This window comes from Catenuloplanes indicus, from assembly GCF_030813715.1.
Lineage (GTDB): Bacteria > Actinomycetota > Actinomycetes > Mycobacteriales > Micromonosporaceae > Catenuloplanes > Catenuloplanes indicus.
On the sequence record NZ_JAUSUZ010000001.1, the window covers coordinates 8,014,815 to 8,069,711 of the forward strand.

Sequence of the window (54,897 nt, forward strand, 5' to 3'; positions counted from 1 at the left end):
GATCACCCGCGTGCTGCACGACGACTGGCCGCTGACGCTCGAGGACGACGTCAACCGCCAGCTGGAGCAGGAGCGGGGCGGCACCGCCGACGCGGTGTCGAAGGTGTTCAGCACGCTCGCCGACACGCACACGGTCATCGCGATCACCGCGGTCGTCGCGCTCGTGCTGTTCCTGACCTCGCGGAACTGGCGCGAGCCGGCGTTCATGATCGGCGCGGTGGCGGCACAGTCGATCATCTTCGTGCTGACCACGCTGGTGATCGACCGGGAGCGCCCGGCCGTGGAACACATGGACGTGTCGCCGCCGACGTCCAGCTTCCCGAGCGGGCACACGTCGGCCGCGATCGCGCTCTACGTCGGCCTGGGGCTGGTGATGGCGTCCCGGTGCGTGACCCGGCGTGGGCGGTGGACCTGGCTGGCACTGCTGGTGGCGGTGCCGCTGGGCGTGGGGCTCACCCGTCTCTACCGCGGCATGCACCACCCGAGTGACCTGTTCGGCTCGATCGTCAACGCGGCCACGGTGCTGTTCATCATGGCGCGCGCGTTCCTGGACAAGACGGTCCACTGGGGGCGAGAGGCGGCCGGCGCGGTCCGGGACCGGATCGCGGCCAGAACCTGACCGCGCGCGGATCGGCGGCGGGGTGCACGAGGCGTGCGCCCCGCCTATTTTCGTTGCTCGATGGATCTGCGGGCCGCGCGCGTACTAGCGTGACACCTGAACGGCGGTTATATTGCACTGTCAGTGCACAAACTGCGGAGGGTGGGGCACCGATGGCGGAGCAGCAGCGGGTGGCGATCGTGACCGGGGCGGCGCGTGGAATCGGGGCGGCCACCGCGCTCCGGCTCGCCGCGGACGGGCTCGCGGTCGCGGTCCTGGACCTGGCCGAGACGGATGCGAAGGGCACCGCGGACGCGATCGTGGCGGCCGGCGGGCGGGCGCTCGCGATCGGCGCGGACGTGTCGGACGCCGCGCAGGTCACCGCGGCCGTCGACCGGGTCGCGGCCGAGCTCGGCCCGCCGGTCGTGCTGGTCAACAATGCCGGCGTGATCCGGGACAACCTGCTGTTCAAGATGACCGACGCGGACTGGGACACGGTGCTCGGCGTGCACCTGCGCGGCGCGTTCCTGATGACCCGGGCCGCGCAGGCGCACATGACGGCCGCGAAGTGGGGCCGGATCGTCAACCTGTCCAGCACGTCCGCGCTCGGCAACCGGGGCCAGGTCAACTACGCGGCCGCGAAGGCCGGCATGCAGGGCTTCACGAAGACGCTCGCGCTGGAGCTGGGACCGTTCGGCGTGACAGCGAACGCGGTCGCGCCCGGCTTCATCGTCACCGACATGACCGCGGCCACCGCGGCCCGGGTCAAGGTGCCGTTCGACGTCTACCAGGAGAAGGCAGCCGAGCAGATCCCGGTACGCCGGGTGGGCCGCCCGGAGGACGTCGCGCACACCATCTCGTTCCTCGCCTCCGAGGGCGCCGGCTTCGTCTCCGGCCAGGTCATCTACGTGGCCGGCGGCCCGCGTGACTGACGTCCGGGAGCTGGTCCGGGCGTTCCGCGCGTCGGCACCGACGGACGACCCGGTGGCGTTCCTGCGCGCCCGGTTCGACGCCGGGCTCGCCTGGGTGCACTACCCGGCCGGGCTCGGCGGGCTCGGCCTGCCGCGCGAGCAGCAGGCGATCGTGGACGAGGAACTGGCCGGCACACCGTCCAACGACCCACGCCGGATCGGCATCGGGCTCGGCATGGCCGCGCCCACGCTGCTCCGGCACGGCACCGCCGCGCAGAAGCGGCGGTTCCTCCGTCCGCTGTGGACCGGCGAGGAGCTGTGGTGCCAGCTGTTCAGCGAGCCGGGCGCCGGTTCCGACCTGGCCGGGCTGGCCACCCGCGCGGTCCGCGACGGCGACGGCTGGCGGATCACCGGGCAGAAGGTCTGGACGTCGATGGCGCACCGCGCCCGGTGGGCGATCCTGCTCGCCCGCACCGATCCGGACCTGCCCAAACACCGCGGCCTGACGTACTTCGTCTGCGACATGACCGCGCCCGGCGTGGACGTGCGGCCGCTGCGGCAGCTCACCGGCGAGGCCGAGTTCAACGAGGTGTTCCTGACCGACGTGTTCCTCCCTGACGACCTGCGGCTCGGCGCGGTCGGCGAGGGCTGGGCGGTCGCCCGGACCACGCTGATGAACGAGCGCGTCTCGATCGGCGGCGGCGCGCTGCCCCGCGGCGGCGGCCTGATCGGCGTGCTCACCGCGCTCTGGACCGGCCGGCCGGACGTGCGGACCGCCGCGGCGCACGACGAGATGATGCGGCTCTGGGTGGCGGCCGAGGCCGCGCGGCTGACCGGCGTGCGCGCCCGGCAGCAGCTCGCGGCCGGTGATCCCGGACCGGAGGGGTCCGCGGTCAAGCTCGCGTTCGCCGAGCTGGCGCAGCGGATCACCGGGCTGGAGCTGGAGCTGCGGGGCGCCGACGGGCTCCGGCACGACGACTGGACCATGCGGCGCGGCGAGGCGGTCGACTTCGAGGGACGGTCCCCGACGTACCGGTGGCTGCGTGCGAAGGGCACGTCGATCGAGGGCGGCACGTCCGAGATCCTCCGGAACATCATCGCGGAGCGGGTGCTCGGCCTGCCGGCCGAGCCGCGCACCGACACCACCGTCCCGTGGCGGGAGCTGCCCCGATGAACCTGCTGTACAGCCAGGACGAGGAGTCCTTGCGCGACTCGCTCCGTGCCCTGCTCCGCTCGCGCGCCGGGTCGCCGGACGACGGCTTCGACGCGCAGGTGTGGCGGCTGCTCGCGGCGGAACTGGGCGTGACCGGGCTGATCGTGCCGGAGAAGCTCGGCGGCGCGGGCGCGAGCCTGCGCGAGGCCGCGCTGGTGATGGAGGAGCTGGGCCGGTTCCTGACCCCGGTGCCGTACCTCGGCTGCGCGGTGATGGCGGTGACCGCGCTGCGGGTCGCGGGCGACACCACGGTGCTGTCGCGGATCGCGGACGGGTCGGCGTGCGCGGCGCTGGCGGTGCCGTTCGCCGGGCCCGGCGGCGACGTGCGGGTCACCGGTGGTACGCTGACCGGGCGGGTCGCGTCGGTGGCGGACGCACTGGCCGCGGACGTGCTGCTGGTGCCGGCCGGTGACGAGCTCTACGAGGTGGCCGCGGACGGGCCGGGCGTCACCCGTACCCCCGTGGTGTCGCTGGACGTCACTCGGCCACTGGTGGACCTGACGCTGTCCGCGGCACCCGGCCGGTCGATCGGCCCGGCACAGCCGGCGCTGGGCGCGGCGCGCACGGCCGGCGCCGCGCTGCTGGCGTCGGAGCAGCTCGGCGTGGCCGAGTGGTGCCTGGACAGCACCGTGGAGTACGCGCGGACGCGGATCCAGTTCGGCCGGCCGATCGGCTCGTTCCAGGCGATCAAGCACCGGCTGGCGGACGTCTGGGTGTCGGTGACGCAGGCCCGCGCGGTGGCCCGGTTCGCGGCCGGTGCGGTGTCCGGCGTGGAGCTGGACGGCGCCGAGCCGCGGCTGGCGGCCGCGCTGGCGCAGGCGCACTGCGGCCCGGTGGCGGTGCGGGCGGCGGAGGAGTGCGTGCAGCTGCACGGTGGCATCGGCTTCACCTGGGAACATCCGGCGCACCTCTACCTGAAGCGCGCCAAGACCACGTCGGTCGCGCTCGGCACCGCCGCCGCGCACCGCGGGGAACTGGCCGGGCTGCTCGGCCTCACGCCCGCCGGGACGCCGTGACCACCAGCGTGGTGACGTGCACGGTGACCACGCCGTCGATCGCCGCGCCGATCCGGTCGAGCAGCGGGCGCAGCCGGTCCGGGGGCAGGCGGGTGTAGAAGCCCTGGGTCGGCACCAGGTCCAGCCACTCGTCGCGGGTGTAGCGGCGTGCCGACTCGAACCGCCACTCCTCCGGTTCGGTGAAGGCCGCCGCGGCGCGGAGCCCGTCCGCGGCCGTCGCGCCCATCGCCGCGTAGGCCTCCGCCGCGGAGGCCGGCAGGCGCGGCAGCTCGGGCAGTACCTCCGCGTTGACCCGCGCGAACGTCTCGGCGACCGCGGGTTCCGGCTGCATGCCGTTCCAGAACAGCGCGATCCGCCCGCCGGGCCGCAGCACCTCGGCCGCGCGCCGCGCACCGGCGACCGGGTCGACCCAGTGCCAGGCCTGGCCCGCGACGACCAGATCGACGGTACGGCCGTGCGGCTCCCAAGCCTCGAACGTCGACTCGTCCACCTCGATGCCGTCGCGGCGGGCCAGTGCGGCCATCCGCGGGTCCGGCTCGACGCCGTGCACCCGGCAGCCGGCCCGGAGGAACGGACGCGAGGAGATGCCGGTGCCGCAGCCGACGTCCAGCACGTCCGGCCGCTCTCCGGGCGTGGCCTCCAGGACGGCCCGGACCATCGCGCCGGGGTAGCCGGGACGGGCTCGGTCGTACCGTGTGGCGTCGTTGCCGAAGGATTCCGCGACCTGCCGATGTTCGTGAGTGGGCATGTGCCCACAATAGTGGGCACATGCCCACTTGGTTGGCCGGTAATCTGACACCGTGCCGACCGGTGTGGCGATTCGCGACGTGCGCGAGCACCTGTTCGCCGCCGCCGAGCGGATCCTGGTCCGGGACGGCGCCGCGGCGCTGACCAGCCGTGCCGTCACCACCGAGGCCGGTGTCGCCAAGGGCGTGCTGCACCGGCACTTCCCGGATTTCGACGGCTTCCTCGCCGATCTGATCGACGACCGCATCGCCGCGCTGGCACCGCGCGCCGCCGCGCTGCGGGAGTCGGTCGGCACCGGCACCGTGGTGGGCAACCTGGCCGGCGCGATGACCGCGCTCTTCAACTCCGTCGCGGTCGCGCTGATCGGTCTGATGATCTTCCGGGACGACCTCCGCGCCCGGCTCCGCGCCGCGCACCCGGGCGGCGTTCCGCTGCTCGCGGACGCGGTCGCGATGATCGCGTCCTATCTGGCGCTGGAACGCGACGCCGGCCGCCTGGCCCCGGACGCGGACCCGCAGATGCTCGCGTACACGCTGATCGGCTCCGGCCACCTGCTGTCCGCCGGCCGCCGCACGTCCCCGCCGGACGAGCACGAGGTCTCCCGCATGATCACCGCGGTCGTCGCCCCGTCGCTGCGCTGAATCCAACCTGGGACCGGCGGTCCGTGGTAGCGGTCCGCGTCTCCGGCCAGTGTGGAGGCACCTCAGCCGGGCCGGGGACGTCCCGCCCGGTGTGCGACCCGGGAGAAGCGTATGGATTCGCGAGACGTGTCGGGTGTGTCCCGGCGAGGGGTTCTGGGCGGTGGCGCCGCGCTCGCGGCGGTGCCGCTGCTGGGCCCGGGTGCGGCCTCCGCGGCGGCCGCGCCGGAGCTCGAGGCGGCCGGCGAGACGGTCGTGACCGTGCGGATGACGGTCAACGGCGAGCCGCGCACGGTCGAGCTGGACCCGCGGGTGACGCTCCTCGACGCGCTGCGTGAGCGGCTGGAGCTGACCGGTACGAAGAAGGGCTGCGACCGCGGCCAGTGCGGCGCGTGCACCGTGCACGTGGACGGCCGCCGGGTGCTGTCCTGCCTGACGCTGACCGCGGCGACCGAGGGCTGCGCGGTCACCACGATCGAGGGCCTGGCGCAGGGCGAGAAGCTGCACCCGATGCAGCAGGCGTTCGTGGAGCGGGACGGCCTGCAGTGCGGCTTCTGCACGTCCGGCCAGATCATGTCCGCGGTCGCGATGGTGCGCGAGGGCCGCGCCGCGACCGACGACGAGATCCGCGAGCGGATGTCCGGCAACATCTGCCGGTGCAGCGCGTACCCGTCGATCGTCGAGGCGATCAAGGACGCGCAGAAGGTGATGCGCTGATGCGGGGATTCACGTTCTCCCGGCCGGCGTCGGTCCGCGACGCGCTGGCACAGGCGGGGCCCGGCACCGCCTTCCTGGCCGGCGGCACCACGCTGGTCGACCTGATGAAGCTCGACGTGATGGGCCCCGGCCGGGTACTGGACATCAACCGGCTGCCGCTGCGCGGCATCACACTGGACGCGGACGGCCTGCACATCGGCGCGCTGGACCGGATGAGCGACGTCGCCGCGCACCGGATCGTGCGCACGGACTACCCGGTGATCGCCGAGGCGCTGGAGCTGAGCGCGTCCGGGCAGCTGCGCAACATGGCCAGCATCGGCGGGAACCTGTTGCAGCGCACCCGGTGCGGCTACTTCCGGGACGTCGCGTCACCGTGCAACAAGCGGGAGCCGGGCAGCGGCTGTGCGGCGCTCACCGGCGTGAACCGCGGGCACGCGATCCTCGGCACCAGCGACTCGTGCATCGCCACCCACCCGAGCGACCTGGCGGTGGCACTGGTCGCGCTGGGCGCGGGCGTGCACCTGGCGTCGGCGCGCGGGACGCGGACCGTGCCGCTGGACGCGTTCTACCAGCTGCCCGGCAGCACACCGCAGATCGAGAACGCGCTGCGGCCGGGCGAGCTGATCACCGGCGTGACCGTGCCCCGGTCCCGCTGGGCGGCGCAGTCGGTCTACCTCAAGATCAGAGACCGGCAGTCGTACGAGTTCGCGCTCGCCTCCGCGGCCGTCGCGCTGGAGGTGCGCCGCGGCACGATCGTCGCGGCCCGGATCGCGGTCGGCGGCGTGGCGACCCGCCCGTGGCGGCTGACCGCGGTGGAGACCGCGCTGGCCGGCAGGCGTGCCACGGACGAGGTCTTCGAGGCCGCGGCCGCCCGGGCCGCGGACGGCGCGCAACCACGGGAACACAACTCATTCAAACCCGCACTGCTCCGGCGTACGGTCGTCCGGGCGCTGACCGTGCTGCGCGAGCGTGGCCATGCTTGAGCTGGCACCGGCACTGGCCGGATCCACCGAACCGTTCGCCGCCGCGACGGTGGTGAGCGTGCGCGGCAGTGCGCCCCGGCAGCCCGGCGCGTCGCTGGTGGTGACCGCGGACGGCGCGATGCTCGGCAACGTCTCCGGCGGCTGCGTCGACGCCGAGGTCTACCAGGCCTGCCAGGAGATGCTGACCGGGGACGCCGCACCGCGGGTGCTGCGGTTCGGGTACGGCGACGACACGGGCCTCGCGGCCGGCCTCACCTGCGGCGGCACGATCGAGCTGATCCTGCGCCGCTACGACCTCGGCGCGGAGCCGGAGCTGGCGGCCGCGCTGGCCGCCGCCGCGCGGGACGAGCCGGTCGTACTGTCCACAGTGGTGCGGGGCCCGGATCTCGGGCGGGTGACCGTGCGGGCGGAGGACGGGCCCGGCGTGCTGGTGGAGCGGCACGCGCCGGCGCCGCGGCTGCTGGTCTTCGGCGCGATCGACCACGCGGCCGCGCTGGCTCAGGTCGGTGCGTTCCTCGGCTACCGGGTCACGGTCTGCGACGCGCGGGCCACGTTCGCCACGGCGGAGCGGTTCCCGCACGCGGCCGAGGTGGTCGTCGACTGGCCGCACCGCTACCTCGCGGCGCAGCGGGTCGACGCGCGCACGGCGATCTGCGTGCTCACCCACGACCCGCGCTTCGACGTGCCGCTGCTCACCGCGGCGCTGCGGCTGCCGGTCGCGTACGTCGGGGCGATGGGCTCCCGGCGCACCCACGAGGACCGGCTGACCCGGCTGCGCGCGGCCGGCCTGACCGACGCCGAGCTGGGCCGGCTGCACTCGCCGATCGGACTCGACCTCGGCGCCCGGACCCCGCCGGAGATCGCGCTGTCGATCGCGGCGGAGATCGTCGCGCAGCGGCGCGGCGGGGCCGGCGTGCCGCTGCGCACGGGCGTGCCGCTCCACCACCTCGACCGCGGAGTCGGCATCCTCCTCCAGGATCAGGGGACACGATGACGGTCGCCCCGGCCGGCCGCGACAGCCACCGGGCCGAGGGCCGCACGTAGGTCACCGGCGCCACGACGAACCGCTGGTGGACGGCGCGGGATATTGATGATTCCGTGTCATGTCAGAGGTATTGACGTCGCGTTGCACGAATATACACTCCCAGTGTAATTACCTCGGCCGGCCCGTCGCACGGGCGACGACCGCTCGGCGAGGTGCTGGGCGAGGTGACCAATGGGCGCACCACCGCACAACGCACCACCGCACAACGCACCACCGTCACACCAGGGGCTCGAGCTCGCCGGGGTCGGCGTGCGCTTCGGCGGGCTCACCGCGCTGGACGACGTCTCACTGACCGTGCCGCCCCGCCGGATCGTCGGCGTGATCGGGCCGAACGGCGCGGGCAAGACCACGGTGTTCAACGTGATCTGCGGCTTCGTGGTGCCGCACACCGGCACGCTGACGCTCGGCGGCCGGCCGCTGCGCCCGGCACCGCACCGGCTCAGCCGGGCCGGGATCGCGCGCACGCTGCAGGGCGTCGGGCTGTTCGCCGGTCTCACGCTCGCGGAGAACGTGATGACCGGCGCGCGGGCCCGGTCCGGGTTCGTCTCGTCGCTGCTCGCCACGCCGCGGGCCGCGCGGGACGAGCGGCGGCTGCGTACGGAGGCGGTCGCGCTGCTGGACAGCCTGGACATCGCACGGTACGCGGACGCGCTCCCCGCCACGCTGCCGTACGCGATCCAGAAGAAGGCCGGGCTGGCCCGCGCGCTCGCCGCCCGCCCGCACCTGCTGCTGCTCGACGAACCGGCCGGTGGCCTCGGCGCGGAGGAGATCGACGAGCTGGCCGCGCTGATCCGTGACCTGCCGGCGAGCGCGGGCACGGCCGTGCTGCTCGTCGAGCACCACATGGACCTGGTGATGTCGGTCTGCGACGAGATCGTCGTGCTGGACTTCGGCCGGGTGGTCGCGACCGGCACGCCGGACCAGGTGCGCGGCGATCCCGCGGTCGCCGCGGCCTACCTCGGCACCGAGGCGATCGCTCCCGGCGACGCCGGCCCGGTGCCGGACTCCGGCGACGCCCGGCCCCCGGCCGGCGGGCCGACCGGCGGCGCCACGACCGCCGGGCGGCCGCCCGATCCGCCGCCGGGCGGGCCGGGCGACGGCGTGGTGGCGCTCCGATGACCGCGGCCACCGAGTCCTCGCCGGGACCCCGGCACGCCGCCCCCGAGGAGCCGCTGCTCCGGATCCAGGGCCTCACCGCCGGGTACGGTGCCGCACCCGTGCTGCACGACGTGACGCTCACCGTGCCGCCCGGCGCGATCGTGGCCGTGCTCGGCGCGAACGGAGCGGGGAAGACCACGTTGCTGCGTACCGTGTCGGGGTTGTTGCGGCCGTCCGCCGGGACGGTCCGGCTGTCCGGTGCGGACCTGGCCCGCGTCCCGGTCGAGCACCGGGTCCGGCGCGGCATGGCGCACGTGCCGGAGGGCCGCGGCGTGGTCGCGGAGCTGACCGTGGACGAGAACCTGCGGCTCGGTGGCCTGTGGCGGACCGACCGCCGGGACGCCCGCCGCGCGCTCGACGAGGTCTACGCGCTGTTCGAACCGCTCGCCCGGCGGCGCGGGCACGCCGGGCACCAGCTGTCCGGCGGCGAGCGCCAGATGCTGGCGGTCGGCCGCGCGCTGGTCGCCCGCCCGCGGCTGCTGCTGCTCGACGAGCCGTCGCTCGGCCTGGCGCCCAGGGTCACCGCGCAGCTGATGGGCCTGCTGGCGAGCCTGCGCGACGACACCGGGCTGGCCGTGCTGCTGGTCGAGCAGAACGTGCGCAGCGCGCTCTCGGTCGCCGACCGGGGCGTGGTCATGTCCCTCGGCCGGGTGGTGCGCGACGCGGACGCGGCGGAACTGCGCGACGACGACGCCCTCCGGCACGCCTACCTGGGGTTCTGAAATGGAACGACTCGCCTTCCTCACCGTGGACGGGCTGTCCCGTGGCGCGGTCTACGCCGCGATGGCGCTCGCGCTGGTGCTCATCTGGCGCGGCGCCCGGATCGTGAACTTCGCCCAGGGCGCGATGGCGGTGGCGGCCGCGTACGTCGCGCACAGCGTCACGGCCGCGACCGGCTCGTTCTGGCTCGGCTTCCTCGCCGCGCCGGCCGCCGGGCTGGCCCTCGGCTGGTTGGTGGAACGCCTGGTGATGCGGCACGTCGGGCACGACCGGCCGCTGAACGCGGTGATCGTCGCGCTCGGCCTGGTCCTGCTGATCACCGCGGTGCTCGGCATCGTCTACGGCAACGAGTTCCGGCCGGCGCCGCCCGCGTTCGACCGGACGGCCGGGTTCGCGCTGCTCTCGCCGTACGACATCTTCGTCTTCGGGTCCGTCGCCGCCACGGTCGGCGCGCTGGCGCTGCTGTTCACCCGCAGCAAGGCCGGCCTGCGGCTGCGCGCGTCCGCGTTCGCGCCGGAGGTGTCCCGGCTGCTCGGCGTGAACGTCGGCGGCATGCTGCTGCTCGGCTGGGTGCTCGCGGCCGGTGTCGGCGCGCTGGCCGGGATGCTGATCATCCCGACCGAGTTCGGCCTGCACCCGAACGCGATGGACCGCTCGTTCGTGGTCGCGTTCACCGCGGCCGTGGTCGGCGGCCTGGACAGCCCGGCCGGTGCGGTGATCGGCGGACTCGCGGTCGGCCTGGTGCTGTCGTTCGTCGGCGGCTACCTCGGCGACCAGGTCACGCCGCTGGCGATCATCGTGCTGCTGCTGGCCGTGCTGCTGATCCGCCCGGACGGCCTGTTCGCCAAGCCGGCGGCGAGGCGGATATGAAGCGTTATCTGTGGACGCTGCTGGGCGCGGCCCTGCTGCTCGCGCTGACCTACGTCATCCCGCCGTTCCAGAACTACCAGCTCGCCACGGTCGCGGCCTACCTGTGCGCGACCGCCGGGCTGACCGTCCTCACCGGACAGAACGGGCAGCTATCGCTCGGCCACGGCGCGCTGATGGCCACCGGGGCGTACACGGTCGCGCTGATGCAGAACGCGATCGGCAACCTGCCGCTGTCCCTGCTCGCCGGCGTCGTGGTCACCACGGCCGCGGGCGCGGTCATCGGGCTCGCCGCGGCCCGGCTCCGCGGACCGTACCTGGCCGGGGTCACGCTCGCGGTAGCGGTCGTCGTGCCCGGCATCACCACCATGTTCGACGACGTGCTCGGCGGCGATCAGGGACTCACGTTCTACCTGGCCCCGCCGCCGTTCGGCTACGACTTCCCGTTCGAGCGGTGGCAGGCCTGGATCGCGCTGGCCGCCGCGCTGCTCACCGTGCTGCTGCTCGGCAACCTCGCCGCCGGCCGGTACGGCCGCGAGTTCCGTGCGGTCCGCGACGACGAGATCGCCGCCCGGCTCTGCGGCATCCACCTGGCCCGCACGCAGATCCTCGCGTTCGTGGTCAGCGCGGCCGCGGCCGGGCTCGGCGGGGGAGTGCTCGCGGTCCTCGCCCAGAGCGTGTCACCCGGCGCGTTCTCCCTCACGCTGTCGCTGTTCCTGGTGATGGCCATCGTGGTCGGCGGGCTCGGCAGCCTGGCCGGCGCGGTCTGGGGCGCGATCCTGCTGGTGGCGCTGCCGGACCTGACCACGCGCGTCACCGAGGTGTTCGCGCTGCCGACCGGGTTGGCCCAACGGCTCGAGGGCAACCTGCCGCTCGCGATCTTCGGCATCACGCTGATCGTGGTGATGATCCTGGCCCCGGGCGGCCTGCAAGGACTGTTCCTACGGATCGTGAAACGAGGTCGATGATGCGCAACACAGTGCTGACGCTCGCCGCCGCGCTCCTGGTGGTCGCGGGCTGCTCGTCCGAGGCCGGCTCCGGCGGCGGCGCGGCCGTCCCCGGGGTCACCGACACCGAGATCGTCGTCGGTACGCACATGCCGCTCACCGGCCCGGCCAGCGCCGGGTACTCGCAGATCGCGCCCGCGACCAAGGCCTACTTCGACTTCGTCAACGCGGCGGGCGGCATCAACGGACGCAAGATCACACTCAAGGTCAAGGACGACGGCTACAACCCCGCCAACACCCAGCAGGTGGTCCGGGAACTGGTCCTCCAGGACAAGGTCTTCGCGATCCTGAACGGGCTCGGCACGCCCACCCACACCGGCGTGCTCGACTTCCTCAACAGCCAGCGCGTGCCGGACCTGTTCGTCGCGTCCGGCAGCCGCAGCTGGGACCAGCCGGGCAAGTATCCGGGCACGTTCGGCTTCAACCCGGACTACACGGTCGAAGGAAAGATCCTCGGGGCGTACGTGCAGCAGAACCTCGCCGGCAAGAAGACCTGTTTCCTCGGCCAGGACGACGACTTCGGCCGGGACAGCCTGGCCGGTGTCACCGCCGTGCTCGGCGACGCGGGCGTCGCGGTCAAGCAGACCTACACCACCAGCGTCACCAACGTCGGCCCGCAGGTCGACGCGTTCAAGTCCAACGCGTGCGAGGTCGTCATCCTGGCCACCGTGCCCGGCTTCACCGCGCTCACCGTCGGCACCGCCGCGCGCCAGGCGTTCACGCCACAGTGGATAGTCTCGAACGTCGGCGGCGACTACGACACGCTGGCCAAGTCACTCGGTGACGCCGCACCACTGCTCGAGGGCCTGCTCGGTGCGAACTACCTGCCGGCCGCGTCCGCCGCCTCGGACCCGTGGATCCAGCTGTTCCAGAAGATCAACACGCAGTACAACGCGGGTGCGCCGTTCGACGGCAACACCGTCTACGGCATGTCCGTCGGCTACCTCTTCGTCCAGGTGCTGCAGGCGGCCGGCCGGGACCTGACCCGCGAGTCCCTGATCGACGCGGTCGAGAAGGGCGGCTACACCGGCCCGGGCCTCGGCCCGCTGCGCTTCTCCGCCGACGACCACTCCGGCTACGGCGGCCTCCGCATGACCAAGGTGACCGGCACGGTCCAGGCCTACTTCGGCCCGACCTACGAGACGGACTCGGAGGGCGGACCGGTCAACGAGTACCCGGCGGCCCCGGCGGCCCCACCGGCGAACGGCATCCCACCGGCGGCCTAGTCCTGTATCGAAGTGGGGGTCGGAGCGAGGCGTGGTCCGGGTGTCGTCCGGGTGTGCGGCGCGGAAGCCCTCGTACCGGTGTGGTGCATGGGCTTTTGTGACGTGCGGCGAGGCGGCGCCGGGGCCTCGCCGCAGCCCGGCCATTCACTTCGATACGGGACTGAGGTGTATGCCCAGAGGGCCGGGCGCCGGCCCGGCCTTGTGCCGGTATCGCGAAAGACCGGGCGGGTGATGCCCGATCTTTCCGGATATCCCGCCGGCCGTTGCCTGAGCGGTGCGGCACGCTGCCGGCCGTCAGTGTCCCGGCGGCCTCCATGGTCCCGGGGCGACGCGTCAGGGATAGATGCGCGACAGCGTCTGTGCCACGCAGACCGGCTTGGTGCCGCCCTCGCGTTCGACCGTGACCTCCGCCGCGACCTGGAGCGCACCGTCCGCGACCGGGGTGACGGTGAGCAGCTGGATGCCGGCGCGGACCCGGGAACCGGACGGGAGCGGCGCCGGGAAGCGCACCCGGTCGAGGCCGTAGTTGATGCCCATCCGCACCCCCTCCACGCGGTAGACCTGCCAGGACAGCGCCGGGATCAGCGACAGCGTGAGGTAGCCGTGGGCGATCGTGGTGCCGAACGGGCCGGTGGCGGCGCGGGCCGGGTCGACGTGGATCCACTGGTCGTCGCCGGTGGCGGTGGCGAAGGCGGAGATCCGGGGCTGGTCGACGGTGGTCCAGTCGCTGTAGCCGAGGTGTTCGCCGGCGGCCGCGGCGAGCTTGTCGGGGGAATCGAAGACTCTCATCGTGAGTACCTCCTGAAGCCGTGACATCGGCGACGTTACCCGGGCAGAATCCATCCAAGGAACGGTTAAGTTTATGCATCGGCAATGTAGAAATCTATCGTTGACCGCCGGGACGCGACCGTCCTAGTATTTGCATCGGCGGTGCACAAATCTGGAGGTGCAGTGACCGACGACAGCACAGGCCTGGCCGGCCGGACCGCGGTCGTGACCGGCGCGTCCCGGGGCATCGGCCTCGGCATCGCCCGCCGCCTGATCGACCGGGGCGCCAACGTGGTGATCACCGCCCGCAGGGAGGACGCGCTCGCCGAGGCCGTGGCACAGCTCGGCGACCGGGCCCGGGGTGTGGCCGGCAAGGCCGACGACGACGACCACCGCGCGCGGGCGATCGCCACCGCGGCCGAGGCGTTCGGGAAGGTCGACATCCTGGTCAACAACGCGGGCATCAACCCGGTCGCGGGCGCGCTCGCCGACCTGGACCTCGGTGCGGCCCGCAAGATCCTGGACGTGAACCTGATCGGCGCGCTCGGCTGGACGCAGCGCGCGATCAAGGACGGCGGCATGACGACCGGCTCCGTGGTCAACATCTGCTCGGTCGCCGGGATCACGCCGTCGCCGGGCATCGCGTTCTACGGCGTCAGCAAGGCCGCGCTGAGCCACCTGACCGCGTGCCTCGCGGTCGAGCTCGGGCCCGGCATCCGGGTCAACGCGGTCGCGCCCGCGGTGGTCAAGACCCGGTTCGCCACGCCGCTCTACCAGGGGCGCGAGGAGGAGGTCGCGGCGGCGTACCCGTTGCGCCGGCTGGGCGTGCCGGAGGACGTGGCCGGCGCGGTCGCGTTCCTGGTCTCCGACGAGGCGGCCTGGATCACCGGGCAGACGCTGGTGCTGGACGGCGGCCTCACGCTCACCGGGCGGGTCGCATGAGGGCGTGGCAGGTGCGCGAGCTGGGCGGCATGACGCTCGACCCGCAGGCCGCGGAGCCGGTCCCAAATCAAGATCAAGTGCTGCTGCGGGTACGGGCCTGCGCACTCAACTTCCCGGACGCACTGCTGGTTCAGGGCCGGTACCAGGAGCGCCCGCCGCTGCCGTTCACGCCCGGCATCGAGCTGTGCGGCGAGGTCGTCGACCCGGGCCCGACCGGCCTGCGCGCGGGCGACCGGGTGATCGGCGGCGCCGCCCTCCCGCACGGCGCACTCGCCGAGTACGCGCTGGCCGACGCGCGCTTCCTCTACCCGGCACCGCCCGGCCTGGACGACACGAAGGCCGCCGCGTTCTTCGTGGCGTACCAGACCGGCTGGGTCGGCCTGCACACCCGCGCGCACCTGCGACCGGGCGAGACGCTGCTGGTGCACGCGGCGGCCGGTGGCGTCGGCTCGGCCGCGATCCAGCTCGGCAAGGCCGCGGGCGCCCAGGTGGTCGGCGTGACCGGCGGCCCGGAGAAGGCCGCGATCGCCCGCGAGCTGGGTGCGGACGTGGTGGTGGACCGGCACACCGACGACCTGGTCGGCGCGCTGAAGGAGGCGTGCGGGCCGGGCGGCGCCGACGTGGTCTACGACCCGGTCGGCGGTGCCGCGTTCGCCGCGTCCACGAAGGTCGTGGCGTTCGAGGGCCGGATCGTGGTGGTCGGCTTCGCGTCCGGCGACATCCCCCGGGCCGCGGCGAACCACGCGCTGGTCAAGAACTACAGCGTGGTCGGCCTGCACTGGGGCCTCTACCGCAGCCGCCGTCCCGAGGTGGTGCACGAGGCCGCGGCCGCGCTGGCCGAGCTGGCCGCGAAGGGCGCGATCGACCCGTACGTCTCCCGCACGCTGCCGCTGGACCGGGCCGGCGAAGGACTGGCCGCGCTCGCCCGCGGTGAGACCACCGGACGGGTGGTGATCGTGCCGTGACCGGCCTGGACCTGCAGAACGCGGTCGTGGTGATCACCGGCGCCGGGTCCGGGATCGGTGCGGCGATGGCCCGCCGGTTCGCGGCGGACGGCGCCACCGTGGTGGTCAACGACCTCGACCCGGTGGCGGCGCACCACGTGGCACACGAGATCGGTGGCCGGGCGTTCGCCGGTGACGCGTCCGACGCGGACTTCGCGGAGCGGCTGGTCTCGTTCGCCTGGGGCTCGCTCGGCCGGCTGGACCTGTTCTGCGCGAACGTGGGCGTGCCCACGGCCGGCACCGAGGCCGCACCGGCGGCGGACTGGGACCGCGCCTGGCGGGTGAACGTGCTGGCCCACGTGCACGCGGCCAAGGCGGCGCTGCCCCGGTGGCTCGACCGGGGGCACGGGCGGTTCCTGGTGACCGCGTCCGCGGCCGGGCTGCTCACCATGCTGGGCTCCGCGCCGTACTCGGTGACGAAGCACGCGGCGGTCGGGTTCGCGGAGTGGCTGCGCGCCACGTACGCGCACCGCGGCATCGTCGTCCAGGCGCTCTGCCCGCAGGGGGTGCGCACGCCGATGCTCGCCGGCACCGGCCCGCTCGGCACGATGCTGCTCGACCGGGACGCGATCGGCGCGGACGAGGTCGCGGACCGGGTCCGGGAGGCGCTGTCCGACGACCGGTTCCTGATCCTGCCGCACCCGGAGGTCGCGGAGTTCTACGCCCGCCGCGCCGCCGAGCCGGAGCGCTGGCTCGGCGCGATGAACCGCCTGCAGCAGAAGGTGGAACACCCGGTCCCGAAGCAGCGGGAGGCACCGTGGCCGGCGTGACGGACGGCCCGCCCGGCCTCGACCTGGCCGCGCTCCGCAAGCACCTCGACGACGCGCTGCCCGGCCTGGTCACCGGCCCGCTGGACGGCGCGGTGATCGCCGGTGGCCGGTCCAACCTGACCTACACGGTCACCGACGGCGTCACCACCTGGGTGGTCCGGCGGCCGCCGCTCGGGCACGTGCTGGCCACCGCGCACGACATGGGCCGCGAGCACCGGGTGATGGCCGCGCTGCGGGGCACGGCCGTACCCGTACCGGCGATGGTGCACTTCTGTCCCGACGAGACCGTGATCGGTGCGCCGTTCTACGTGATGGAGCACGTGCGCGGCGCCGTGCTGCGCGAGCCGGAGTCGCTGGCCGCGCTCGGGCCGGAGCGGGTGCGGGCGCTCGCGTTCCGGCTGATCGACACGCTCGCGGAGCTGCACGCGGTCGACCCGGCCGCGGTGGGACTGCACGACTTCGGCCGGCCGGACGGGTTCAACGCGCGGCAGGTGTCCCGGTGGCGGCGGCAACTCGACGGCTCGCGCAGCCGCGACCTGCCCGGCATCGACGCGCTGGCCGGCCGGCTCGCCGCGACCGCACCGGAGCTGTCCGCCGCGAGCATCGTGCACGGCGACTTCCGGCTGGACAACACGCTGATCGACACCGGGCACGGAGACCGGGTCGCGGCCGTGCTCGACTGGGAGATGTCCACGCTCGGCGACCCGCTGGCCGACCTCGGGCTGCACGTCGTCTACCTGGGCACGCCGATGCCGGCCGCGCGCGGCTCGCACGACCCGGTCACCACGGTCCCCGGCCACCCCACCACCGGCGAGCTGATCACCCGTTATGCCGCACGATCCGGGCGGGACACCGGGAACCTCGGCTGGTACACGGCCATGTCCGCGTTCAAGCTCGCGGTGATCCTCGAGGGCGTCCACTACCGCTACACGCAGGGCAAGACCGTCGGCGCGGGCTTCGACACGATCGGCGCGCGCGTGCAGCCGCTGGTCGACCGGGGTCTCGCGGCGCTACCCGGAGAGGGGTGATCATGGATTTCGCGTTCGACGAGACCACGATGGACTACCACGCGCGGCTCAGCGACTTCCTGGACACGCACGTCCACCCGGCCGAGGCCGCCTACGACGCGCACCCGGCCGGAGACTGGAGTCCACCACCGATCCTGGCGGAGCTGCAGGCCGAGGCCCGGGCGCGCGGCCTGTGGAACCTGTTCCTGCCCGGCGAGCACGGCGCCGGCCTGACCAACCTGCAGTACGCGCCGCTGGCCGAGCTGACCGGCCGCAGCCCCGCGCTCGCCCCGGCCGCGCTCAACTGCGCCGCGCCGGACACCGGCAACATGGAACTGCTGGCCGAGTTCGGCACGCCCGCGCAGCGCAAGGAGTGGCTGGAGCCGCTGCTGGACGGCCGGATCCGGTCCGCGTTCGCGATGACCGAGCCGGACGTGGCCTCGTCCGACGCCACGAACATCACCACCAGCATCGTGCGGGACGGCGACGAGTACGTGATCAACGGCCGGAAGTGGTTCATCACCGGCGCGATGAACCCGGCCTGCGCGATCCTGATCGTGATGGGCAAGACCGATCCGTCCGCCGAGCGGCACCGGCAGCAGAGCCAGATCCTGGTCCCGCGGGACACCCCGGGCGTGCGGATCGTACGGGGCATGCGGACGTTCGGCTACGACGACGGCACGCACGGCGGGCACGCCGAGATCATCTTCGACGGCGTACGCGTACCCGCGGAGAACCTGATCGGCGCCGAAGGCGACGGTTTCGCCATCTCCCAGGCGCGGCTCGGCCCCGGCCGGATCCACCACTGCATGCGGCTGATCGGGATGGCCGAGCGCGCGGTCGAGCTGATGTGCCGGCGCGTGCTGTCCCGCGAGGCGTTCGGCCGGCCGCTCGCCGACCAGGGCGTGGTCCAGGACTGGATCGCCGAGTCCCGCGTCCGGATCGAGCAGCTGCGCCTGCTGGTGTTCAAGACCGCCTGGCTGATGGACACCGTGGGCAACCGCGGCGCGCACACCGAGATCCAGGCCATCAAGATCGCCGCGCCGTCCACCGTGGAATGGATCCTGGACAAGGCGGTGCAGGCGCACGGTGCGGGCGGCGTCAGCCAGGACACGCCGCTCGCCCAGCTCTGGGTCGCGGCCCGCACGCTGCGGCTCGCGGACGGTCCGGACGAGGTGCATCGCCGCGGCCTGGCCCGGCGCGAGCTGGCGAGGTGGACGGCATGAACCTGGCCCGGCTGTTCGAGACCGCGCACGAGAAGCACGGTGAGTACCCGGCGCTGCGCGTGGAGGGCACGTGGCACTCGTCCGGCCGGCTGTTCGACCGGGCGGTGCGGTTCAGCGCCGGCCTGCGCGCGCTCGGCGTGCGGCCGGGCGACCGGGTGGTGGTGTTCATGGCCAACTGCCCCGAGGTGGTGATCAGCTACCACGCGATCTGGCGCGCGGGCGCGGTGGTCACGCCGATCGTGTTCCTGGTGACGCCGGCCGAGCTGCGCCACATGATCGACGACTCCGGCGCGGTCGCGGTGATCACCACGGCCGAGCTGCTGCCGAAGGTGCAGGCCGCGATCACCGGCCTGGACGTGCCGGTCGTGGTCGACTTCGCGCCGCACGAGGAGCAGCCCGGCCCGCTGGTCGACCGGGGCGCGGACGAGCTGGCCGCGCTGCTCTACACCGGCGGGACCACCGGGCGCAGCAAGGGCGTGGCGCTCACCCACGCGAACATCGACGCGGCGTCGGCGGCGTCCCGCGCGGTCAGCTTCGTGCCCGGGATCTCCCGGTCGGTGACCGCGCTGCCGCTGTCCCACTCGTACGGCATGCTGGTCACGGTCGGCACCCAGCAGATCCCGGAGCCGGAGTCGAGCGTGCTGCTGCGTTTCTTCGACGCGAAGGCGTGGCTGCGGGCGGCATCGGAGTTCCGGGTGCAGCAGGCCGCGGTCGTACCGTCGATGATCTCGATGTTGCTGGCCGAGCCGCTCGAGGACTTCGACCTGTCGGCACTGCGCAACGTGTTCTCCGGTGCGGCGCCGCTGCCCCGCGCGGTCGCCGAGGAGTTCGTGCGGCGGGTGCCGTCCGCGCAGATCCTGGAGGGGTACGGCTGCACCGAGACGGCCGGGATCCTCACCTCCACACCGCCGGGCCGGGCCCGCCCGGGCACCGTGGGCCTGCCGGTGCCGGGCGTGTCGCTGCGGCTCGTCGGCTTCGACGACGCCCCGGTCCCGCCCGGCGAACCCGGCGAGATCGTGGCGTCCGGCCCGAACGTGATGGCCGCCTACTGGGACGGCACCCGCGACTTCACGCCGGACGGCTGGCTCCGCACCGGAGACGTCGGGACGATCGACGACGACGGGTACCTGTCCATCATCGACCGCAAGAAGGACGTGATCATCCGGGGCGGCTACAACGTCTACCCGCGCGACGTGGAGGAGGCGCTGATCCGGCACCCCGCGGTCACCGGGTGCGCCGTGATCGGCCGGCCGGACAACCGGCTCGGCGAGGAGGTGGTCGCCATGGTCACCGTCTCGTCCCCGGTCACCGCCGACGACCTGCGCGAATACGCCAAGACCGTGCTGGCCGCGACCAAGTACCCGAGGGAGATCCGCATCGTCGACGCGATCCCGCTGACCTCGGTCGGTAAGGTGGACCGCAAGCGTCTCCGCACCGGTCTCACGGTGGACGGCGCCGGACCCGGCTGAGGGAGATCGACGACTGGGCCTAGAGCCGGTATCGAAGTGGGGGTCGGAGCGAGGCGCGGTCCAGGTGTCGTCCGGGTGTGCGGCGCGTGGGCCTCGCCGCAGCCCGGCATTCCACTTCGATACAGGCTCTAGGGTCGATCGGGTGGTGGCGGCCCGCGCATGACGAGCGCCCGGCCCGCCCCGCCGACCGGGTCGACGCGCCCGCCGATGTGCGCGGCGACCCTGCAACCCCGGCGTGTCCGCGCCGGGAGACCTCCGGTGCACCGCGCCGGCGACAGAATCGGTGGGGACATGGCTGACGCGCACACGGCCTTAGCCGCTGGTGGGAATTCCACTCCTGGCAGAGTCGACGGCCGGACCGCCCGCGCCGAACGCACCCGCCGCGCCATCGTCGAGGCCCACTACGCGCTGATCTCCGAGGGCGACCTGAAACCGACCGGCGAGCGCATCGCGGAACGCGCCGGCGTCTCCCTCCGCGCGCTCTGGACCAACTTCAAGGACCTGGAGACGCTGTTCGCCGCGACCGACGCGCTCCTGGTCTCCCGCCAGGAGTCCGCCTGGACCGAGATCAGCCCCACGCTGCCGTTCACCACCCGAGTCGACGAGTTCTGCCGCCAGCGCGCCCGCCTGCTGGAGATCGTCGCACCGCTCGCCCGCGCCGCGACGATCAAACAGCCGTTCTCCGCCCAGCTCCAGGACAACCGCAAGCGCCACATCGCCCGGGTCCGCACGGAGCTGGAGGCACTGTTCGCACACGAACTCGCCGCCGCCGGCCCCGGCCGCACCCAGCTCCTCGACGCGCTGAGCATCTCCACCACCTGGGCCGGCTGGTCCCTGCTCCGCGACGAACTCGGCCTCTCCACCGACGAGGCGCGCGCCACGATGTCCCGTACCGTCACCGCGCTCCTGGTCACGGCGATGGCGGCACCCGTCCACAGCAGAGGCTGACCCCGGCCACGGTATCGGCGGGGCGTCGCATCCCGGGGCCCGGGTAGCACGACTTCTGCACGATTTCATGACATCGATGCCCGGACATGCATCATGCCGAAACCGGCCCCGCCCCGCCCCCTGCCGGCACCGTCCATGTGACACGGTCGACTCGCTCGAACACCGGGCTTGACGGGGGTCAACGGGTTTTCTCCCGGTCGCGGGCCACGCCGGCCCGCGACCCCTCGTCGTGCCCTTCGCGGCTACGGGGATTACGGGAGGAAGCACGTGAGACAGAGACGATTCGCGCTGTCGGTGGCCGGCGTCATGCTGATGACGTCCGTCGTGGTGGCGCCGCAGGGCGCCGCGACGGCCGCGGCACGACCCGACACCGGCGCCGAGCGGACCCGTCCGGCGCAGCAGGCGTCGCCTGGTGCCGGCGGACCGGTGGCGCTCAGCACCTCGGCCACCGAGGTCGCGATGGTGGCCGGGCCGATATCCGTGCCCAAGGGCACCGGGCCCGGGCGGAACGCCACGCTCACCTCGTTCGCGCTGACCGACCGGGTGACGCTCGACGTCAACGTCGGCTCGGGCAATCTGCTGGTGCGCACCACCGACCTGACGCTGCCCGGCGTCGCGGAGAACGAGCTGCTCGGCTCCGTCCACAACAGCCTGTTCCTCGGCTCGGACCTGCACACCGGCTCGCTCGGGCCGGGCTGGCACACCCGGACCGGCGTGGACGTGCGGCTGATCGAGGCAGACGACGACTCGGTCACCTACGTCGCCTCGGACGGCGTCGTGGGCAGGTTCACCAGCACCGGGCCGGGCTACACCGCACCGGGCGAGTTCAAGGCGACGCTGGCCGCGGACGGCACCGGCTGGCGGCTGACCGAGCACGAGACCGGCCGCGAGCTGTACTTCACCGCGGCCGGGCTGCTGGACCGGGTGCTGGACCGCAACGACAACGTCACCGACTACACCTACGACGGCTCCGGCCGGCTCACCGCGGTCCGATCCGCCCGGGGTGCGGCAGCCGCGCGGGAGGCGCAGGTCAGCTACGCGAACGGCCGGATCGCGAAGATCGCGCAGGTGGTCGACGGTGTGCAGGCCCGGCGCGTGGAGTACAACTACAACGCGGCCGGTGACCTGGCCGAGATCTGCTCCGGCACCGAGCGGGACGTGCGCTTCGAGTACGACGCCCAGCACCGGATCACGAAGATCATCAGCGGCATCTGGTGGAACGAGCCCGGCGCGATCACCACGCTCACGTATGACTCCGCACACAGGGTCACCTCGGTCAGCCGACTCTACGGCACGACGGCGACCGAGGCGGCGGTCACCCGGTTCGCCTACCCGTCGGCGACCCAGACGCTGGTCGCGGACGCGAACTCCGACCTGAGCCAGGCGGTCACCGCGGTACCGCACACCACGTACACGCTCAACGGGGAGAAGCGTGTCACCCGGGTCGTCGACGCGGCGGGGAAGGTCCGCGAGCGCAGCTACAACGTCCACCAGGACGTGGAGCGGGCCACCGACGCGCTCGGCAACGAGTCGGTCAACACGTTCGGCGCCAACGGCGGGCAGTCGCTCACCGAGTCGGCGACCGCGACCGGCGCATCCGTGCAGTTCTCCTACGCCAACGCGGCCACGCCCACCAACCCGACCGGCGCCTACCAGCCGTCGTCGTCCCAGGACGCGCAGGGCAATACGAGTACCCACGTCTACAACGGTGCCGGTAACCGCCTGTCCACCGCGGACGCGCTCGCCGCCGAGGCGAAGGTCGAGTACAACGCGGACGGCACGGTAGCGAAGACGATCGACCCGGGCAACGGCACCAACGGCACGGTCTACACCTACGACGCCGACAAGCAACTGATCCGCACCATGCCGCCGACCGGGAACTCGCTCGGCGTGCGGGACTACACCTACGACCGGTTCGGGCGGCTGCGCACCGCGACCGACGGGGCCGGGCGGACCACCACCTACGAGTACGACCTGGACGACCGGGTCACGAAGATATCGTACTCGGACGGCAGCACCGCGGTCTCCTACACCTACGACGGCGCGGGGAACGTCTACGCCCGGCAGGACGCCGACGGCTACCAGAACTTCTGGTACGACCGGCTCAACCGGCTCGTCGAGCGCGGTGCCACGCTCTGGTACGCCTACGACGCGGTCGGCAATCTGATCCAGCTCTCCGACCGGCGCGGCGACACCTTCTACACGTACGACGTGCGCAACCTACTGACCGCGATGCAGACCGGCAACGGCCGCTACACGTTCGGCTACGACGACGAGGGCCGGCGCACGCACACCCGGCTGAGCGTCGCGCAGGCCGGGCCGCAGTACGTCGCCGAGACCCGCAACGCCTACGACCGGTCCGGCCGGCTGGCCCGGACCACCACCACCCGCTGGCAGCGCGTGAACGGCATCGACACCGCGTCGGTCGTCCACGACGTCTCCTACTGCTACGCCAAGCGGTCCGGCACGGCCGCCTGCTCCACCGCGGCCGGAGACGACACCGGGCTCCGGCAATGGCAGACCGACCACCACCGCGGCGGCGCGGTCACCGTCTACTCCTTCGACGGCTCCAACCGGCTGACCAAGGCGACCGGCATCAACGGCCGGACCTATGACTACGGCTACGACACCAACGGCAACCGGCAGACCGAGAAGATCGACGGTGTGACCGTCCAGTCGCTGAGCTTCAACTCGGCCAACCAGGTCACCACCGGCGGCTTCAGCTACGACGGGGCCGGTAACCAGACCGGCGGCGGCGCCGCGCAGTCGGCCACTTATAACGCCGGCGGCCAGACCCGCGGGGTGGCCGGCAGCACCCTGCACTACGCCGGGCCCGACCAGGTCGAGCTCTCCTACACGCAGGGCCAGTCGCCGAAGGACCTCTGGTGGGGTCTGAAGGACCGCAACGGCCAGTCGGTGCTGCAGTTCTACCAGTCCCACGACGGGCAGTGGCGGCACATCGAGCGAGACGGGGACGGCAACGCGCTCGGCCACCGAACCGCCGGGCGTCACTACTTCTACGTCCTCGACGGCCTCGGCTCGGTGGTCGGGTTGATCGACGACACCGGAGGGCTGGCCGGCAGCCGCACCTACGACCCGTACGGCAAGGTCATCGCGACGGCCGGCGGCGAGACCGGTCACACCGTCCTGGGGTACGCCGCAGGACTGGTGCACGGCGACCTGACCAAGTTCGGCAAGCGCTGGTACGACGCCGGCACCGGCCGGTTCACCCAGCAGGACAGCCTCAACCTGATCGGTGACCCCGCTCAAGGCAACCGGTATGCCTACGCTGGCTGCAATCCGGTCAACTACGTCGACCCGACCGGGCAGGCGGTGTGCAGCCTGATCATCCAGACGCTGGTGTACGGACTGGGTGCCGCGGCGTTCGCCGCGATCGCCGCAGCGGGTGGCGGCGTGATTCTCGGCGTGGCGATCTCCGCGTCGACCGCCGGCGGGATCGCCGCCGGGTTGACCGGCGCCGGGGTCACGGCAGGATTCCTGTCGAGCATCTTCTGCGACTGAGCCGACTGGGAGCGTACGCATGAGAACCCTGTTGATCATCGGTGCCGGCCTCGGCGCCATCGCCCTGGTCCTGCTGCTCGCCGCGCTGCGAGCGAAGGACCCGGCCGGGCGCCGCCGGCTGAACGTCATCGCGCTGGTCGTGCTGCTGGTCAGCCTCGTGGTCAACGTCGTGGCGGCACTAACCTGACGACACCGTGGGGCGGGCCCGGCCCGGACCCGCCCCGCCGCGATCACACCGTGCCGGGCGGCGCACATCGGCGCGGCCGCATGTTCGGAGCGAACATCGGTCAGCCGCGGCCGGCCGTCCCGCCGGTTTCGCGTCGCGGATCACCGGAGCCGATCACTCCGGTGGGTGAAGCGGTTCAGTTGTGGCGCGCGGGGTCTTCGTACCCGTGAGGATCTGGGCTGTCGGTTTTGATCTTCGGTTTGGGGGCGGAATGTCGCGGACGATGCGGATGCTGCTGGTGGCGGCGCTGGTGGGACCCGGGCTCGCGCTGGGCGGGGGGACCGCGGTGGCGGGGCCGAAGAAGCCGCCGGTCTACAAGAACTGCGCCGCGATGAACGCGGTCCACCCGCACGGCGTCGCCAAGTACGGCGCGGCCGACAAGGTGCGCGGCAAGACCAAACCGGTCACCACGTTCACGGTCATCACCGCGATCTACCTGGCCAACACCCACCTCGACCGCGACCGCGACGGCGTCGCCTGCGAGAAGCGCTGACCGTGCGGCCGGGGTGCCGATCGGACGGCACCCCGGCCGTACCGGAACCGTCAGAGGTTGAACGCGCCGATGACCGGTGCGTGGTCGGAGTTGGGCTGCGCGGCCTCGGTGACCGGGCCGGTGACGCAGTCGCCGGTCAGGGACTCCGGGTTGTCGCCGCCGGACCGGGCGAACAGGTAGTCGAGCTTGCCGCTGCCGCCGGTCCACCGCGCGGTGTCCCGGCCGGTGTCGTCCGTGAAGCGCTCCTCGCACTCGCGCATCAGGTCGTAGATCGGCTGGAGCGTGGTGGCGCTCTGCACCGGGCTGGTCCGGTAGGACTTCGGCGGGTACGAGTTGAGGTCGCCGCCGAACACGATGCGCTCGTCGCCGAACGAGGAGATCAGCGTCGCGACCCGGTTGGCCTGGTCGACACGGAGCTGATCCGGGTTCGTCACGTTGCTCGGCGTGAAGTGGCTGGCGCAGATGCGGACCGGGCCGCCGGTGGTGGTCTCCGCCGCGGTCTTGCGGACGCAGAGCAGCTGGTGGGTGCCGGACCACAGGGTCGTCGACGAGGGCAGGTCGTAGGTGGTCGTCTCGTCGTGCGGGCCCTTGGTCAGAATCGCCATGCCGAGCGCGTGCGGCGTGGTGGTCGGCGTGACGACCGCCTTGACGCCCGCGGACCCGCAGGTGCGGGTGCGCTTGCCCGGCCACGCGGTGTAGCCGGTGCCACCGCTGCCGTCGTCGAGCTGGCGGACGACGGCGAACGACATCGTCCACAGCTGCCGGCCCGCCGCCTGGTTGAGCAGCTGCACCACGCTGTTGGCGTGCCACTCGCAGGTCTCGTTGAGCAGGATCGCGTCGGCCTGGTGCGTGTTGATCAGATCCCGGATCGCGTTGCGCTTGCCGTTGACCTCGGCCGCGGTCGAGATCTTCGGACAGCCGGTGTACTCACCGCAGATGTTCCAGGTGATGACCTTGATCGGTACGGTCGCGGCCTCCGCGGCGGTCGCGGTACTGCCGCCGCCGAGCGTGACCATGGTGGCGCCGAGCAGGCCGATCAGCCCGGCCACCGCGGCGCCGAGCAGGGTGGTGCGTTTACGCATGCGTCAGTCCCCGTTCATGAAGATGCATATGAACGGGACGCTACGTGGTGATCACTCAACCGGCAACGTCCGTCCTGTGTGAACTGTCCGCCGGGGACAGGAAGCCCACGATGGCCGACGCGAACGCCGGATCGCGTACCGCGTCCCGATGATCGCCCGGGACCTGGCGTAGCCGGGCACCCGGGATCGCGGCGGCGAGCACCTCCGGGCGGCCGCGAACGGATCGTCCGCGCCGGTCAGGATCAGCGTCTCCGCGGTGATCCGGTCGAGCGGGACCGGCGTGCGGTGGGCGGCGGTGATCTGGGCGGCGAGCGCGCGGCGGTCCGCGCCGGTCGCGTCGGCCAGCGCGCGGAACGGCAGCGCGGGTGAGGTGACGACGCGGGCCGGGTCGTCGGCCAGCAGCACCGCGATCACTTCCGCCCGGGGTGGCACGCGGCCGTCCATGCCGCCGTGTTCGGCCAGGCCGGCGGCCACGCCGCCCATCGAGTAGCCGATCAGGTCGGCCTCCGGTGCGCCGAGGCGGTCGAGCAGCACGGTGAGGTCGCGGGCCATGGTGGCCTCGCTTATATCGGCAGTGGCGGTGCTTTTTGTCATCGGCGAAGGTGCCGAGGTCTTCCCTATCGCGTTACATCTGCGTAACACTGTTCCGATGGATGATGCATTATTGGTGCAGATATCCAGGGTGCGGGAACCCGATCTGCGCGACGCGCTGGCGGTGTTGGTATCCGCCTCGATCGATCGAACGGGCGCCGATCCGGCGGCGGTGAGAGAACTCGCGGCCCGGCTCCGCACGGGCTGCGCCGATACCGCCGGGTTCGGCGCCGGCCCGGACGGCGGGTCCGGGTTTCGCGGCGGCGCCTTCCGGGGCGGCGGTGCGGTGGCCGGGTCCGGCATTCCCGCCGGTAGCGGCGCGGCCGCGTCGAGCGCCGGCCAGGCCGGCCGCGGGTTCCTCGCCGCACTCGACGATGTGGACGCGTTACTGATCGAGGCACGGAGGTCCTGGCCGGTGGCACCGGACGACACCCTGGTGTGCCTGCTGCGCGCCGCGGAGCTGTCCGCCGGCCGGACACGTGCCGAGGCGCTCGTCCGGGCCGGCGAGGCGATCTGCTTCCTCGGTGATCACTTTCGCTACGCGGAGGTGGTCCGTCGCGCGGCCGGTCTGGACGATCGGACGGCCGGGTCCGCGGAGCCGGTGGCCCAGATCCGGGGGTTCGGTGCGCTGTTCGAGGGACGCTATCCGGACGCCGTCGAGGCGCTACGCCGGGTCGTTACGGTGGCCGAGGGCTTGGGAAACGGCCGTGTGGACGTGACCGAGCTGATCAGGGGCAGTTCGGCGGCGCTCGTGTGCGGCGACGACGATGCGGCGCTCCGGCTGGCGGCGCGGGCTGAGGTGATCGCGAGGGCCGGGGGAGACAACACCGTCCTTTCCCGGGCGCTGGAGTTGAGAGCGGCGGCAGAGCTGTGGCGCGGCGCCCATGACGCCGCGGCGAGCACGGCGCTGGCCGGCGCCCGTGCGGCAGCGGACGCCGGCCAGCCGAACGAGGCCGACAATCACCTCGCGATGCTCGCGCTGCTGGCCGCGCTCCGCGGCGACCGTGCGACCTGCCGGTGGCGCCTGGCCCAGTCCGGCGCGGTGCGTCACGATCCTGCACCGGGTGATGTGGTGCACCGCGGCCCGGCGCAGGCTGATGCGGTCGGCTACGCCACCGCGGAGGCCGATGTGGTGGGCTCCGCACCGTCGCCGGTCGATGCGTTGTGCTTGCGGCCCGCGGAGGCCGATGCGGGGCGCTTGCCGTCCGCGGAGGTCGCTGCGGTGGGCTCGGCACCGGCGTCGGCCGGTGCGGTGGCGGATCGGCTGGTGCAGGGCGGTCCGGTGCGGGACGGCCCGGTGCGGGACGGCCGGGTCCAGGATCGGCCGGTTGACCCCGTAACGGTTCGGGCCGGTGCCGGGCACGGGCGGCCGTGGGCGCTGGGGCGGTGGGCGCTCGGCGTGCTGGATCTGCTGGCCGGGCGCCCGCAGGAGGCCGTGGCGCGGCTTGCCGGAATCGCGGATCCGCGGACCGGTCGGGGTCACGTGCTGGTCGCGGTGATGGCCGCGCCGGACCTGGTGGAGGCAGCCGTGCTGGCCGGTGATCCGGGTGCGGCACGAGCGGCGTTGACCGCGTTCGACCGGTGGGCGGCCAGCACGGGGGAGCCGCTGCGCCGGGCGCTCGCCGCGCGCTGTCATGCGCTGCTGGCCCGGCGGGGCAGCGCGGAGGCGGAGGCGTACTTCCGGGAGGCGCTGCGGCTGCATCTGGCCGGCGAGAGTGAGTTCGAGCGGGCGCGTACCCAGCTGCTGTTCGGTCGTGATCTTCGCCGCCGGAGGCGGCCCGGTCAGGCGCGCGAGCAGCTCGGTGCCGCGCTGGACGCGTTCGTGCGGTGCGGTGCCCGGCCGTGGGCCGAGCAGGCGCGCGCCGAGCTGCGGGTCTGCGGCGGTGCGGTCCGGCCGGCGGGTGCCACCGTGCCGCTGACCGCGCAGCAGTTGCAGATCGCCCGTCTCGTCGCGTCCGGTGCGACGAACCGGGAGGTGGCCGCGCGACTGTTCCTCAGCACCCGCACCGTCGATCACCACATGCGCAACATCTTCCTCCGGCTCGGCATCAGCTCCCGGGTGGCGCTTGCCAAGATCATCACATGAGTCCGGCAAACGCACGTGCCGCAGTGGCAAGCTGGAGGCATGGACGACGACCTCGGCAGAACGCTCGACGCGGTCGGTCCGCGCCTGCGCGCGCTGCGCAAACAGCGGGAGACCACGCTGGCCGCGCTCTCCGCCGCCACCGGCATCTCGGTCAGCACGCTGTCCCGTCTGGAGTCCGGCGACCGCCGCCCCACGCTCGAACAGCTGCTCCCGCTCGCCCGCGCGCACGGCGTCACGCTCGACGACCTGGTCGGCGCGCCGCAGACCGGCGACCCCCGCATCCACCTCCGCCCGGTCAACCACCACGGCATGATCGTGCTGCCGCTGACCCGGCGCGCGGGTGGCATCCAGGCGTTCAAGATGGTGATCCCGGCCGGCACCGAACGCCGGACCCCGGACCTGCGCACCCACGAGGGCTACGACTGGCTCTACGTCCTGAACGGCCGCCTCCGCACCGTCCTCGGCGACCGTGACCTGATCCTCGAACCCGGCGAGGCCGCCGAGTTCGACACCCGGGTCCCGCACTGGTTCGGCGCCGCCGACGCCGAGGCGGTCGAGTTCCTCAGCCTCTTCGGGGCCCAGGGCGAACGCGCACACCTCCGCGCCCGCCCCGCATCCGGCGAACCCCGCCCCCTCGCCGCCCACGGCTACGGCACGCGGCGCCCCGCCGGTGGACGGACTCACCGCATCCCCCGGGCCGATGGAGCCCCATGACGGTCCCTTCGCCGCGGGAGCGGGGACCGCCAAATGGCGAAATCTCGAGCGCGAAGCGCCCGATCGCCAGCGGTTGCGGCGACTGGATCGCCCAGTCGTCGAGATGCCAGGCGTGACGCGCCCCGCTGCTGCCGTTGCGTCGCTGCTGTTGCCGTCGCTGCTGTTGCCGTCGCGTCGCAGTCGTGTCGTCGTAGCGTCGCGTCGTGGGACGGATGAAGACCTCGCACCCATCGGAGACGCTTGACCGCGGAAGCCGCAAGAACGCGGCACCCGAGTCGGCGGGAGTCGCGGTGCCGGCCGCCGGAGACGGAACGGTAACGGACGGGTGCGGTGTGGTCAGCCCGGGGTGGCCGGTGGCCGGTGGTGGGGGACGAAACGCCAGAGGGTGGTGACGGCCGCGGCGCCGACGGCGGCCATGGTGAGGACGGCGGCGGGCAGGGAGGCAGCGGCGATGATCGCGCTGATCAGCAGTGGGCCGGCGCCGTTGCCGAGGTCCGCGCACAGGCGCCAGGCGCCGAGGAACTGGGCGCGGCCGGTGGCGGGGGAAGCGTCGGCGCCTAGGGTCATGACCACGCCGGCGGAGAGGCCGTTGCCGAGGCCCATCAGGATGGCGACCAGCGTCAGTGAGGCCGTGCCGGAGGCCAGTGGCAGCAGGGCGTGCGCGACCGCCAGCGTGGATATCGACGGCAGTGCGACGGCGCGGCGGCCGAAGCGGTCCATGATGGCGCCGCCGGGGTAGAACAGCAGCATGTCGACGCCGCCGGAGATGCCGAAGATGACGGCGAGCGTAGTGGGGGACAGGCCGAGGTGCGTGCCCCAGAGCGGGATCACGGTCTGCCGGGACACGCGCATCACGGAGATCATCAGGGCGCCCGTGCCGATCGTGCCCAGCGTGCGGCGGTGGGTGCGGATCACGTCACGGAGCCGTACCGGCGGGGCGGACGCGCGGCGGTCGTGGGCGATCGGGGGCAGCAGCATCAGCAGGCCGCCGGCGATGATCGCGCAGACCGTGTAGACCCAGTACGCGCCGGACGTACCCAGGAAGACCATGACGGCGGCGGAGGCGAACGGGCCGATGAACGAGCCGATCCGGCTGACGCCGCCGAGCGTGGACAGTGCGCGGGCGCGCATCGCGATCGGGACGGCCTCCGTCATGTACGCCTGACGGGCGACGCCCCAGAGCGCGGCGGCCAGGCCGATCACGAACACGGCCGCGCCGAGCGCCCAGACCGAGGGGGCCAGGATCGCGACCAGCAGCGCCGGGACGAGCAGCGCGGTCGCGAGCAGCATGGCGGTGCGTTCACCGAACCGGGTGATCAGTGAACCGGACGGCAGCGCGCCGGCCACCTGGCCCAGCCCGATCAGGCCGACCATCAGGCCACCCGCGCTCAGCGACGCGCCGAGTTGCACCGCGCTGACCGCGACGACGGGCAGGATGGAGGAGTGCCCGACGGAGTAGACGGTGGCCGGCAGGTAGACCGTGAGCCCGAGTCGCCGGAGCGAGAATCCGGTGCTGTCCCCAAGATCACCCATGTATGTAACCTAACCGGCTCCCGCGATCCGGTCTCTTTGGGAAGACTTGGGAAGACTTGAACCGGATCCGCCCCGGCACACGTGACAGTGGGGGTGTCTGTCAGTGATCATGCCCGGCCCGGTCCGGCGAGAAACCGGACCGACAGAATGTTCGTGTGTTCCGTGTCAACCGTGGAGGTCTTGATGACTGACGAACTGCCGGCCCCGGAAACCGTTTTCCCGGAGGATCACCGCCGTGCCCCCGCCGGCGTCCTGGTGATCTTCGGGGCGTCCGGTGACCTGACCGCCCGCAAGCTCGGCCCCGCGGTCGAGAACCTGGCACGCCACAAGCGGCTGCCGTCGCAGTTCGCGGTGGTCGGCGTGGCCCGTTCGCAGATGTCCGACGAGGAGTTCCGGACCCGGATGACCGGCGGGCAGTCGGTGTTCCCGGACCTCAACGACGGCTTCCGGTACGTCGCCGGTGGTTACGACGACCCGGACACGTACCGTCGGCTCCGGGAACTTCTGGACCAGCTGGACGCGGAGCGCGGCACGTCCGGCAACCGCGCGTTCTACCTGGCCACGCCGCCGGAGGCGTTCCCGCACGTGGTGAACGGGCTCAAGGACGCGGGCCTGAACGAGCCGCGGCCGGGCGCGTTCTCCCGCATCATGATCGAGAAGCCGTACGGGCACGACCTGGAGTCGGCCCGCGAGCTCGACGGCACCGTGCACAGCGCGTTCGACGAGTCGCAGGTCTTCCGGATCGACCACTACCTGGGCAAGGACACGGTCCAGAACCTCCTCGCGCTGCGTTTCGCCAACGCGATCTTCGAGCCGATCTGGAACCGCACCTGGGTCGACCACGTGCAGATCACCGTGGCCGAGACGCTCGGCGTCGGTACCCGCGGCAGCTTCTACGAGACCGCCGGCGCCACCCGGGACATCCTGCAGAACCACGTGCTCCAGGTGCTCGCGCTCGCGCTGATGGAGCCGCCGTCCTCGTTCGACGCGGAGAACGTACGCAACGAGAAGGTCAAGCTGCTCCAGGCGATCCGGCTGCCCACGAACCGGGACATCTCCCGGATCGCGGTCCGCGGCCAGTACACCCGGGGCGGCACCGAGCAGGACCTGATGCCTGGATACCGGGACGAGAAGGGCGTCAACCCGCTCAGCCGGACCGAGACGTTCGCGGCGCTGCGCCTGGACGTGGACAACTGGCGCTGGGCCGGCGTGCCGTTCTACATCCGCACCGGCAAGCGCCTGCCGAAGCGCGTCACCGAGGTGGTGCTGCAGTTCCAGCGCCCGCCGCACCTGCCGATCCCGGTCGGCCAGGCCAAGGACCTCGCGCCGGACGCGCTGATCCTGCGCATCCAGCCGGACGAGGGCATCACGCTGCGGTTCGGCGCGAAGGTGCCGGGCCACGACTTCCGGGTGCGCTCCGCCACGATGGAGTTCTCCTACGGCGGCGCGTTCCGGGAGGAGTCGCCGGAGGCGTACGAGCGGCTGCTGCTCGACGCGCTGAAGGGCGACCCGACGCTGTTCATCCGCTCCGACGAGGTCGAGCAGTGCTGGCGGATCGTCGACCCGATCCTGCAGACCTGGGCCGAGGACCGCACGCCGGTGCCGCTCTACGAGGCCGCGTCCTGGGGCCCGGCCGAGGCCGACCGGCTGCTCGAGCGGGACGGCCGTACCTGGCACAACAGCTGATGTCCGACAGAGGCGCGCCCCGGCCGCGGGGTGCGCCTCGACGGACAGACATGGTTCGATGTGGACCATGTTCGAGAAGCTGCGCACCAACCCCATATTCCTCGACTTCGCCGAGCGGGCCGGCTGGTCGGCCGGGCAGGTCTTCTTCGCCACGCTGCTGGCCGGCGGCACCACCACCTCGGTCGCGGATCTGCCGTGGACCTACGCGATCACCGTCTCGCTCAGCGCCGCGCTCGCGTCCGTGCTGCTCACCGCGCTGCAATACCTCGGCAAGGCGACGAACCTGTCGTTCTGGCCGGACGTGTTCGTCCGTCTCGCCAAGACGTTCCTCTCCTCGCTGCTCGCCTCGATCACCGCGGCCGGCGTGTTCAACGCGATCGAGTTCGACTGGACCACCGCGCTCAACGTTGCGGTGGTGACCACGATCGCGGCGCTCGGCAAGAGCCTGCTCGCCCGGGAGAAGCCCACGGTGCCCGGCGGCGCCGAGTCCACCGGCGCACCGGAGCCGTCCGGGCGTGCCGCCAGCCCGTCCACGCTGGCCCCCGAGGTCTACCGCAGAGCCGTCACCCGGCGGCAGTGACGCCGCTCCCACCCGGAACAAATCCCTTCGTACCGTGGTCGCACTTCCCGGATCATGAGGGGCTGACGTTCCAGGGAAGAGCAGGTGAGGCATGGCCGGGCTGTCGCGTCGCGGTGAGGCGGTGGCGACGGTGGCGCTGGCCGCCATCGCGTTCATCATCGTCACCGGCGAGACGCTGCCGATCGGGCTGATCGCGGAGGTGTCGGACAGTCTCGGCGTCACCGAGAGCCGGGTCGGGCTGACCGTCAGCGCGTACGCGCTGATCGCCGCGCTGTCCGCGATCCCGCTCACCCGGTGGAGCTCGCGCTTCGACCGGCGGCACGTGCTGCTGGCCAGCGCGGCCGTGTTCGGCGTCGGTCACCTGCTGGCGGCCGCCGCGCCGGACGTGCTGGTGCTCGCGCTCGGCCGCGGGCTGGCCGCGCTCGGCCACGGCGTCTACTTCGCGGTGGCCGCACCGGCCGCGATGCGCCTGGCCCGCCCGGAGGTGCGCGGCCGGGCCGGTGCGCGCGTCATGGTCGGCGGCTCGGTCGCGCTGGTGATCGGCACGCCGCTGGCCACGCTGCTCGGCCAGGCGACGAACTGGCGGGTCGCGATGCTCGCGGTCGGCGTGGTCGCGGTCGGCCTGGGCGTGCTGGTCGCGCGGCTGATGCCGGTGCTGCCCGGCACGTCCGTGCGCGGCGGCGGCGCGAGCGTGCTGTCCACCGTGCGCCTGCCGGGCGTACTCGCGATCCAGGGTGTGGTGCTCTTCGCGGTCACCGGCCAGTTCACGCTGTACACGTTCATCGCGCCCTACGTCGAACAGCGGTTCGCCGTGACCGGCACCGGCCTGTCCGTCCTGCTGCTGGCCTACGGTGCGGCCGCGGTGGTCGGCTCCACGCTCGCCGGCCGCGTCGCGGACGTCAAACCCATTGCGGGGGTACGGGTGGCAGCCGCCACCTACGCGCTCGCGCTCGCCGGTCTCTGGGTCGCGGGCCTGTTCGAGACCGGTCCCGCCGGCCTGCCGATGGTGGTGATCTGGGGCGGCGCGTTCTCCGTGCTCAACGTGTGCGTCGCGCTCGCCGTGCTGCGCCGCGCGCCCGGCCCGCGCGCCGAGACCGCGAACGCGTTCACCGGCATCGTCTTCCAGGTCGGCATCGTCACCGGCTCCGCGCTCGGCGCGGTCGCCAACGACGCCGGCCTGCTCGCCACCGTCCCGCTGTTCACCGCCGCTGCCGGGGTACTGGTTCTGGCGATCACGCTGCTGCGCGGCCACGCGTTCGCGCCGGCCGAGGTCGCGCCGATCGAGGAACTGCGGCCGGCCGGGGTAGGGGTAGACCTACCCCGTGCGTAGGCGTACGACGGTGTTCGGCCGCGGCACGGTTGCATAGCGTCTGTGCTCATGGACGACAACGCGCTGACCGCGCTGAGACGGCGGAACTACCTGTTCACCTCGTGGCCGTGGCGCTCGCTGCTGTACGTGGCCAGCACGCCGGTGATCGCACTGCTGGTGTGGCCGCTCGCGCTGCCGGTGGTGCCGCTGGTCGCGCTGCTCGTGTCGCTGACCCGGGAGAGCACGGTCGACACCGGCACCGCGTTCGTGATCAGCGGTGTCAGCATCGCGTGCTACCTGGTGGCCGCGCCGCTGCTGGCGCTGCCGCTCGCGGCGCTGGAACGGCACCGGCTGCGCCTGGTCCGGCCGGAGCCGGTCCGCGCCGGGCACCGCGTGCCGCCGTCGACCGGACCGTGGTCGTGGCTGGTCACCCGCTACACCGAGGCCGCGACGTGGCGCGCGGTCGGCTACGGGACGCTGCTCGCCGCCGCCGCGCCGGTCTTCTCGCTGTTCGCGCTCGGCTGGGTGATGTTCGCGGTCGCGCTGCTGCTGGCGCCGTCCATCGTCTCCGGGGCCAACCCGATACACCTGGTGTTCATCGAGGTCAGCACGCCGGCCGAGGCCTGGCCGTGGACGCCGCTCGGGCTCGCGATGGTGGTGACCACGCCGTACGTGACCGGCCTGACCGCCTGGGTGCACGGCCTGGTCGCGGCCGCGCTGCTGAACGAGCCGGCGACCAGTGCCCGGCTGCACACCGAGCTGGTCGAGGTGTCCCGGTCCCGGGCCCGGCTGGTCGACGGCTTCGAGGCGGAACGCCGCCGGATCGAGCGCGACCTGCACGACGGCGCGCAGCAGCGGCTGGTCGGGCTGACGCTGCAACTCGGGCTCGCGAAGCTGGACGTGCCGGGCGACTCACCGGCCGCGGTCACGGTCGCGAAGGCGCACGAGGAGGCGAAGGCGCTGATGGCCGAGCTGCGCGACCTGATCGCCGGCATCCACCCGCAGGTGCTCACCGACCTGGGTCTGCCCGCGGCGCTGCGCGAACTGGCCGACCGGACCGCGCTGCCCGTGACCGTGCGCAGCGACCTGGGCGAACGACCGGCAACGCACGTGGAGAGCACCGCCTACTTCGTGGTCGCGGAGGCGCTGACGAATACGGTCCGGCACGGCCGCGCGACCCAGGCGTGGGTCCGGGCGTACCGGGAGAAGGGGCAGTTGATCGTGGAAGTGACCGACGACGGGCAGGGTGGCGCGCGTCCGGACCTGGGCACCGGCCTGACCGGGCTGGCCGACCGGGCCGCGACGGCCGGCGGCCGCATGCTGCTCTCCAGCCCGGCCGGCGGCCCGACCGTGGTCCGCATCGAGCTGCCCTGGACGACGGCATGACGCGGGTGGTGCTGGCCGAGGACGGCGTGCTGCTCCGCGAGGGCCTGGCCGGGCTGCTGGAACGCTTCGGGCTGCCGGTGGTGGCGGCGGTCGGCGACGCGGCCGCGCTGGTCGACGCGGTCGCGGAGCACGCGCCGGACCTGGTGGTGACGGACATCCGCATGCCGCCGACGCTGACCGACGACGGGCTGCGCGCGGCGCTGTCGCTGCGAGCCGCGCGTCCCGGGCTGCCGGTGGTGGCGCTCAGCCAGTACGTTGAGCGCTCCTATGCGGCCGCGCTGCTCGACTCGGACGGCGGCCGCGGCGTCGGCTACCTGCTCAAGGACCGGGTGGCGGACGTGGAGGAGTTCGTCGAGACGCTGCGCGGCGTAGCGGCCGGCGGCACGATCATCGACCCGACCGTGGTCCGGCAGCTGCTGCAGCGCCCGCCCGAGGACCCGGTGGCCCGGCTGTCCGCCCGCGAGCGCGAGGTGCTCGCGTCGATGGCTACCGGGCTGTCGAACGCGGCGATCGCGCGGGCGCTGTTCGTCTCCGAGGCCGCGGTCGGCAAACACGTCGGGAACATCCTGGCCAAGCTCGGGCTGCCGCCGGACGACGACTCCAACCGCCGGGTGCTCGCGGTGCTGACGTACCTGCATCGACGACCTTGACTAAATCTGTGTGAGCGCTAACACTGTCTCCCGAATGCCTCGCCGACACATCGATGCAACGCGCCGGACACGAGCGTGTGCGACATGGAGGCTGCTGTGAGACGTACCGCCGCTGGGTTGCTGGTCTTGGTTTGTGCGCTCCTCGGGTTTTCCGTTCCCGCTTCCGCGGCCGCGCCACCGGCTGGTTCGTGGACGCGGTACACCATGACCGCGTTCACGAACGGCAGCGAGTCGAACATGTACGTGTACGAGTCGCCGGACGCGACCGGGTTCCGGCTGCTGCGCGGCCCGGCCTACACGCCGCCGGCCGGGCTGATCCGCGACCCCAGCATCATCAAGCACACGGACGGCAGGTACTGGGTCGTCTACACCACGAACTGGACCGGCAACACGATCGGCCTCGCCACCAGCACCGACCGTCTCAACTGGACGTTCGTGCGTAACGTGACGATCCCGCTGACCGTGCAGAACACCTGGGCGCCGGAGTTCTTCATCGACTCGAACGGCAGCGTGAACGTGATCGTCTCGCTCTCCACGAACGGGGCGGACTTCACGCCGTACAAGCTGACCGCCACGAACGCGGCGCTCAGCGCGTGGTCGGCGCCGCAGGTGCTCAGCGGCATCGGGCCGAACTACATCGACACGTACGTCGTCAAGGTCGGCTCCACCTACCACGCGTTCACCAAGAACGAGACGACCAAGTTCATCGAGTACGCGACCGCGCCCGCGCTGACCGGGCCGTACACGATCTCGCGCACCGGCAACTGGGCCGGCTGGGGCGGGCCGCGCGAGGGCCAGGCGCTGGTGCCGCTGGACAACGGCGGCTGGCGGATCTACTACGACGGGTACACGGTCGGGCAGTACTACTTCAGCGACTCCTACGACGGGTTCGCCACCTGGTCGGCGCCGCAGACGCTGCCCGGGCTGTCCGGGTTCGCGCGGCACTTCACCGTGCTGAAGGAGGTCGTGTCCGGGGGCGCGTCGCTGCCGCTGGCCTCGCGCTCGCTGCAGTCGGTCAACGTCACCGACCGGTACGTGCGGCACCGCGACTACCTCGGATACGTGGAGCCGGTGACGGTCTCGTCGGCGGCGCAGGTCAAGCAGGACGCGACGGTCACGATCGTGCCCGGGCTGGCGGACGCGAACTGCTACTCGTTCCGCGCGCTCAACGGGTCGTACCTGCGGCACTGGGACTTCCGGCTGCGGCTGGACGCGTCCGACGGGTCGGCGACGTTCGCGCGCGACGCCACCTACTGCGCGCGGCCGGGGTCGGTGTCCGGATCGGTGTCGCTGGAGTCGTACAACTATCCGGGGCGGTACATCCGGCACTACGACTACGCGCTGCGGGTCGACCTCTACCAGGACTCGGCCACGTTCCGCGCGGACAGCTCATTCCGGGTGGTGACCGCCTGGGCTTAGCGTCGTCTCCAGCCGGGCGGCGAGCTCCCGGTGGGCTCGCCGCGCCTGGGTGAACGCGTAGGCGAAGAGCGGCGTGGGGGCGGTCAGCGTGACGTGGCAGTCGATCCGGGTGCGGCCGTCGTCCTCCGCGGTCACCGTGGTGCGGTTGCGGACCGTGACGCCGGGGGACTGGCGGGCGACCGTGTCCAGCGCGGTGCCGGACTCGCCGACGATGTCGGCCCGGTACCGGATGCGGAACCGCAGCGGGCCCCAGCGCATCGCGTCCGTGATCGTGTAGCTGCGGATCGCGCCGGCGCGCGGTGCGTCGGTGCGCACCGCGACGATCAGCGGGTGCAGCTCGCCCTGCCGGGTCAGGTCGGCGAGCAGCGCCATGGCCGTCTCCGGGGCGCAGCGCGGCCGTGCCGTGTAATGGAAATCGCCCGTCCGCACGGGATGATCCTATGCGGCGGGCGATCGTCCGTACCCCTCGGCGGTCAGCGGCCGTTCTGGGACAGCGCCTCGAGCAGGTCGCCGACCGGGCGGTCGGACATGGCGCGGGCCACGTCGGCCAGCGCGATGATGCCGACCAGGCTGGTGCCGTCGATCACCGGCAGCCGGCGCACCTGGTGCTGCGACATCGTGCGCAGGATCTCCCGGGCGTCGTCGTCCGCGCCGATCGTGATCGCCTCACCCTGCGCGAGTGTGCCCGCGGTGATCGAGTTCGGGTCCTTGCCCTTGCCGAGCACCTTCACCACGATGTCGCGGTCGGTGATCACACCCTTGATCTTGTTGTCCACGCCGCAGATCGGCAGCGACCCGACGTCCAGGTCCGCCATCTTCTTCGCCGCGGCCGACAGGTACTCGTTCTCGCCGACGCAGGTCACGTCAGTCGTCATGATCTCGCGAGCCGTCGTCATGATCAGCTACACCTCCGGGTTCGACGCACTTGCCTCCTTGATACCGCCTCCAAGGTGCGAATCACCCGGAATCCGGTCAACAGCCGCCCGTCAGCCGGCTGTTTCCCGCAGTGCGTCGTCGATCAGCGCGCGCTGGCGGGACAGGCTTTCCGGCGTCAGGCCGGGGCGCCCGCCGGGGTGACCGAGCGTGGAACTGGCGGCGGCGACCGCGCCGCTCGCGGCCGAGACCGGATCGTCCCCGCGCAGCAGCGCGGCCACCAGGCCCGCGACCAGGGAGTCCCCGGCGCCGGTGGTGTCCGCCGTCGTCGTCTGCACGCCGGGGATCACGACGTGGCCGTCCGTACCCCACGGGGAACGGGCCGACCAGGCGAAGAGATTGGCGCCGTCGTCCAGCGCGAGCGCGGCAAGCCACGGACCGCGCCGGTGGATCTCCCGGGCCGCGCGGAGACCGCGCTCCTCGGTCCCGACCTCCGCACCGGCCAGCAGTCCCGCTTCCTGCTCGTCCGCCCGGATCACGTCCGCCCAGCCCAGCAGGGCGCCGTCGCCGGGCGCTCCGTCCAGCACCACGATCGGGCCGCGCGGTGTCGTCCCGCTCTCCGCCTCCGGATCGCCGTGCGGTCCCGCGGTGCGGCGTGCCGCGCGAGCGGCGGCCAGGAGCGCTTCCGGCGGCTGCTGCAACTGCAGGACGACCGCGTCCGCGTTCGCCAGCCGGCCGGCCGCGGCGGCCACGTCGTCCGGCGTGAGCAGCGACGACTCCGGCAGATGCTGGACGTACCGCCACTCGCCGTCCGCGTCGAGCAGCTCCACGATCAGCGCGGACTCGCCCCGGACCGGCACGGACGACACGTCGATGCCGTCCTTGCGCGCCTGGTTCAGCAGCCGCTCACCGGTCTCGTCGGCACCGGCCACACCGAGCAGCGCGACCGGCACGCCGAGCTGCGCGAGCGCGACCGCCTGGTTCGCGCCCTTCCCGCCGAGCATCTCCCGTCGCTCGTGCGCATCGGCCGCCTCGCCGGCCCCGGGCACCGCCGGCACGGTCAACACCAGATCCCGGGCGATCTGCCCGGCCACCATCACCGTCATGACGCGCGCATACCCGCCCACGCCGGTGCGAATCACACCGCGCGGCCACCGCCGGTCGCGCTATGCCGCGAGATCGTCGCTGCCGGCGGTCCCCGGACGGGGGATGGGTGCCGACGCGGCCGAGACCGTGTCCAGCGACAGCCCGAGCGCGTCCGCCAGCGCCGCCACCGTGAAGAAGGCCGGCGTCGGGATGCGGCCCGTCTCGATCTTGCGGAGCGTCTCCGGCGAGATCCCGGCCGCGGACGCGACGTCGACGATGCTGCGGCTGCCGCGGGCGTCGCGCAGTGCGCGGCCCAGTCGCTCGCCGCGTTCCCGCTCTTCCTCGCTCAACGGCACCCTCACCATGGCCCTGATAGTAATACCGGTATAGTTATCGACGAAGCCCTCGGGCGCGAATTCCGGCGAGCGACACCCGCTCCACCCCGTGTGATCAATCAATGGAGCGATCGGGACATCAACTTCGCTGAATGACCTCCTTTCGCTCCGCCGCTGCGATGCTCAGGCGCGGCGGCCGGGGTCTTCATCCGGTCGACTCACTCTTCGCCGTTCCGTTCGGTGCCCACACGAGCGCACGCCCACCCGGAGCCCCACACGGAGCGGGCACCGATCCGGCCATGAGCGAAGAGAGGGCGTGCAGCAGGAAGGCCCGGCCGCGCCGTGGCGGCAAGATTGTGCGAGTGGATGGTGCAGTAGGGCGCCAGCACCCGGTTTCCATCCCATGGGGGGTCGCGGTGGCCGCACCTCGCCCCCGTTTCGGGACCCGGCGGGAGCGCCACGTGGGCGATGTGGACGGTCGCCGTGGGGGCGTGCGACGGGGACGTGCACGGAGGCCGCCTGCGGCCGGCCGGTGCTCGCGGGAGCGTGCGGAGGGTGAGCCGCCGGAAGCGGGCAGAGGATTGTGATCTTCGGGTTTTAGGCTGGGGGCAGCTGTCCGGGCTGTCGGAGGAGGCCGCGTGCTGGACCTGCGGATCGAGAACGGGACGATCGTCACGATGGATCCGGCGCGGCCGGTGGTGCGGGCGCTCGGGGTGTGGCGCGGGCGGGTGTTCGCGAGCGGTGACGACGTGGCCGGGATGCCGGCGCGCGAGGTGCTGGATCTGCGTGGCGCGACCGTGGTGCCGGGGTTCGTGGACGCGCACACGCACCTGGCGTGGACCGGGCTGAAGGCGCGGGCGGCGAGCGTGGCGCCGTCGGAGGACGCGGCCGCGATGCTGCGGGTGATCGCGGAGGCGGCGCGGCGGGTGCCGGTGGGTGGCTGGGTGGACGTCGGGGGGTACGACCAGCGACCGCTGGGGCGGCACCTGACGGCGGCGGAGCTGGACGCGGTCAGTGCCGGTCGCCGCGTGTTCGTGACGCACGACTCGGGGCACGCGTGCCTGGTCAACAGCGCGGTGCTGGCGATGCTGCCGGACGGCGTGCGGCACGAGGACGGCCTGCTCACCGAGGGTGACATGGCGGCGGTGCGGCGGCTGCGCTGGCCGTACTCGGTGGACGAGCTGGTCGCGGCGATCGAGCATGCGGGGCGGGAGTGCCGGGCGCAGGGCGTGACCGCGGTGTCCGAGGCCGGGATCGCCGGCGGGCTGGTCGGGCACTCGCCGGTGGAGCTGGCGGCCTACCAGGTGGCGCGGGAGCGTGGGCGGCTGCCGGTGCGGGCGCGGCTGATGGTGGCGGCGGACGTGCCGCACGCGGTGGCCGCGCACCCGGACGACGACCTTCCACAGGCTCTTGACCTCGGGGTACGGACCGGGCTGGGCGACGAGTGGCTGTCGATCGGCGCGCTGAAGGTGTTCACCGACGGTGGCATGATGGCCCGGACCGCCGCGCTGACCGAGAACTATGCCGGTCTTGACCACGCCGGCCAGCTCGCCGGCGACCCGGCCGCGCTCACCCGGACGATCGTCGACGGGCACCGGGCCGGCTGGCAGCTGGCCGTGCACGCGATCGGCGACCGGGCGGTCGACCTGGCGCTGGACGCGATCTCGACGGCGCAGGCGATCAAGCCGGGGCCGCGGCACCGGATCGAGCACGCCGGCCTGGTCCGCCCCGATCAGCTGGCGCGCTTCCGGGAGCTGGACGTGACCGCGGTCGTGCAGCCGAACTTCCTCTGGTACCTCGGCGACGACTACGCGGAGATCATGGGGCCGGACCGGGCCGGCTGGCTCTACCGGGGCGCCGGGTTCCTCGAGGCCGGCGTGCGGCTGGCGGCCAGCTCGGACCGGCCGGTGACGGACGGTGCGCCGCTGCGCGCGATCCAGTTCATGGCGGAGCGGCTGACCTCCGGCGGGCGTGTCGTCGGCCCGGCGGAGCGGATGAGCGTGGCGGACGCGCTGCGTGCCTACACCGTGGGTGCGGCCGCGGCCTGCGGCTGGGCGGACGATCTCGGCGCGCTCACGCCGGGGCGGCTGGCCGACTTCGTGGTGCTGGCGGAGAACCCGTTCGACGTGCCGGTGTCCCGGATCGCGGAGATCGCGATCCGGGACTCCTACGTGGGCGGTGCCTCACTCGCCTGACGAGCCGGCCGGATCCGGCCGCGCGAACCGGCGTGGGTTCGCCGGCCGCCGCACGTGCGGCCGCTGCGCCGCGTCGTAGCCGCAGACGGTGTGCCCGGACGCGAGAAGGGGCCGTCGCATGATCGGCGCTTCAGTAGACGAACGGCCAGCCGGCCGTGTCGTAGCCGATCAGGTTGATCCCGAGCCGGGACGCGCCGCTGCCGGTGTAGTAGTGGTAGACCAGCACCTCGGCGTCGGTGTCCGCGAAGACCGCCTGGTGCCCCGGCCCGATGATGCTGCCGTGCCGGGCCAGCACCTGCGTGCCGCCGCCGCTGGTCATCGCGGTGCCGTTGCGGTCCACGAACGGGCCGGTCGGGCTGGTCGAACGGCCCACCATGATCCGGTACGTGCTGTCCGCACCCCGGCAGCACAGGTCGAACGACACCCACAGGTAGTAGTAGCCGCCGTGCCGGAACACCACCGGCGCCTCGATCGCACCGCCGCCGCGCCCGGCCAGGCTGCGGACCGTGCTGTCCGCCCGCTTGCCGGTCGCCGGGTCCAGCCTGACCGTCTTGATCCCGGACCAGAACGATCCGAAGCTCAACCACCACGTACCACCGGCGTCGACGGTCAGGTTCGGGTCGATCGCGTTGTAGTCGTTGCCGGTGTTGCTCTCGATCACCAGACCGTTGTTGGTCCAGCTGCCGGACGCGCCGGTCGTGGACGTGGCCAGGAAGATCGCCGAGCGGTTCGACCCGAACGTCGAGGCGGAGTAGTACAGGTAGTACCTCCCGTTCCGGTACGACAGATCCGGCGCCCACAGGTTACGGCTGCCCCCGGTGTACGTCGTGGTCCACGACGCCCCGTTCGGGAACACCGTCCCCGCGTTGCGGAACGTGGTCCGGTCGGTCGAGGTCTTGAGCGCGATGTTGTCGCCGGTGTGCGCGATCAGATAGCCACCGGTCGGCGTCTTCACGATCGTCGGGTCGTGCACCCCGACGTCCCCGTTGACAACCCCGGGACCCGGGTACGCCGCCGGCGGCACCGTCGGCGTGGCGAGCACCCGCGGCCGTTGTTCCGCCGCGTGCGCCGTGAGCGTGGCCAGGCCACCGGTGAGAAGCACCGTCGCGGTGGCGGTGGCCAGCAGTCCCCGGCGGGCGATCCGGGACATAAGCATGGGTTTCCCCTCTCGGCCCGATCACGCTCCGCCGGGTGGAGACCAACAAAGGCAATCAGACACATCGATGTATCTGCCGCATGTTAGCGCTCACTTGGTGCCGGGTGTCAAGGTGTCACGCGTCTTGACGCGCCATCAGGCGACGCAGAACTCGTTGCCCTCCGGGTCTCGAAGCACGACGTGGCTGAAGATGCCGCCGTAGCTCTCGTCGCCGGCGTGAGTGGCGCCGAGGGCGATCAACTCGGCCGCTCGGCGGCGGATCGCGGGCTCGTCCTTGGTCGAACCGGTGGGGCGGATGTCGATGTGCAGCCGGTTCTTGGCGGTCTTGCCCTCCGGCACCCGGAGGAACGAGATGGCGGGGCCGTGGTCATCGGGGTCCATGATGGAGGCGCCGTCCGGATCGTCGTAGCCGGGTTCGGGCAGGTAGCCGAGCGCGGCGGCCCAGAAGGCGGCGAGCCGATGGGGGTCGGCGGCGTCGAAGCAGAGGGTCCAGGAGGCGGCCATGCTCCTGACCCTAATGTGCGTTTTCCCGCGGATTGTCGTCGTGGGTTTTCCGGCGGGTTGGCTTCGCCGGTTCGGCCGGTGCTGGTGGGCGGCATGAATGGCGTCAGGCGCCGCCCGGCACTCGATGCGTGCGTCAACCCTAATTAATCCATAACAGTCTTCCCCTGGACTGTTAACAGTCCTAATAATTCCCGTGACGGCGGTCGACCCCCATCGCCGCCTTGATCATGGGAGGTGCCATGAGACGAACTCGGCTTGCGGTGTTGGTGGCGACGTCGGCGCTGGTGGTGGCGGGTGCGGCGGTGGTCTGGACGGCGGGGCCCGCTGCGGCTGCGGCGAACACCGCCACGTTCACGAAGACGTCGGACTGGGGTTCCGGGTGGGAAGGGCGGGTCACCGTGACGAACGGTGGCACGGCCGCGTTCAGCTCGTGGACCGTGGCGTTCGACCTGCCGGCGGGGACGTCGGTCAGCTCGGCCTGGGAGGCGGACGTCACCGCCGCCGGCACCCGATGGACATTTCGCAACAAGAGCTACAACGGTACGGTCGCCGGCGGCGCGTCGGTGACCTTCGGGCTGATCGGGGCGGGTCCGGGCAGCCCGTCGAACTGTACGCTCAACGGCGCCTCCTGCGGTGGTGCGGTGGTCACGCCACCGCCGACGACGAGCTCACCCACGCCGAGACCGACCACCCCGGGCCCCACCACGCCGCCCCCGACCACGCCGCCCCCGACCACGCCACCGCCGACCACGCCACCGCCCACCACGCCGCCGCCGAACAACGGGACGCTGCCGAAGCACTTCCTGACCGGGTACTGGCACAACTTCGTCAACCAGGCGGTGGAGCTGCGGCTGCGGGACACGCCGGCGCAGTACGACCTGGTCGCGGTCTCGTTCGCGGAGGCGACCAGCACGCCGGGGGCGGTCACGTTCGGCGTGGATCCGGAGCTGTCGGCCGCGCTCGGCGGGTACTCCGACGCGGACTTCCGCGCTGACGTCCGTACCCTGCAGGCCAGGGGTTCGAAGGTCATTCTGTCGGTCGGCGGCGAAGCCGGCCGGGTGGCGGTGTCCGACGCGGCGAGCGCGGCCGCGTTCTCGAACACGATGTGGTCGATCATTCAGAGCTACGGCTTCGACGGTGTCGACATCGATCTGGAGAACGGGCTGAACCCGACCTACATGGCGCAGGCGCTGCGGTCGCTGCACGCGAAGAAGAGCAACCTGATCATCACGATGGCGCCGCAGACGATCGACATGCAGTCGACCGCCGGGTCCTACTTCGCGCTGGCGCTGGCGATCAAGGACATCCTGACGGTCGTGCACACGCAGTTCTACAACTCCGGCGCGATGCTCGGCTGTGACCAGAACGCGGCGTACGCCCAGGGGACGGTCAACTTCATCGTCGCGCTCGCCTGCATCCAGCTGGAGAACGGGCTGCGGCCGGACCAGGTCGCACTCGGTCTGCCGGCCGGTGCCGGCGCCGCGGGCGGCGGCGTGGTGTCGCCGAGCGTGGTCAACGCGGCGCTCGACTGCCTGGCCCGCGGCACCAACTGCGGCACGTTCAAGCCACCGCGCACCTACCCGGGCATCCGCGGCGCGATGACCTGGTCGGTCAACTGGGACGTGACGAACGGCAACGGCTTCGCCGGCACGGTCGGCCCGCACCTGGACACGCTGCCCTGAGACCGCCGGTGCCGGCACGGATCCCGTGGCCCGGGATCCGTGCCGGCACCGCCCGGCTCAGACGCCGGACGGGTAGGCCTCCAGCTCGTGCACGTCCGCGTGCAGCGTGTGGATCGGGCGTACCCCGCTGGTGGCGGCGAACCACATCAGGTGGTCGTAGCGGCCGGCCAGCACGGTCGGCACGTAGTTGCCCCAGGACTCGCGCTCGGGCCGGTAGACGACGCCGATCGCGCGGTGCGGGACGGTGTCCGTCAGCAACGGCGGCGGATCGGCCGACGGGAAGATCAACGCTGCTGACGGCGGGGCGTGCTGCTCCAGCAGCGCCTCCAGCGAATCGCTACGACCGGGCGGGACCGGCAGTTCCTCGGTCGCGCTGCCCCAGGCGCGGGCCGCGATGACCGAGCCCGGCCCGCCCGCCACCCCGACCAGCGCCACGTCGTCCGCGCCGAACCGGTCGCGGGCCAGCTGTCCGATGGTCACCTCGCCGAGCGCGGCCATGTCGGAGCCGCGGGCGTCACCGATGTGCGTGTTGTGCGCCCAGACCACGGCCTTGGCCTGCGTGCCGTAGTGATCGAGCAGGCGGGCCAGCGTCGCGTCCATGTGGCGGTCACGCACGTTCCACGAGTCCGGTCCGCCGCGGACCATCGCCCGGTAGTAGGCCTCTGCACCGGCCACCACCTCGGCGTTCTGCCACGCGTCGAACTCGGTGCCGCCCGCCAGCCGGCGCAGCAGCGAGACCACCTCGTCCTCGCAGCTGGCCGGCACGAACCGGGTCGCCATCGCGTACCGCTGCGGATCCTCGCCGAACGGCTCGAAGCACCGGAACGCGGCGGTCGCCTCGGCCAGCGCGTCCGGGGCGGACCGGCGCAGATAGTCCAGGATCTCCCGGAGCGACTCCCACAGCGAGTAGAGGTCCAGGCCGTGGAAGCCGGCCCGGCCGTCCGGCGGCAGCGACGCGTTGTGCCAGTGCAGCCAGCGGCAGAAGTCGGCGACCTCGTCGTTCGCCCACATCCAGGTCGGCCAGCGTTCGAAGAGCGCCAGCGCGGCGCGCGGATCGCTGGGCGCGTCGTCCGTGCAGCGCACCGAGCGGTCGATGCGGGCGCAGTCCGGCCAGTCGCCCTCGACGCCGACGAAGCTGAACCCGTACTCGGTGATCAGGCGTTTGGTGATCTCCGACCGCCACCGGTAGAACTCGTGCGTGCCGTGTGTCGCCTCGCCGAGCATGACCACGCGCCGGTCACCGATCCGGTCCAGCAGCGCGTCCGTGCCCTCGCGCCCGGTCTGCGCCAGGCGGGCGATGTCCTCCGCGTAGGTGCCCATGCGGGCACGTACCCGGCCCACCGCGCGACTAACTAGGGTGATCGCCATGAAGTTCGCGGTCAGTTATGGTTCGACGGCCTACGGCGTCGACCCCGATCACCTGGTGCGGTACGCGCGGCACGCGGAGGAGCTCGGATTCGAGGGCATCTACCTGCCGGAACACGTCGCGCTCGGTCCGGGGATGACGTTCGGTGAGTACGAGATGCCGGTCGACCTGCCGTACGCGGACCCGATCGTGTGCCTCACGTTCGTGGCCGCGGCGACGTCCCGGCTGCTGCTCGGCACCGGCGTGCTGCTGCTGCCGTATCACCACCCGGTCACGCTGGCGAAGCGGCTGGCCACGCTGGATCTGCTGGCCAAGGGGCGGTTGCGGCTGCTGACCGTGGGCGTCGGCGCGTTCCCGCAGGAGGCGGACGCGACCGGCGTGGACTTCCGGACCCGGGGCCGGCGCGCGGACGAGGCGCTCGAGGTACTGCGTCTGCTGTGGACGGAGGACGAGGTGAGCTACGACGGCGAGTTCTACCGGCTGGACCGGGTCACCAGCCGCCCGCACCCGCTCGGTGGCCCGCTGCCGGTGCACGTCGGCGGCTCGTCCCTGGCCGCGGCCCGCCGGGCCGCGACGTACGGCTCGGGCTGGTTCGCCGGCGGCATGCTGGGCCCGGCCGACCGGATCGCGCAGCTGGAGGTGGCGCGCTCGTCCGGGCGGCCGATCGAGTACACGCGCTGGGGTTCGATCTCGCTGACCGCGGAGGGCGCGGACGGCTTCGCCCGGCAGGGCGTGGACCGCCTGGTGGTCAGCCCGTCCGGCGCCACCTGGGCGGAGCAGCGCGACGAGCTGACCGCGTTCGCGGACCGCCACGGTCTGTCCGGATGAGCTACGTGGTCACCGGCGGTGGCCGGGGGATCGGCCGGGCGATCGTGGAGCGGCTGCTCGGCGACGGCCACCCGGTGGTGGTGATCGAGCGGGACCCGGTCGAGCTGCCGGCCGGCGCGGTCGCGGTGATCGGGGACGCCGGCGCGGACGAGATCACCGAGCTGGCCGCGGCGCGCGCGGCACCGCTGGCCGGCTGGGTCAACAACGCGGCCGTGTTCCGCGACGCGTCGCTGCACGACTCGCCCACGCAAGACGTGCTCGACCTGGTCACGGCGAACCTCGGGGTGGTGGTCTCCGGCGCGCGTGCGGCGGTCCGGGCGTTCCTCGCCGCCGGTACGGGCGGGAGCATCGTCAACGTCTCGTCGCATCAGGCACGGCTGCCGGTGCCGGGGTGCCTGCCGTACGCGACCGCGAAGGCCGCGATCGAGTCGCTGACCCGGGCGCTCGCGGTCGAGTACGGCCCGCGGGGGATCCGGGTCAACGCGGTCGCGCCCGGCTCGGTCGACACCGAACGCTACCGGGAGATCGCCGATGCGCACGTGGCGGCGGAGATGGCACGCCTGCATCCGCTGGGCCGGGTCGCGCGCGCGGCCGAGATCGCGGACGCGGTCGCCTACCTGCTGTCCGATCGGGCCTCGTTCATCTCCGGCGTCACGCTGCCGGTCGACGGCGGCCGGTCGGTGCGCGGCCACGATCCGGAACCGCCGCGCCCGTGACGTGGTGCGCACCGGTGAGCACTGCCGGCGAAACGTGAATCTGCCACACTGTGCCGCATGGCGATCTTGGTGCGGCCGGTGCAGGGCGCGGACGCGGACCGGGTGGCGGAACTCCTGACGCAGCTCGGCTACCCGGCGGACGGTGCCGCGGTGGCGTCCCGGCTGGACTACTGGGGTGATGAGCCGTCCGCGGCCGTGTTCGTGGCCGTCGCCGACGAGCTGGTGGTCGGCGTGGCCGCGGTGCACGTGAGCCCGCTGCTGGAGGTGGACGGTCACTACGCGCGCCTGGTCGCGTTGGTCGTCGACGCGGACGCGCGGCGCGGCGGGATCGGGCGCGCGCTGATGGCGGCCGTGGAGGCGTACGCGAGCGCGTTCCGGTGCGCGTTCGTGGAGGTGACCAGCGGGCGCCGGCCGGAGCGCGAGGCGGCCCACCGGTTCTACCGCGGCCTGGGTTTCGAGGACCTGAACGACATCGCGTACCGGTTCCGCAAGCGGCTACCCCAGTAGCTCCTCCGCCGCGTCCTCGGCCGCGCGCAGCACACGCAGCACGTTGCGGCCGGTGAGCGCGGCCAGGTCGGCCTCCGGCCAGCCGCGGCCGGCGAGTTCCTCGAGCAGCCGCGGGTACGCGGAGACGTCCTCCAGGCCGGCCGGGAGCGTGTCGGTGCCGTCGAAGTCGCCACCGAGTCCGATGTGGTCGACGCCGGCCACCTCGCGGGCGTGCTCGACGTGGTCGGCCACCTGCGCGATCGTGGCCCGCGGGCGCGGGCCGAGCCCGAGGTCGACGTCGGCGACGACCTTCTCGGTGTACACCGGTTCCTGGTGCGCGCGCGGCGCCGGCGGCCACGGTACCGCGCCGACCGGGAGGCCGCGCCGGGCCCGCTCCGCGTCCGCGGCCCGCTCCCAGGCCAGCACCTCCGCGGAGACGAACGGCGGCACGAACGTCACCTGCACCACGCCGCCGTTGTCGCGCAGCCGGCGCAGCACCCGGTCCGGCACGTTGCGGCCGTGCTCGGTGAGCGCGCGGCAGGAGGAGTGACTGAAGATCACCGGCGCGGTCGCCACGTCCAGCGCCGCGTCCATCGTGCCCTCCGCCACGTGCGCGAGGTCGACCAGCACGCCGATCCGCTGCATCTCGCGGACGATGGCGCGGCCCTCGTCGGTCAGCCCGCCGTGCACCGGGGCCTGCGCCGCACTGTCCGCCCAGGGCGTGTGGTGGTTGTGGGTCAGCGTGACGTACCGGACGCCGAGCCGGGCCAGGCAGCGCAGCACCGCGGTCGAGGAGGCCAGGCTGTGCCCGCCCTCCACGCCGATCAGCGACGCGATCCGGCCGTTCTCGAACGCCTTCACGACCTCGTCCGCGGTACGCGTCAGGGTCAGCTGGCCCGGGAACGCCGCGGCCATCCGGTGCACCGCGTCGACCTGCTCCAGCGTGGACACCACCGCCTCCGGCTCGGGCAGGCTGGACGGCACGTAGACGGACCAGAACTGGGCGCCCACGCCGCCGGCGCGCAGCCGCGGCAGGTCGGTGTGCAGTGCGGGCAGGCCGGTGTCGAGGCCGTCCACGGCGTACCCGCGGTGGACGCGCAGCTGCCAGGGGAGGTCGTTGTGGCCGTCGACCACCGGGGACTCGCGCAGCACGCGCGCGACGTCCGCGCTCATGCGGCCACCGCGTCCACCAGCGCGGCCAGTCGTGTGACGATCTCGTGCAGCCCGTCGTGCGGCGGCCCGCCCGGCTCGGTCATGTACGTGTCTCGGCGGATCTCCACCATCAGCGCGCTCACGGCAGGCTCCTTCCGGTAGTGGCGCAGCGGCACGTACGTACCGGCGAACGGGGTGTTGACCTGGGTGTTCGGCAGCGTCTCGCGAGCGGCGGCGAGCAGCCAGGGCGGCGTGTGGAAGTCGTCGACGCCGAGGCAGATCTCCGGCCGTGGGCCGTCCGCGTGCAGCTCGTAGGGGAGCGGCTCGGTCTGGTAGGAGTGCACGTCCAGGATCACCACCCGGCCGAGCGCGGCCAGGCGCCGGTCGACCAGCGCGGCCATGCCCTCCGCGTACGGCCGGTAGTGGGTGTCGAGCAGCCATGCGTCGCGCGCCGGGTCGTCGTCGCGCAGCACCTCGCCGTGCGCGGTGCGGGTGTAGACCGCGGCCATCCCGGCGCGCGCCATCTCCTCGGTGTCGTCCGGGAAGCGTTCCGGGTCGACGACCAGGCGGGAGAACGCGTTCGCGAACGTCCACGGCGTCGTCGCCGCACGCGCCGCGGCCCGCTCCGCGATCTCGCGGGTGTGCGCGTCCGTGAGCAGGTCCAGCTCGCGGGTCAGCTGTGCCTCGTCCAGTCGCAGGCCGCGCCGGGCCTCGGCGGTGAGCGCGCGGGAACCGTGCGGCACGTGCAGCACGACCGGTGAGCCGGGCGCACCCTCCACAAGATCAAAAACCGTCGCGGGTACGTCGCCGGAGATCACGACGAGACGCTATCCGACCCGGCGCCCGGAGGGAACGGACCCAGCCTCCTAGGATGCGCCAGGCGGTGTGCGGGCCGCGCGAATGAATGTGACCGAACGAGCGGGAGTCCTTGTCTCACGTGTCCACCCGGCGGAACAGTGGACTCCGGTCGTCCTCTCCTCGGGAGGTTCCATGACGTCACCCGCCATCGATCTGACCGACCGGGTCAAGCGCGTCCTCGGTCTCGCGCATGCCGAGGCCACCGCGGTCCGCAGCAGCGTCATCTCACCGATCCACCTGATCCTCGGCGTGCTCGGCGCCCGCGGCCCCGGCGCGCAGCTGCTCCGCGACCTGGCCGGTGGCAAGGCCGTGGCCGGCGGCGCGATCCGCCCGCTGCTGGTGACCGGGCCCGACCCGTCCCCGGCCAACCTGCCGTTCACCTCCACCGCGGAGGCCGGGCTGCGGCACGCGCTGGAGGAGGCGCGGCGCACCGGCGACGCGCGCACCGGCACCGAGCACCTGCTGCTGGGCCTGCTGCACGCGATCGCCGACCCGGTGACCGCGACCCCGGCCGACACGGTGCTGGCCCGGGCGCTGGCCGCGGTCGGAGTGGACCACCCGGCCGCGGTCCGGCTGGCCGAGTCGCGCCGAACCTAGCCGAGCAGCGGGAACGTCGCGATCGGGTCCCAGCGGTACTCGGTGCGCATCGCGTCCTGCTCGACCTCGACCAGGTGGATCTCGTCGACCGTGAACGGGGCCCGGCTCGGCCGTACCTTGCGCCGGACCAGGCTCTGCACCCGGCCGGAGTCGCCGCTGCCGTTCGCGTACCCCAGCGTCAGGTGCGGCGGCATCGCGTCGAACTCGACCGCCTCCAGCCCGATCGTGTCCTCCACCGCGGCCCGGATCCGCGTGTAGACCTCGTGGAACGGCTCACCCGGCAGGTCGCCGTCGACGTCCAGCACCACCGCGTTGCGGGTGGCCAGCGCCGGGCCCGCGGTCAGCGTCATCGGGCCCAGGCCCTCCAGGTAGGTGCCGACAGTGCGGATCAGGCCGCGCCGCTGCCGGTCACCGACCTCCTCGGCGGCCACGCCGGTCACCATGTGCAGCGTGATGTGCAGCCACTCGTCCTGCACCAGCGTCAGGAAGGGGAACTCGTCCAGCACGTCCCGGTAGTCCTGGATCAGCGCGTCGAGTTCGCCGTTCAGATCGAGCGACGGGATGAGGTAGAAGTGCAGGCGCGTCTGCTCGTCCGGCCAGATCCGGCTCCCGGACATGAACTTCTCCACGCAGGCACCCCTTTCCGGCCGACCGCGTCATTCTGAGGGGCGGGGCCTCGCGGTCCGCAGGCCCCGCCCAAGAATGCCGTACCGGTCACGTCCGCGGTGGCCCCACGAAGATCATTCGTCCTGCTACGGGTGCATTTGTGCCATCAATGATCACCTCTTCGGCGGTACCGGCGCCGCGCGCGATCGGAGGCGGCGGAGCATGCGCGGGTCGGTGAAGCCGGTCGCGTGCGCGGCGGACTCGACGGTGGCGCCGTGCGCGATCAGGTGGCCGGCGCGTTCCAGGCGGAGCTGCTGCTGGTAGCGCAGCGGCGTCAGGCCGGTCGCGGCGCGGAACAGGCGGGTCAGCGTCCGGTCGGCGACGCCCGCGGCGGTGGCCAGCGTGGCCAGCGGCAGCGGCTCGGTGAAGCGGGCGTCGATCACGTCCTGCACCCGGTGGACCGCGTCGCTGAGGTGCGCGCGGTGCCGCAGCATGGCGCTGGCCTGCTGTTCGTCGCCGTTGCGGCGGGCGTAGACGACCATGGCGCGGGCCACCCGGGCCGCGGCGGCCGGGCCGTGCGCGGCCGCCACCAGGTGCAGCGACAGGTCGATGCCGCTGGCGATGCCGGCGGACGTGACGACGCGGCCGTCGACCGTGTAGAGCACGTCGCGGACCACGGTCGCGCGCGGGTGACGGCGGGCCAGCTCGTCCTGGAGTTCGTGGTGGGTGGTGCAGCGCCGGCCGTCGAGCAGGCCGGCCCGGCCGAGCGCGTCCGCGCCGGCGCAGACGCTGGCGACGGTGCCGCCGGCGTCGTGGTGCGCGCGCAGCCGGCCGAGCGTGGCGTCGGACAGCGGACCGGTGCCGGCCAGCGTGGGCGACGCCCGCCAGCCGGGGACCACGACCAGGTCCGCGTCGTCCGGCCAGTCGAGCGACGCGCGGACCGGCAGGCCCTGCGCGGACCGGACGTCCTCCCGCTCGGCCACGAAGTGCAGCCGGTAACCGGCCGTGTCGAAGACCTGGGCCGGGCCGGCCAGGTCGAGCAGGTGCACACCGGGCACGAGCAGCAGGACGACGGCGGTCACCGGGCCACGACCTCCGCCACGGTACGGATCGTGGCGAACCGCCCGGCCAGCGCGTACTCCGTGCGCTCGACGATCGCGGCGGTGTCCAGCGTGCGCGGGTCGGCCAGGATCTCCGCCCACGGCCGGTCCGCGGCCGAGCGGTGCGGGATCGGGAACGTCGCGGTCGCCTCGGTCACGAACACCACGTCGTAGCCGAGGTCGGCGGCGACCCGGGCGGTGGTCTCGCAGCACTGCTCGGTCTGGATGCCGCAGATCGTCAGCTCGCCGATCCCGGCCACGGTGAGCAGCCGCTGCAGCTCGGTGCTGGTGAACGCGTTCCGGGTGGTCTTCGTCAGCACCGGCTCGCCGGGCCGCGGGTCCAGGCCGTCGATCATGCGGACGAAGCCGGACGCCGGGTCGAACGGCCCGCCGGTGCCGGGCTCGGCGTGCAGTACCCAGATCACGGTGTCGCCGCGCTCGCGGGCCGCGGCGACCAGGTGGGCCACCCGGCCGGCGATGTCCGGCACCGAGACGGACGCCCAGCGCGGGCCCTGACGGAACGACTCCTGCACGTCGACGACGATCAGCGCTTGTCTCATGCCCCGATCCTCGCAGCCGGTGACCTGCCCGGACAGGCACGATCCCGTCCGGGAGCGGAACGATCCGGTCATGCCGGGCCGGGCAGCCGGAACGACCCGGAGGGGGAACCTCGGGTGTCCTGAGTGGATCGGGCGGCAGGGTGACGGCCATGAGAACACTGGCCACGCTCGCCGCGGAGCCGGGCCGCGGACGTGTCGTTCGTGCTGGAAGAGCCGACGGAACGCCGGGACGTGCGGGCCGGCTGGACCCGGTCTCGGCCTACCCGGAGGTGACCTTCCGGTCGTGAGCCGCGGCTCCCCGAGCCGGCCGGTAGCGTCTCGCGCTCCGGGCGCCCCGCAGCACAGGGGCGCCCAGGTCACGCCGGGGTGCTCAGCTGGGTGACTCGCCGCGGTTGCCGGACCATGCGGTGTGGTAGGTGCCGGCCCGGTCCACCCGGCGGTATCCGTGCGCGCCGAAGTAGTCGCGCTGACCCTGGATCAGCGCGGCCGGCAGCCGCTGCGCGCGCAGCCCGTCGTAGTAGGCGAGCGCGGAGCTGAGGC

General features: G+C 72.8%; 56 protein-coding genes (2 of these 56 running past the window's edge). 37 read left to right on the forward strand and 19 right to left on the reverse strand.

Annotation, left to right across the window (positions count from 1 at the left end):
• The 4 genes from J2S42_RS35835 to J2S42_RS35850 form a co-directional block, all read left to right on the forward strand.
• Positions 1-619, forward strand: the 3' portion of a protein-coding gene (locus J2S42_RS35835; RefSeq protein ID WP_307246521.1) for a phosphatase PAP2 family protein. Its footprint begins 101 nt before the window's first position; the window shows 619 of its 720 coding nt (coding positions 102-720); its start codon lies beyond the left edge, outside the window; it ends in the stop codon at positions 617-619.
• 152 nt (positions 620-771) lie between these two features.
• Positions 772-1,530, forward strand: a complete 759-nt coding sequence (gene fabG, locus J2S42_RS35840) for a 3-oxoacyl-ACP reductase FabG (RefSeq protein ID WP_307246522.1) — start codon at positions 772-774, stop codon at positions 1,528-1,530.
• Positions 1,523-2,683, forward strand: coding sequence for an acyl-CoA dehydrogenase family protein (locus J2S42_RS35845; RefSeq protein ID WP_307246524.1), 1,161 nt, complete (start codon positions 1,523-1,525; stop codon positions 2,681-2,683). The genes fabG and J2S42_RS35845 overlap by 8 nt, the downstream gene beginning before the upstream one ends.
• Positions 2,680-3,738 (forward strand): acyl-CoA dehydrogenase family protein, encoded by a 1,059-nt coding sequence (locus J2S42_RS35850; protein WP_307246525.1) that lies wholly within the window; start codon positions 2,680-2,682, stop codon positions 3,736-3,738. Before J2S42_RS35845 ends, J2S42_RS35850 begins: the two co-directional genes overlap by 4 nt.
• On the opposite strand, the gene J2S42_RS35855 is transcribed toward J2S42_RS35850, so the two are convergent.
• A complete protein-coding gene (locus tag J2S42_RS35855; protein ID WP_307246527.1) occupies positions 3,716-4,486 on the reverse strand; it encodes a class I SAM-dependent methyltransferase in 771 nt (256 codons plus the stop codon). The two genes, J2S42_RS35850 and J2S42_RS35855, sit on opposite strands and share 23 nt — an antisense overlap.
• A 52-nt stretch (positions 4,487-4,538) precedes the next feature.
• Between J2S42_RS35855 and J2S42_RS35860 the strand changes: the two genes are divergently transcribed.
• The 9 genes from J2S42_RS35860 (at position 4,539) to J2S42_RS35900 (ending at position 12,846) form a co-directional block, all read left to right on the forward strand.
• Entirely contained in the window at positions 4,539-5,126 is a 588-nt protein-coding gene (locus J2S42_RS35860; RefSeq protein WP_307246529.1) for a TetR/AcrR family transcriptional regulator, read from the forward strand.
• Between the two features lie 264 nt (positions 5,127-5,390).
• Positions 5,391-5,840 (forward strand): (2Fe-2S)-binding protein, encoded by a 450-nt coding sequence (locus J2S42_RS35865; protein WP_307249225.1) that lies wholly within the window; start codon positions 5,391-5,393, stop codon positions 5,838-5,840.
• Positions 5,840-6,823, forward strand: coding sequence for an FAD binding domain-containing protein (locus tag J2S42_RS35870; RefSeq protein ID WP_307246531.1), 984 nt, complete (start codon positions 5,840-5,842; stop codon positions 6,821-6,823). Before J2S42_RS35865 ends, J2S42_RS35870 begins: the two co-directional genes overlap by 1 nt.
• Positions 6,816-7,817 carry an XdhC family protein gene (locus J2S42_RS35875; protein WP_307249227.1) on the forward strand — a complete coding sequence of 334 codons (1,002 nt, stop codon included), beginning with the start codon at positions 6,816-6,818 and terminating at the stop codon, positions 7,815-7,817. The genes J2S42_RS35870 and J2S42_RS35875 overlap by 8 nt, the downstream gene beginning before the upstream one ends.
• 222 nt (positions 7,818-8,039) lie before the next feature.
• Entirely contained in the window at positions 8,040-8,987 is a 948-nt protein-coding gene (locus J2S42_RS35880) for an ABC transporter ATP-binding protein (protein ID WP_307246533.1), read from the forward strand.
• Positions 8,984-9,748, forward strand: a complete 765-nt coding sequence (locus tag J2S42_RS35885) for an ABC transporter ATP-binding protein (RefSeq protein WP_307246534.1) — start codon at positions 8,984-8,986, stop codon at positions 9,746-9,748. The genes J2S42_RS35880 and J2S42_RS35885 overlap by 4 nt, the downstream gene beginning before the upstream one ends.
• 1 nt (position 9,749) lies before the next feature.
• Positions 9,750-10,616 (forward strand): branched-chain amino acid ABC transporter permease, encoded by an 867-nt coding sequence (locus J2S42_RS35890; RefSeq protein ID WP_307246535.1) that lies wholly within the window; start codon positions 9,750-9,752, stop codon positions 10,614-10,616.
• Entirely contained in the window at positions 10,613-11,581 is a 969-nt protein-coding gene (locus tag J2S42_RS35895) for a branched-chain amino acid ABC transporter permease (protein ID WP_307246537.1), read from the forward strand. Before J2S42_RS35890 ends, J2S42_RS35895 begins: the two co-directional genes overlap by 4 nt.
• Complete coding sequence (locus J2S42_RS35900; protein WP_370879328.1) at positions 11,578-12,846, forward strand: ABC transporter substrate-binding protein; 1,269 nt, start codon at positions 11,578-11,580, stop codon at positions 12,844-12,846. The genes J2S42_RS35895 and J2S42_RS35900 overlap by 4 nt, the downstream gene beginning before the upstream one ends.
• 333 nt (positions 12,847-13,179) lie before the next feature.
• Here J2S42_RS35900 and J2S42_RS35905 read toward each other — a convergent pair whose 3' ends face one another.
• A complete protein-coding gene (locus tag J2S42_RS35905) occupies positions 13,180-13,635 on the reverse strand; it encodes a MaoC family dehydratase (protein WP_307246539.1) in 456 nt (151 codons plus the stop codon).
• Positions 13,636-13,797: 162 nt separating this feature from the next.
• Here J2S42_RS35905 and J2S42_RS35910 point away from each other — a divergent pair, with 162 nt between their 5' ends.
• The 10 genes from J2S42_RS35910 to J2S42_RS35955 all read left to right on the forward strand — a co-directional run bounded on the left by J2S42_RS35910 (position 13,798) and on the right by J2S42_RS35955 (position 25,221).
• The gene (locus tag J2S42_RS35910; RefSeq protein WP_307246540.1) at positions 13,798-14,556 is read left to right on the forward strand and encodes an SDR family oxidoreductase; all 759 of its coding nucleotides are present in this window, start codon (positions 13,798-13,800) and stop codon (positions 14,554-14,556) included.
• Complete coding sequence (locus J2S42_RS35915; protein ID WP_307246542.1) at positions 14,553-15,521, forward strand: NADPH:quinone oxidoreductase family protein; 969 nt, start codon at positions 14,553-14,555, stop codon at positions 15,519-15,521. Before J2S42_RS35910 ends, J2S42_RS35915 begins: the two co-directional genes overlap by 4 nt.
• A complete protein-coding gene (locus J2S42_RS35920; protein WP_307246544.1) occupies positions 15,518-16,330 on the forward strand; it encodes an SDR family oxidoreductase in 813 nt (270 codons plus the stop codon). The genes J2S42_RS35915 and J2S42_RS35920 overlap by 4 nt, the downstream gene beginning before the upstream one ends.
• Positions 16,318-17,358: a phosphotransferase family protein gene (locus tag J2S42_RS35925; RefSeq protein WP_307246546.1), complete on the forward strand. Its 1,041-nt coding sequence runs from the start codon at positions 16,318-16,320 to the stop codon at positions 17,356-17,358. The genes J2S42_RS35920 and J2S42_RS35925 overlap by 13 nt, the downstream gene beginning before the upstream one ends.
• 2 nt (positions 17,359-17,360) lie before the next feature.
• Entirely contained in the window at positions 17,361-18,563 is a 1,203-nt protein-coding gene (locus J2S42_RS35930; protein WP_307246548.1) for an acyl-CoA dehydrogenase family protein, read from the forward strand.
• Positions 18,560-20,032, forward strand: a complete 1,473-nt coding sequence (locus J2S42_RS35935) for a class I adenylate-forming enzyme family protein (protein ID WP_307246550.1) — start codon at positions 18,560-18,562, stop codon at positions 20,030-20,032. Before J2S42_RS35930 ends, J2S42_RS35935 begins: the two co-directional genes overlap by 4 nt.
• Positions 20,033-20,323: 291 nt before the next feature.
• Positions 20,324-20,980 (forward strand): TetR/AcrR family transcriptional regulator, encoded by a 657-nt coding sequence (locus J2S42_RS35940; RefSeq protein ID WP_307246551.1) that lies wholly within the window; start codon positions 20,324-20,326, stop codon positions 20,978-20,980.
• A gap of 267 nt (positions 20,981-21,247) precedes the next feature.
• Positions 21,248-24,502, forward strand: a complete 3,255-nt coding sequence (locus J2S42_RS35945) for an RHS repeat-associated core domain-containing protein (RefSeq protein ID WP_307246553.1) — start codon at positions 21,248-21,250, stop codon at positions 24,500-24,502.
• A 19-nt stretch (positions 24,503-24,521) separates the two neighbouring features.
• The gene (locus tag J2S42_RS35950; protein WP_307246555.1) at positions 24,522-24,689 is read left to right on the forward strand and encodes a hypothetical protein; all 168 of its coding nucleotides are present in this window, start codon (positions 24,522-24,524) and stop codon (positions 24,687-24,689) included.
• 250 nt (positions 24,690-24,939) lie between these two features.
• Positions 24,940-25,221 carry an excalibur calcium-binding domain-containing protein gene (locus tag J2S42_RS35955; protein WP_307246557.1) on the forward strand — a complete coding sequence of 94 codons (282 nt, stop codon included), beginning with the start codon at positions 24,940-24,942 and terminating at the stop codon, positions 25,219-25,221.
• A gap of 50 nt (positions 25,222-25,271) precedes the next feature.
• Here the strand turns inward: J2S42_RS35955 and J2S42_RS35960 are convergent, their stop codons facing one another.
• Entirely contained in the window at positions 25,272-26,303 is a 1,032-nt protein-coding gene (locus J2S42_RS35960) for an endonuclease/exonuclease/phosphatase family protein (protein ID WP_307246559.1), read from the reverse strand.
• A gap of 51 nt (positions 26,304-26,354) precedes the next feature.
• Positions 26,355-26,855 carry an alpha/beta fold hydrolase gene (locus J2S42_RS35965; RefSeq protein ID WP_307246561.1) on the reverse strand — a complete coding sequence of 167 codons (501 nt, stop codon included), beginning with the start codon at positions 26,853-26,855 and terminating at the stop codon, positions 26,355-26,357.
• Here J2S42_RS35965 and J2S42_RS35970 point away from each other — a divergent pair.
• Positions 26,854-28,980 carry a LuxR family transcriptional regulator gene (locus J2S42_RS35970; protein WP_307246562.1) on the forward strand — a complete coding sequence of 709 codons (2,127 nt, stop codon included), beginning with the start codon at positions 26,854-26,856 and terminating at the stop codon, positions 28,978-28,980. The genes J2S42_RS35965 and J2S42_RS35970 overlap by 2 nt on opposite strands.
• Before the next feature lie 39 nt (positions 28,981-29,019).
• Positions 29,020-29,694, forward strand: a complete 675-nt coding sequence (locus J2S42_RS35975) for a helix-turn-helix domain-containing protein (RefSeq protein ID WP_307246564.1) — start codon at positions 29,020-29,022, stop codon at positions 29,692-29,694.
• Positions 29,695-30,030: 336 nt separating this feature from the next.
• On the opposite strand, the gene J2S42_RS35980 is transcribed toward J2S42_RS35975, so the two are convergent.
• Positions 30,031-31,227, reverse strand: coding sequence for an MFS transporter (locus tag J2S42_RS35980; RefSeq protein ID WP_307246566.1), 1,197 nt, complete (start codon positions 31,225-31,227; stop codon positions 30,031-30,033).
• A gap of 183 nt (positions 31,228-31,410) precedes the next feature.
• Here J2S42_RS35980 and zwf point away from each other — a divergent pair, with 183 nt between their 5' ends.
• The 6 genes from zwf (at position 31,411) to J2S42_RS36010 (ending at position 38,257) form a co-directional block, all read left to right on the forward strand.
• A complete protein-coding gene (zwf, locus tag J2S42_RS35985) occupies positions 31,411-32,913 on the forward strand; it encodes a glucose-6-phosphate dehydrogenase (protein ID WP_307246568.1) in 1,503 nt (500 codons plus the stop codon).
• Between the two features lie 67 nt (positions 32,914-32,980).
• Positions 32,981-33,493, forward strand: coding sequence for a hypothetical protein (locus J2S42_RS35990; protein ID WP_307246570.1), 513 nt, complete (start codon positions 32,981-32,983; stop codon positions 33,491-33,493).
• Positions 33,494-33,584: 91 nt separating this feature from the next.
• On the forward strand, positions 33,585-34,823 hold the full coding sequence (locus tag J2S42_RS35995; protein WP_307246572.1) for an MFS transporter: 1,239 nt from the start codon (positions 33,585-33,587) through the stop codon (positions 34,821-34,823).
• A gap of 48 nt (positions 34,824-34,871) precedes the next feature.
• A complete protein-coding gene (locus J2S42_RS36000) occupies positions 34,872-36,188 on the forward strand; it encodes a sensor histidine kinase (RefSeq protein ID WP_307246574.1) in 1,317 nt (438 codons plus the stop codon).
• The gene (locus tag J2S42_RS36005; protein WP_307246576.1) at positions 36,185-36,838 is read left to right on the forward strand and encodes a response regulator; all 654 of its coding nucleotides are present in this window, start codon (positions 36,185-36,187) and stop codon (positions 36,836-36,838) included. Before J2S42_RS36000 ends, J2S42_RS36005 begins: the two co-directional genes overlap by 4 nt.
• Before the next feature lie 204 nt (positions 36,839-37,042).
• Positions 37,043-38,257 carry a glycoside hydrolase family 43 protein gene (locus J2S42_RS36010; protein WP_307246578.1) on the forward strand — a complete coding sequence of 405 codons (1,215 nt, stop codon included), beginning with the start codon at positions 37,043-37,045 and terminating at the stop codon, positions 38,255-38,257.
• Here the strand turns inward: J2S42_RS36010 and J2S42_RS36015 are convergent.
• From J2S42_RS36015 to J2S42_RS36030, 4 genes are all read right to left on the reverse strand, one after another.
• The gene (locus tag J2S42_RS36015) at positions 38,228-38,686 is read right to left on the reverse strand and encodes an SRPBCC family protein (protein ID WP_307246579.1); all 459 of its coding nucleotides are present in this window, start codon (positions 38,684-38,686) and stop codon (positions 38,228-38,230) included. The two genes, J2S42_RS36010 and J2S42_RS36015, sit on opposite strands and share 30 nt — an antisense overlap.
• 44 nt (positions 38,687-38,730) lie before the next feature.
• The gene (locus tag J2S42_RS36020) at positions 38,731-39,153 is read right to left on the reverse strand and encodes a CBS domain-containing protein (protein WP_306831518.1); all 423 of its coding nucleotides are present in this window, start codon (positions 39,151-39,153) and stop codon (positions 38,731-38,733) included.
• A gap of 90 nt (positions 39,154-39,243) precedes the next feature.
• The gene (locus J2S42_RS36025) at positions 39,244-40,236 is read right to left on the reverse strand and encodes a PfkB family carbohydrate kinase (protein WP_307246581.1); all 993 of its coding nucleotides are present in this window, start codon (positions 40,234-40,236) and stop codon (positions 39,244-39,246) included.
• 60 nt (positions 40,237-40,296) lie between these two features.
• Complete coding sequence (locus J2S42_RS36030; protein ID WP_307246582.1) at positions 40,297-40,581, reverse strand: helix-turn-helix domain-containing protein; 285 nt, start codon at positions 40,579-40,581, stop codon at positions 40,297-40,299.
• Positions 40,582-41,189: 608 nt separating this feature from the next.
• On the opposite strand from J2S42_RS36030, the gene J2S42_RS36035 reads away from it, so the two are divergent.
• Positions 41,190-42,746, forward strand: coding sequence for an amidohydrolase (locus J2S42_RS36035; RefSeq protein WP_307246584.1), 1,557 nt, complete (start codon positions 41,190-41,192; stop codon positions 42,744-42,746).
• Here J2S42_RS36035 and J2S42_RS36040 read toward each other — a convergent pair.
• The 3 genes from J2S42_RS36040 to J2S42_RS36050 all read right to left on the reverse strand — a co-directional run bounded on the left by J2S42_RS36040 (position 42,735) and on the right by J2S42_RS36050 (position 44,406).
• Positions 42,735-42,866 carry a hypothetical protein gene (locus J2S42_RS36040; protein ID WP_307246586.1) on the reverse strand — a complete coding sequence of 44 codons (132 nt, stop codon included), beginning with the start codon at positions 42,864-42,866 and terminating at the stop codon, positions 42,735-42,737. The two genes, J2S42_RS36035 and J2S42_RS36040, sit on opposite strands and share 12 nt — an antisense overlap.
• A gap of 10 nt (positions 42,867-42,876) precedes the next feature.
• On the reverse strand, positions 42,877-43,902 hold the full coding sequence (locus J2S42_RS36045; protein ID WP_307246588.1) for an arabinan endo-1,5-alpha-L-arabinosidase: 1,026 nt from the start codon (positions 43,900-43,902) through the stop codon (positions 42,877-42,879).
• 135 nt (positions 43,903-44,037) lie between these two features.
• Positions 44,038-44,406, reverse strand: a complete 369-nt coding sequence (locus J2S42_RS36050) for a VOC family protein (protein WP_307246590.1) — start codon at positions 44,404-44,406, stop codon at positions 44,038-44,040.
• 239 nt (positions 44,407-44,645) lie between these two features.
• Between J2S42_RS36050 and J2S42_RS36055 the strand changes: the two genes are divergently transcribed.
• The gene (locus tag J2S42_RS36055; RefSeq protein ID WP_307246591.1) at positions 44,646-46,088 is read left to right on the forward strand and encodes a chitinase; all 1,443 of its coding nucleotides are present in this window, start codon (positions 44,646-44,648) and stop codon (positions 46,086-46,088) included.
• Between the two features lie 57 nt (positions 46,089-46,145).
• Here J2S42_RS36055 and J2S42_RS36060 read toward each other — a convergent pair whose 3' ends face one another.
• A complete protein-coding gene (locus J2S42_RS36060) occupies positions 46,146-47,408 on the reverse strand; it encodes an erythromycin esterase family protein (RefSeq protein WP_370879462.1) in 1,263 nt (420 codons plus the stop codon).
• A gap of 46 nt (positions 47,409-47,454) precedes the next feature.
• On the opposite strand from J2S42_RS36060, the gene J2S42_RS36065 reads away from it, so the two are divergent.
• From J2S42_RS36065 to J2S42_RS36075, 3 genes are read left to right on the forward strand one after another with little or no spacing between them, the layout of a single operon-like run.
• Positions 47,455-48,282 carry a TIGR03619 family F420-dependent LLM class oxidoreductase gene (locus tag J2S42_RS36065; protein WP_307246595.1) on the forward strand — a complete coding sequence of 276 codons (828 nt, stop codon included), beginning with the start codon at positions 47,455-47,457 and terminating at the stop codon, positions 48,280-48,282.
• A complete protein-coding gene (locus J2S42_RS36070) occupies positions 48,279-48,998 on the forward strand; it encodes an SDR family NAD(P)-dependent oxidoreductase (RefSeq protein WP_307246597.1) in 720 nt (239 codons plus the stop codon). The genes J2S42_RS36065 and J2S42_RS36070 overlap by 4 nt, the downstream gene beginning before the upstream one ends.
• 57 nt (positions 48,999-49,055) lie before the next feature.
• The gene (locus tag J2S42_RS36075) at positions 49,056-49,505 is read left to right on the forward strand and encodes a GNAT family N-acetyltransferase (protein WP_307246599.1); all 450 of its coding nucleotides are present in this window, start codon (positions 49,056-49,058) and stop codon (positions 49,503-49,505) included.
• Here J2S42_RS36075 and J2S42_RS36080 read toward each other — a convergent pair.
• Both J2S42_RS36080 and J2S42_RS36085 read right to left on the reverse strand, forming a co-directional pair.
• Positions 49,494-50,657 carry a dipeptidase gene (locus tag J2S42_RS36080; protein ID WP_307246601.1) on the reverse strand — a complete coding sequence of 388 codons (1,164 nt, stop codon included), beginning with the start codon at positions 50,655-50,657 and terminating at the stop codon, positions 49,494-49,496. The genes J2S42_RS36075 and J2S42_RS36080 overlap by 12 nt on opposite strands.
• Complete coding sequence (locus J2S42_RS36085; protein WP_307246603.1) at positions 50,654-51,454, reverse strand: N-formylglutamate amidohydrolase; 801 nt, start codon at positions 51,452-51,454, stop codon at positions 50,654-50,656. Before J2S42_RS36085 ends, J2S42_RS36080 begins: the two co-directional genes overlap by 4 nt.
• A 172-nt stretch (positions 51,455-51,626) precedes the next feature.
• Here J2S42_RS36085 and J2S42_RS36090 point away from each other — a divergent pair, with 172 nt between their 5' ends.
• The gene (locus J2S42_RS36090; RefSeq protein ID WP_307246605.1) at positions 51,627-52,091 is read left to right on the forward strand and encodes a Clp protease N-terminal domain-containing protein; all 465 of its coding nucleotides are present in this window, start codon (positions 51,627-51,629) and stop codon (positions 52,089-52,091) included.
• On the opposite strand, the gene J2S42_RS36095 is transcribed toward J2S42_RS36090, so the two are convergent.
• From J2S42_RS36095 to gnd, 4 genes are all read right to left on the reverse strand, one after another.
• Positions 52,088-52,720, reverse strand: coding sequence for a 2'-5' RNA ligase family protein (locus J2S42_RS36095; protein WP_307246607.1), 633 nt, complete (start codon positions 52,718-52,720; stop codon positions 52,088-52,090). The two genes, J2S42_RS36090 and J2S42_RS36095, sit on opposite strands and share 4 nt — an antisense overlap.
• 150 nt (positions 52,721-52,870) lie before the next feature.
• On the reverse strand, positions 52,871-53,779 hold the full coding sequence (locus tag J2S42_RS36100; protein WP_307246609.1) for a GlxA family transcriptional regulator: 909 nt from the start codon (positions 53,777-53,779) through the stop codon (positions 52,871-52,873).
• Positions 53,776-54,357 carry an isochorismatase family protein gene (locus J2S42_RS36105; RefSeq protein WP_307246611.1) on the reverse strand — a complete coding sequence of 194 codons (582 nt, stop codon included), beginning with the start codon at positions 54,355-54,357 and terminating at the stop codon, positions 53,776-53,778. Before J2S42_RS36105 ends, J2S42_RS36100 begins: the two co-directional genes overlap by 4 nt.
• A gap of 370 nt (positions 54,358-54,727) precedes the next feature.
• Positions 54,728-54,897: the final stretch of an NADP-dependent phosphogluconate dehydrogenase gene (gene gnd, locus J2S42_RS36110; protein WP_307246613.1), read on the reverse strand. 1,261 nt of this gene lie beyond the right edge of the window; 170 of the gene's 1,431 nt are visible here — the last part of the coding sequence; its start codon lies beyond the right edge, outside the window; its stop codon occupies positions 54,728-54,730.

What these genes read in the sequence shown, in the direction of transcription:
- fabG (WP_307246522.1), top strand. Translation starts at nt 772, where the DNA reads ATGGCGGAGCAGCAGCGGGTGGCGATCGTGACCGGGGCGGCGCGTGGA.
- J2S42_RS35850 (WP_307246525.1), top strand. Translation starts at nt 2,680, where the DNA reads ATGAACCTGCTGTACAGCCAGGACGAGGAGTCCTTGCGCGACTCGCTC.
- J2S42_RS35855 (WP_307246527.1), bottom strand. Translation starts at nt 4,486, where the DNA reads ATGCCCACTCACGAACATCGGCAGGTCGCGGAATCCTTCGGCAACGAC.
- J2S42_RS35865 (WP_307249225.1), top strand. Translation starts at nt 5,391, where the DNA reads ATGACGGTCAACGGCGAGCCGCGCACGGTCGAGCTGGACCCGCGGGTG.
- J2S42_RS35870 (WP_307246531.1), top strand. Translation starts at nt 5,840, where the DNA reads ATGCGGGGATTCACGTTCTCCCGGCCGGCGTCGGTCCGCGACGCGCTG.
- J2S42_RS35875 (WP_307249227.1), top strand. Translation starts at nt 6,816, where the DNA reads ATGCTTGAGCTGGCACCGGCACTGGCCGGATCCACCGAACCGTTCGCC.
- J2S42_RS35880 (WP_307246533.1), top strand. Translation starts at nt 8,040, where the DNA reads ATGGGCGCACCACCGCACAACGCACCACCGCACAACGCACCACCGTCA.
- J2S42_RS35885 (WP_307246534.1), top strand. Translation starts at nt 8,984, where the DNA reads ATGACCGCGGCCACCGAGTCCTCGCCGGGACCCCGGCACGCCGCCCCC.
- J2S42_RS35890 (WP_307246535.1), top strand. Translation starts at nt 9,750, where the DNA reads ATGGAACGACTCGCCTTCCTCACCGTGGACGGGCTGTCCCGTGGCGCG.
- J2S42_RS35895 (WP_307246537.1), top strand. Translation starts at nt 10,613, where the DNA reads ATGAAGCGTTATCTGTGGACGCTGCTGGGCGCGGCCCTGCTGCTCGCG.
- J2S42_RS35900 (WP_370879328.1), top strand. Translation starts at nt 11,578, where the DNA reads ATGATGCGCAACACAGTGCTGACGCTCGCCGCCGCGCTCCTGGTGGTC.
- J2S42_RS35905 (WP_307246539.1), bottom strand. Translation starts at nt 13,635, where the DNA reads ATGAGAGTCTTCGATTCCCCCGACAAGCTCGCCGCGGCCGCCGGCGAA.
- J2S42_RS35915 (WP_307246542.1), top strand. Translation starts at nt 14,553, where the DNA reads ATGAGGGCGTGGCAGGTGCGCGAGCTGGGCGGCATGACGCTCGACCCG.
- J2S42_RS35930 (WP_307246548.1), top strand. Translation starts at nt 17,361, where the DNA reads ATGGATTTCGCGTTCGACGAGACCACGATGGACTACCACGCGCGGCTC.
- J2S42_RS35935 (WP_307246550.1), top strand. Translation starts at nt 18,560, where the DNA reads ATGAACCTGGCCCGGCTGTTCGAGACCGCGCACGAGAAGCACGGTGAG.
- J2S42_RS35940 (WP_307246551.1), top strand. Translation starts at nt 20,324, where the DNA reads ATGGCTGACGCGCACACGGCCTTAGCCGCTGGTGGGAATTCCACTCCT.
- J2S42_RS35950 (WP_307246555.1), top strand. Translation starts at nt 24,522, where the DNA reads ATGAGAACCCTGTTGATCATCGGTGCCGGCCTCGGCGCCATCGCCCTG.
- J2S42_RS35955 (WP_307246557.1), top strand. Translation starts at nt 24,940, where the DNA reads ATGTCGCGGACGATGCGGATGCTGCTGGTGGCGGCGCTGGTGGGACCC.
- J2S42_RS35960 (WP_307246559.1), bottom strand. Translation starts at nt 26,303, where the DNA reads ATGCGTAAACGCACCACCCTGCTCGGCGCCGCGGTGGCCGGGCTGATC.
- J2S42_RS35970 (WP_307246562.1), top strand. Translation starts at nt 26,854, where the DNA reads ATGGTGGCCTCGCTTATATCGGCAGTGGCGGTGCTTTTTGTCATCGGC.
- J2S42_RS35965 (WP_307246561.1), bottom strand. Translation starts at nt 26,855, where the DNA reads ATGGCCCGCGACCTCACCGTGCTGCTCGACCGCCTCGGCGCACCGGAG.
- J2S42_RS35975 (WP_307246564.1), top strand. Translation starts at nt 29,020, where the DNA reads ATGGACGACGACCTCGGCAGAACGCTCGACGCGGTCGGTCCGCGCCTG.
- J2S42_RS35980 (WP_307246566.1), bottom strand. Translation starts at nt 31,227, where the DNA reads ATGGGTGATCTTGGGGACAGCACCGGATTCTCGCTCCGGCGACTCGGG.
- zwf (WP_307246568.1), top strand. Translation starts at nt 31,411, where the DNA reads ATGACTGACGAACTGCCGGCCCCGGAAACCGTTTTCCCGGAGGATCAC.
- J2S42_RS35990 (WP_307246570.1), top strand. Translation starts at nt 32,981, where the DNA reads ATGTTCGAGAAGCTGCGCACCAACCCCATATTCCTCGACTTCGCCGAG.
- J2S42_RS35995 (WP_307246572.1), top strand. Translation starts at nt 33,585, where the DNA reads ATGGCCGGGCTGTCGCGTCGCGGTGAGGCGGTGGCGACGGTGGCGCTG.
- J2S42_RS36000 (WP_307246574.1), top strand. Translation starts at nt 34,872, where the DNA reads ATGGACGACAACGCGCTGACCGCGCTGAGACGGCGGAACTACCTGTTC.
- J2S42_RS36005 (WP_307246576.1), top strand. Translation starts at nt 36,185, where the DNA reads ATGACGCGGGTGGTGCTGGCCGAGGACGGCGTGCTGCTCCGCGAGGGC.
- J2S42_RS36010 (WP_307246578.1), top strand. Translation starts at nt 37,043, where the DNA reads ATGACCGCGTTCACGAACGGCAGCGAGTCGAACATGTACGTGTACGAG.
- J2S42_RS36020 (WP_306831518.1), bottom strand. Translation starts at nt 39,153, where the DNA reads ATGACGACGGCTCGCGAGATCATGACGACTGACGTGACCTGCGTCGGC.
- J2S42_RS36025 (WP_307246581.1), bottom strand. Translation starts at nt 40,236, where the DNA reads ATGACGGTGATGGTGGCCGGGCAGATCGCCCGGGATCTGGTGTTGACC.
- J2S42_RS36030 (WP_307246582.1), bottom strand. Translation starts at nt 40,581, where the DNA reads ATGGTGAGGGTGCCGTTGAGCGAGGAAGAGCGGGAACGCGGCGAGCGA.
- J2S42_RS36040 (WP_307246586.1), bottom strand. Translation starts at nt 42,866, where the DNA reads ATGCGACGGCCCCTTCTCGCGTCCGGGCACACCGTCTGCGGCTACGAC.
- J2S42_RS36045 (WP_307246588.1), bottom strand. Translation starts at nt 43,902, where the DNA reads ATGCTTATGTCCCGGATCGCCCGCCGGGGACTGCTGGCCACCGCCACC.
- J2S42_RS36050 (WP_307246590.1), bottom strand. Translation starts at nt 44,406, where the DNA reads ATGGCCGCCTCCTGGACCCTCTGCTTCGACGCCGCCGACCCCCATCGG.
- J2S42_RS36055 (WP_307246591.1), top strand. Translation starts at nt 44,646, where the DNA reads ATGAGACGAACTCGGCTTGCGGTGTTGGTGGCGACGTCGGCGCTGGTG.
- J2S42_RS36060 (WP_370879462.1), bottom strand. Translation starts at nt 47,408, where the DNA reads ATGGGCACCTACGCGGAGGACATCGCCCGCCTGGCGCAGACCGGGCGC.
- J2S42_RS36065 (WP_307246595.1), top strand. Translation starts at nt 47,455, where the DNA reads ATGAAGTTCGCGGTCAGTTATGGTTCGACGGCCTACGGCGTCGACCCC.
- J2S42_RS36070 (WP_307246597.1), top strand. Translation starts at nt 48,279, where the DNA reads ATGAGCTACGTGGTCACCGGCGGTGGCCGGGGGATCGGCCGGGCGATC.
- J2S42_RS36075 (WP_307246599.1), top strand. Translation starts at nt 49,056, where the DNA reads ATGGCGATCTTGGTGCGGCCGGTGCAGGGCGCGGACGCGGACCGGGTG.
- J2S42_RS36080 (WP_307246601.1), bottom strand. Translation starts at nt 50,657, where the DNA reads ATGAGCGCGGACGTCGCGCGCGTGCTGCGCGAGTCCCCGGTGGTCGAC.
- J2S42_RS36090 (WP_307246605.1), top strand. Translation starts at nt 51,627, where the DNA reads ATGACGTCACCCGCCATCGATCTGACCGACCGGGTCAAGCGCGTCCTC.
- J2S42_RS36105 (WP_307246611.1), bottom strand. Translation starts at nt 54,357, where the DNA reads ATGAGACAAGCGCTGATCGTCGTCGACGTGCAGGAGTCGTTCCGTCAG.